General features: G+C 72.3%; 52 protein-coding genes and 1 pseudogene (1 of these 53 running past the window's edge). 23 read left to right on the forward strand and 30 right to left on the reverse strand.

Annotation, left to right across the window (positions count from 1 at the left end; genetic code table 11):
- The 6 genes and pseudogenes from HB370_RS01865 to HB370_RS41630 all read left to right on the forward strand — a co-directional run.
- Positions 1–428, forward strand: the 3' portion of a protein-coding gene (locus HB370_RS01865) for a radical SAM protein (RefSeq protein WP_030787351.1). It extends 937 nt beyond the left edge of the window; the window shows 428 of its 1365 coding nt (coding positions 938–1365); the start codon falls outside the window, past its left edge; the stop codon is at positions 426–428.
- A complete protein-coding gene (locus tag HB370_RS01870) occupies positions 425–1549 on the forward strand; it encodes a pyridoxal phosphate-dependent aminotransferase (protein ID WP_078637653.1) in 1125 nt (374 codons plus the stop codon). The genes HB370_RS01865 and HB370_RS01870 overlap by 4 nt, the downstream gene beginning before the upstream one ends.
- Positions 1546–2280 carry a tyrosine-protein phosphatase gene (locus HB370_RS01875; protein WP_051815989.1) on the forward strand — a complete coding sequence of 245 codons (735 nt, stop codon included), beginning with the start codon at positions 1546–1548 and terminating at the stop codon, positions 2278–2280. Before HB370_RS01870 ends, HB370_RS01875 begins: the two co-directional genes overlap by 4 nt.
- A gap of 10 nt (positions 2281–2290) precedes the next feature.
- Positions 2291–2932, forward strand: a complete 642-nt coding sequence (locus HB370_RS01880; protein ID WP_051815990.1) for a 2OG-Fe(II) oxygenase — start codon at positions 2291–2293, stop codon at positions 2930–2932.
- Positions 2929–6156, forward strand: a complete 3228-nt coding sequence (locus tag HB370_RS01885) for an MFS transporter (RefSeq protein ID WP_063766432.1) — start codon at positions 2929–2931, stop codon at positions 6154–6156. Before HB370_RS01880 ends, HB370_RS01885 begins: the two co-directional genes overlap by 4 nt.
- A gap of 128 nt (positions 6157–6284) precedes the next feature.
- Positions 6285–6535: pseudogene (locus HB370_RS41630) on the forward strand (hypothetical protein); the annotation flags it as partial.
- A gap of 125 nt (positions 6536–6660) precedes the next feature.
- Here the strand turns inward: HB370_RS41630 and HB370_RS01895 are convergent.
- Complete coding sequence (locus tag HB370_RS01895; RefSeq protein WP_051815991.1) at positions 6661–7125, reverse strand: hypothetical protein; 465 nt, start codon at positions 7123–7125, stop codon at positions 6661–6663.
- Between the two features lie 437 nt (positions 7126–7562).
- On the opposite strand from HB370_RS01895, the gene HB370_RS01900 reads away from it, so the two are divergent.
- Positions 7563–8360 carry an SAM-dependent methyltransferase gene (locus HB370_RS01900; RefSeq protein ID WP_030787372.1) on the forward strand — a complete coding sequence of 266 codons (798 nt, stop codon included), beginning with the start codon at positions 7563–7565 and terminating at the stop codon, positions 8358–8360.
- 171 nt (positions 8361–8531) lie between these two features.
- On the opposite strand, the gene HB370_RS01905 is transcribed toward HB370_RS01900, so the two are convergent.
- The 10 genes from HB370_RS01905 to HB370_RS01940 all read right to left on the reverse strand — a co-directional run bounded on the left by HB370_RS01905 (position 8532) and on the right by HB370_RS01940 (position 18233).
- Positions 8532–9071 (reverse strand): GNAT family protein, encoded by a 540-nt coding sequence (locus HB370_RS01905; RefSeq protein ID WP_030787377.1) that lies wholly within the window; start codon positions 9069–9071, stop codon positions 8532–8534.
- A gap of 72 nt (positions 9072–9143) precedes the next feature.
- Complete coding sequence (locus HB370_RS42625) at positions 9144–9299, reverse strand: hypothetical protein (RefSeq protein WP_342450986.1); 156 nt, start codon at positions 9297–9299, stop codon at positions 9144–9146.
- On the reverse strand, positions 9227–9550 hold the full coding sequence (locus HB370_RS01910; protein ID WP_342450987.1) for a transposase: 324 nt from the start codon (positions 9548–9550) through the stop codon (positions 9227–9229). Before HB370_RS01910 ends, HB370_RS42625 begins: the two co-directional genes overlap by 73 nt.
- Positions 9477–9650: a hypothetical protein gene (locus HB370_RS42630; protein ID WP_342450989.1), complete on the reverse strand. Its 174-nt coding sequence runs from the start codon at positions 9648–9650 to the stop codon at positions 9477–9479. The genes HB370_RS01910 and HB370_RS42630 overlap by 74 nt, the downstream gene beginning before the upstream one ends.
- Positions 9651–9671: 21 nt before the next feature.
- The gene (locus tag HB370_RS41635; protein WP_342450988.1) at positions 9672–10031 is read right to left on the reverse strand and encodes a helix-turn-helix domain-containing protein; all 360 of its coding nucleotides are present in this window, start codon (positions 10029–10031) and stop codon (positions 9672–9674) included.
- A 269-nt stretch (positions 10032–10300) separates the two neighbouring features.
- Positions 10301–11395 (reverse strand): serine hydrolase, encoded by a 1095-nt coding sequence (locus HB370_RS01920; RefSeq protein ID WP_030787380.1) that lies wholly within the window; start codon positions 11393–11395, stop codon positions 10301–10303.
- Between the two features lie 739 nt (positions 11396–12134).
- Positions 12135–13397, reverse strand: coding sequence for a tetratricopeptide repeat protein (locus HB370_RS01925; RefSeq protein WP_030787383.1), 1263 nt, complete (start codon positions 13395–13397; stop codon positions 12135–12137).
- A 466-nt stretch (positions 13398–13863) separates the two neighbouring features.
- Positions 13864–15504 (reverse strand): alkaline phosphatase D family protein, encoded by a 1641-nt coding sequence (locus tag HB370_RS01930; RefSeq protein WP_030787386.1) that lies wholly within the window; start codon positions 15502–15504, stop codon positions 13864–13866.
- A gap of 527 nt (positions 15505–16031) precedes the next feature.
- A complete protein-coding gene (locus HB370_RS01935) occupies positions 16032–16823 on the reverse strand; it encodes a hypothetical protein (RefSeq protein ID WP_244405352.1) in 792 nt (263 codons plus the stop codon).
- A 195-nt stretch (positions 16824–17018) separates the two neighbouring features.
- Positions 17019–18233 (reverse strand): MFS transporter, encoded by a 1215-nt coding sequence (locus HB370_RS01940; protein ID WP_030787393.1) that lies wholly within the window; start codon positions 18231–18233, stop codon positions 17019–17021.
- Positions 18234–18287: 54 nt separating this feature from the next.
- Between HB370_RS01940 and HB370_RS01945 the strand changes: the two genes are divergently transcribed.
- On the forward strand, positions 18288–19031 hold the full coding sequence (locus HB370_RS01945; RefSeq protein ID WP_030787396.1) for a helix-turn-helix transcriptional regulator: 744 nt from the start codon (positions 18288–18290) through the stop codon (positions 19029–19031).
- 131 nt (positions 19032–19162) lie between these two features.
- Here the strand turns inward: HB370_RS01945 and HB370_RS01950 are convergent, their stop codons facing one another.
- From HB370_RS01950 to HB370_RS01960, 3 genes are all read right to left on the reverse strand, one after another.
- Positions 19163–19495: a DUF3140 domain-containing protein gene (locus tag HB370_RS01950; RefSeq protein WP_030787398.1), complete on the reverse strand. Its 333-nt coding sequence runs from the start codon at positions 19493–19495 to the stop codon at positions 19163–19165.
- A 6-nt stretch (positions 19496–19501) separates the two neighbouring features.
- On the reverse strand, positions 19502–19732 hold the full coding sequence (locus HB370_RS01955; protein ID WP_030787400.1) for a DUF2945 domain-containing protein: 231 nt from the start codon (positions 19730–19732) through the stop codon (positions 19502–19504).
- 156 nt (positions 19733–19888) lie between these two features.
- Complete coding sequence (locus HB370_RS01960; RefSeq protein WP_030787402.1) at positions 19889–20302, reverse strand: MerR family transcriptional regulator; 414 nt, start codon at positions 20300–20302, stop codon at positions 19889–19891.
- 366 nt (positions 20303–20668) lie between these two features.
- Between HB370_RS01960 and HB370_RS01965 the strand changes: the two genes are divergently transcribed.
- Positions 20669–22198 carry a SulP family inorganic anion transporter gene (locus HB370_RS01965; protein ID WP_106980731.1) on the forward strand — a complete coding sequence of 510 codons (1530 nt, stop codon included), beginning with the start codon at positions 20669–20671 and terminating at the stop codon, positions 22196–22198.
- 71 nt (positions 22199–22269) lie between these two features.
- On the opposite strand, the gene HB370_RS01970 is transcribed toward HB370_RS01965, so the two are convergent.
- From HB370_RS01970 to HB370_RS01980, 3 genes are read right to left on the reverse strand one after another with little or no spacing between them, the layout of a single operon-like run.
- Positions 22270–23853: an FAD-dependent oxidoreductase gene (locus HB370_RS01970; RefSeq protein WP_030787406.1), complete on the reverse strand. Its 1584-nt coding sequence runs from the start codon at positions 23851–23853 to the stop codon at positions 22270–22272.
- On the reverse strand, positions 23850–24578 hold the full coding sequence (locus HB370_RS01975) for a class I SAM-dependent methyltransferase (RefSeq protein ID WP_030787409.1): 729 nt from the start codon (positions 24576–24578) through the stop codon (positions 23850–23852). Before HB370_RS01975 ends, HB370_RS01970 begins: the two co-directional genes overlap by 4 nt.
- On the reverse strand, positions 24575–25828 hold the full coding sequence (locus HB370_RS01980; protein WP_030787412.1) for a lycopene cyclase family protein: 1254 nt from the start codon (positions 25826–25828) through the stop codon (positions 24575–24577). The genes HB370_RS01975 and HB370_RS01980 overlap by 4 nt, the downstream gene beginning before the upstream one ends.
- Positions 25829–26148: 320 nt before the next feature.
- On the opposite strand from HB370_RS01980, the gene HB370_RS01985 reads away from it, so the two are divergent.
- From HB370_RS01985 to HB370_RS02010, 6 genes are all read left to right on the forward strand, one after another.
- Complete coding sequence (locus HB370_RS01985; protein WP_051815993.1) at positions 26149–27444, forward strand: polyprenyl synthetase family protein; 1296 nt, start codon at positions 26149–26151, stop codon at positions 27442–27444.
- On the forward strand, positions 27441–29138 hold the full coding sequence (locus HB370_RS01990) for a phytoene desaturase (protein ID WP_030787418.1): 1698 nt from the start codon (positions 27441–27443) through the stop codon (positions 29136–29138). Before HB370_RS01985 ends, HB370_RS01990 begins: the two co-directional genes overlap by 4 nt.
- Positions 29135–30166: a phytoene/squalene synthase family protein gene (locus HB370_RS01995; protein WP_030787421.1), complete on the forward strand. Its 1032-nt coding sequence runs from the start codon at positions 29135–29137 to the stop codon at positions 30164–30166. Before HB370_RS01990 ends, HB370_RS01995 begins: the two co-directional genes overlap by 4 nt.
- On the forward strand, positions 30163–31170 hold the full coding sequence (locus HB370_RS02000) for a DUF5914 domain-containing protein (RefSeq protein ID WP_030787424.1): 1008 nt from the start codon (positions 30163–30165) through the stop codon (positions 31168–31170). Before HB370_RS01995 ends, HB370_RS02000 begins: the two co-directional genes overlap by 4 nt.
- A gap of 118 nt (positions 31171–31288) precedes the next feature.
- The gene (locus HB370_RS02005) at positions 31289–31555 is read left to right on the forward strand and encodes a hypothetical protein (protein WP_030787428.1); all 267 of its coding nucleotides are present in this window, start codon (positions 31289–31291) and stop codon (positions 31553–31555) included.
- A gap of 508 nt (positions 31556–32063) precedes the next feature.
- On the forward strand, positions 32064–32666 hold the full coding sequence (locus HB370_RS02010) for a dienelactone hydrolase family protein (RefSeq protein WP_030787432.1): 603 nt from the start codon (positions 32064–32066) through the stop codon (positions 32664–32666).
- On the opposite strand, the gene HB370_RS41640 is transcribed toward HB370_RS02010, so the two are convergent.
- The gene (locus HB370_RS41640) at positions 32635–32823 is read right to left on the reverse strand and encodes a hypothetical protein (RefSeq protein WP_244405354.1); all 189 of its coding nucleotides are present in this window, start codon (positions 32821–32823) and stop codon (positions 32635–32637) included. The two genes, HB370_RS02010 and HB370_RS41640, sit on opposite strands and share 32 nt — an antisense overlap.
- 422 nt (positions 32824–33245) lie before the next feature.
- Here HB370_RS41640 and HB370_RS02020 point away from each other — a divergent pair, with 422 nt between their 5' ends.
- Entirely contained in the window at positions 33246–34385 is a 1140-nt protein-coding gene (locus tag HB370_RS02020; RefSeq protein ID WP_030787435.1) for a serine hydrolase domain-containing protein, read from the forward strand.
- 93 nt (positions 34386–34478) lie between these two features.
- Entirely contained in the window at positions 34479–34985 is a 507-nt protein-coding gene (locus HB370_RS02025) for a GNAT family N-acetyltransferase (protein ID WP_030787438.1), read from the forward strand.
- Between the two features lie 98 nt (positions 34986–35083).
- On the opposite strand, the gene HB370_RS02030 is transcribed toward HB370_RS02025, so the two are convergent.
- From HB370_RS02030 to HB370_RS02045, 4 genes are all read right to left on the reverse strand, one after another.
- Positions 35084–38029 (reverse strand): hypothetical protein, encoded by a 2946-nt coding sequence (locus HB370_RS02030; protein WP_030787440.1) that lies wholly within the window; start codon positions 38027–38029, stop codon positions 35084–35086.
- Positions 38030–38192: 163 nt separating this feature from the next.
- Positions 38193–38423 carry a hypothetical protein gene (locus HB370_RS02035; RefSeq protein WP_030787443.1) on the reverse strand — a complete coding sequence of 77 codons (231 nt, stop codon included), beginning with the start codon at positions 38421–38423 and terminating at the stop codon, positions 38193–38195.
- 45 nt (positions 38424–38468) lie between these two features.
- Positions 38469–39167, reverse strand: a complete 699-nt coding sequence (locus tag HB370_RS02040; RefSeq protein WP_030787446.1) for a DUF6585 family protein — start codon at positions 39165–39167, stop codon at positions 38469–38471.
- Positions 39164–40234 (reverse strand): BTAD domain-containing putative transcriptional regulator, encoded by a 1071-nt coding sequence (locus HB370_RS02045; protein ID WP_030787449.1) that lies wholly within the window; start codon positions 40232–40234, stop codon positions 39164–39166. The genes HB370_RS02040 and HB370_RS02045 overlap by 4 nt, the downstream gene beginning before the upstream one ends.
- 192 nt (positions 40235–40426) lie before the next feature.
- Between HB370_RS02045 and HB370_RS02050 the strand changes: the two genes are divergently transcribed.
- Positions 40427–42775, forward strand: a complete 2349-nt coding sequence (locus HB370_RS02050; protein ID WP_030787451.1) for a helix-turn-helix transcriptional regulator — start codon at positions 40427–40429, stop codon at positions 42773–42775.
- A gap of 55 nt (positions 42776–42830) precedes the next feature.
- Here the strand turns inward: HB370_RS02050 and HB370_RS02055 are convergent, their stop codons facing one another.
- A complete protein-coding gene (locus tag HB370_RS02055) occupies positions 42831–44021 on the reverse strand; it encodes a DUF4185 domain-containing protein (RefSeq protein ID WP_030787458.1) in 1191 nt (396 codons plus the stop codon).
- A 293-nt stretch (positions 44022–44314) separates the two neighbouring features.
- Between HB370_RS02055 and HB370_RS02060 the strand changes: the two genes are divergently transcribed.
- A complete protein-coding gene (locus tag HB370_RS02060; RefSeq protein ID WP_208974501.1) occupies positions 44315–45355 on the forward strand; it encodes an alpha/beta hydrolase-fold protein in 1041 nt (346 codons plus the stop codon).
- A 69-nt stretch (positions 45356–45424) separates the two neighbouring features.
- Here HB370_RS02060 and HB370_RS02065 read toward each other — a convergent pair whose 3' ends face one another.
- The gene (locus tag HB370_RS02065) at positions 45425–45838 is read right to left on the reverse strand and encodes a lytic transglycosylase domain-containing protein (RefSeq protein WP_030795707.1); all 414 of its coding nucleotides are present in this window, start codon (positions 45836–45838) and stop codon (positions 45425–45427) included.
- Positions 45839–46413: 575 nt separating this feature from the next.
- Positions 46414–47043, reverse strand: coding sequence for a flavin reductase family protein (locus tag HB370_RS02070; protein ID WP_030795328.1), 630 nt, complete (start codon positions 47041–47043; stop codon positions 46414–46416).
- Positions 47044–47109: 66 nt separating this feature from the next.
- Here HB370_RS02070 and HB370_RS02075 point away from each other — a divergent pair, with 66 nt between their 5' ends.
- Positions 47110–47820 (forward strand): helix-turn-helix domain-containing protein, encoded by a 711-nt coding sequence (locus HB370_RS02075; protein WP_037703524.1) that lies wholly within the window; start codon positions 47110–47112, stop codon positions 47818–47820.
- Positions 47821–47852: 32 nt separating this feature from the next.
- Here HB370_RS02075 and HB370_RS02080 read toward each other — a convergent pair whose 3' ends face one another.
- Positions 47853–48233 carry a tautomerase family protein gene (locus HB370_RS02080; protein ID WP_030795322.1) on the reverse strand — a complete coding sequence of 127 codons (381 nt, stop codon included), beginning with the start codon at positions 48231–48233 and terminating at the stop codon, positions 47853–47855.
- 63 nt (positions 48234–48296) lie between these two features.
- Here HB370_RS02080 and HB370_RS02085 point away from each other — a divergent pair, with 63 nt between their 5' ends.
- Positions 48297–48776, forward strand: coding sequence for a MarR family winged helix-turn-helix transcriptional regulator (locus tag HB370_RS02085; protein WP_030795319.1), 480 nt, complete (start codon positions 48297–48299; stop codon positions 48774–48776).
- 129 nt (positions 48777–48905) lie between these two features.
- Here HB370_RS02085 and HB370_RS02090 read toward each other — a convergent pair whose 3' ends face one another.
- Positions 48906–49844, reverse strand: coding sequence for a zinc-binding alcohol dehydrogenase family protein (locus tag HB370_RS02090; RefSeq protein ID WP_030795316.1), 939 nt, complete (start codon positions 49842–49844; stop codon positions 48906–48908).
- A gap of 551 nt (positions 49845–50395) precedes the next feature.
- The gene (locus HB370_RS02095; RefSeq protein WP_051816340.1) at positions 50396–51349 is read right to left on the reverse strand and encodes a LysR family transcriptional regulator; all 954 of its coding nucleotides are present in this window, start codon (positions 51347–51349) and stop codon (positions 50396–50398) included.
- A 161-nt stretch (positions 51350–51510) separates the two neighbouring features.
- On the opposite strand from HB370_RS02095, the gene HB370_RS02100 reads away from it, so the two are divergent.
- Positions 51511–52536: a zinc-binding alcohol dehydrogenase family protein gene (locus tag HB370_RS02100; protein ID WP_030795311.1), complete on the forward strand. Its 1026-nt coding sequence runs from the start codon at positions 51511–51513 to the stop codon at positions 52534–52536.
- A gap of 95 nt (positions 52537–52631) precedes the next feature.
- Here the strand turns inward: HB370_RS02100 and HB370_RS02105 are convergent, their stop codons facing one another.
- A complete protein-coding gene (locus HB370_RS02105) occupies positions 52632–53876 on the reverse strand; it encodes a cytochrome P450 (protein WP_030795308.1) in 1245 nt (414 codons plus the stop codon).
- Between the two features lie 325 nt (positions 53877–54201).
- Positions 54202–54870: a hypothetical protein gene (locus HB370_RS41645; RefSeq protein WP_244405356.1), complete on the reverse strand. Its 669-nt coding sequence runs from the start codon at positions 54868–54870 to the stop codon at positions 54202–54204.
- Between the two features lie 195 nt (positions 54871–55065).
- On the opposite strand from HB370_RS41645, the gene HB370_RS02115 reads away from it, so the two are divergent.
- Positions 55066–56718: a phospholipase A2 gene (locus HB370_RS02115; protein ID WP_051816339.1), complete on the forward strand. Its 1653-nt coding sequence runs from the start codon at positions 55066–55068 to the stop codon at positions 56716–56718.
- Positions 56719–56882 lie beyond the last annotated feature (164 nt).

Consider the following 56882-nt stretch of genomic DNA (forward strand, 5'->3'; position numbering starts at 1 on the left):
TCGGTCTGGAGACGCTCGATCCGCAGGAGGGTGCGTTGCTGCCCCGGGCGAAGCAGAAGTCCGCCATGGACCTCGACCGGCTCTCGGCCTGGTGCAAGGAGTCGGGCATCGAGCTGAACTGCTTCGTCATCGTCGGACTGCCCGGCACCACCATCGAGGGGGCCGAGCGGACCATCGAGGCCGTCCAGGAGCGCGGGGGCCGGGCCCGGCCGACCGTGTACGCCCCCTGGGAGCTCGCGGGCCCGGACCTCCTCGACCACGAGATGGCCGCGTTCAACCGGCAGTTGTTCGTGCCGGGCACCCACGCGCTGACCGACGACGAGCTGGCCCGCGGCTACGACATCGTCTTCGGCAGCCAACCGGACGTCACGCAGGTGTTCGAGAACATCCCCGCCCGCGCCGCCGGCCCGGCCCTGCGCCCGGCATGAGGGACGAGACGCTCGTGCCGGCGCGGGAAGGGGCGGACTCCCCCTTCCTGCGGGAGAGCGCCGGCCGGTTCCGCAACCGGCGCGTCCGGGTCCCCGACGAGATCAACCTGAAGAACTGCGGGCTGCTGGACAGCCGGGCGGCGGCGGTGCACCGGGCCACGCTGGCGGAGTTCGACCCGAACGACGTGCTGACCTACCCCATCCTCCAGCCGGTCTACGGCATGCTGGCCGACCGGTTCGGGGTGGACACCGACTCCCTCGTCCTGACCGCGGGCAGCGATCCCGGGCTGAACCTGCTGACCCGCGCGTTCCCGGAGGTGTCGCGGATCGTCCTGCACCAGCCGAACTTCGACGGATGGGCGAAGTTCGCGGCGATCTCGGGCTGTGTCCTGGACCCCGTGGCCCCGGACCCGGAGACCGGGCTGTTCGACCTCCGTGACCTTGCGCGGCGGCTGCGCGCGGGTGCGCCGGCGTTCGTCGTCGTCACCACCCCGCACAGCTTCACCGGGCAGGTGCACGGAAGGGAGGAACTGGCCGAGCTGGCGGACGCGGTGGCGGAGCACGGCAGTCTGCTGGTCGTGGACACCGCCTACCTGGCGTTCACCGAGGGCGGCGAGGAGCTGGTGCGCGGGCTCGCCGGTCTGCGGCACGTCGTCCGCGTCAACACGTTCTCCAAGTCCTACGGGCTGTCGGGCGCCCGGATCGCGGTGACGGTCGCGCACCCGGCGACCGCCCGCCACCTGTTCGACCTGGACCCGGAGGGCTCGGTCTCCGCTCCGGCGGTCGCGCTGCTGCGGCGCTCACTGGAGGAGCAGGCCGTCTTCACCGCGATCTGGGCCGACGTACGGCGGCTGCGGGAGCGGTTCGCGGCCGAGGTCGAGCGCGCGGTGCCCGGCTGGCACGCCCGGCCGAGCGGCGGGAACTTCGTCACCTGGGACGTCCCCGGTCCGGCGGACGCCGGGGCCGCGAGCCGGCACCTCCTGGACCAGGGGATCGTCGTACGGGACCTGTCCGGCGCGCCGGGGCTGCCGGCCGCCGTCCGTATCGCGGTCGCGAACGACGCCGTCGTCCGTCAGGCCGTCGCCGCCCTGGGCGACCGGTACCGCGAAGGGGTGGCATGAACACCCGGAGGATCATGGTTCCGGGCCTGCCCAACGTGCGCGATCTGGGCGGGCTGCGCGGTCCCGGCGGGGGGTACCTGCGGCGGGGACTCCTCGTCCGGGGGCCGGCGCCGTCTCCGGAGACGGCGCCCGCGCTCGGCGGCCTGGGCATCCGTACCGTCGTCGACCTGCGCCTGGAGGAGGAGCGCCGGCAGTACCGGGGGCCCGAGTACACGGGCGCGACCGTGCTGTCCCGGCCCGTGGCCGGCGACATGAGCCGTATCCGGGGCAATGTGCGGCCCCGGCCCAGCGACTACCTCGCGAACTACCGTGACATGCTCACAAGGGCGGCGCCGGTCGCGGCGGAGATCGTGGACCTGCTCGCCGAAGGGGCGGAGGTCCCCGTCTACATCTGCTGCGCGATGGGCAAGGACCGCACCGGCGTCGTCAGCGCCCTGGTCCTGCGGGCGCTCGGGGTACGGACGGCGGACGTCGCCCGGGACTACGCCCTGACCGCCCGCGCCTACCGCGCCCTGCGCAGCGCCGACGCCCGCCCGAACTGGACCCGCGAGGACACCCTCGCGCAGTTGCGGCTGCGGACCTCCACGCCGGCGGCGACGATGCACTCCCTGATCGCCGGGATCGAAGCCGAACACGGCAGCGTCGCCCGGATGCTCACGCTCCACGGCCTCCGGGAGGAGACCCGGCTGCGCACGGTCGTCGGCGCGTTCACCCATCCCGTTCGTCTGTGAGGAAGAAGACGTGTCCCTAGTCGACATCGAGACCATCAGCCGGGCCGAGCTGGAACAGGACCCGTTCGGCCACGTGGTGATCCCTCGCTCGTTCGTCACGGACGCCGTCGCCGAGAAGCTGCGCGGCGAGTTCAGCGACGACGGCTTCGAGGAGTCCGAGCGCACCGACCTGAACCGGTCCGACAAGCAGTACCGGATGTTCAACCGCAGCCTCGTCACCGCCGGCGCGGTCGACGAGGACCAGGTGCGCACGCTCCCCGCGAACTGGCAGCAGCTCGTCGCGGACGTCGTCTCCCGGCCCTACCGAGAGGCGCTGTCCGCGCTCACCGGCGTGGACCTGGAGGGGTGTCTGGTCGAGGCCCGTATGACCCGCTACGCGCGGGGCTGCTGGATCGAGCCGCACACCGACCGCCCGGACAAGGCGGTGACCCACCTTTTCTACTTCAACGACGGGTGGGACCCGCAGTGGAGCGGTGACCTGCGGCTGCTGCGCAGCGCCGACATGGCCGACTGCGCGAAGCGAGTGGCGCCGACCACCGGGACGTCCGTCGTGCTCGTCCGCTCGGACCGGTCCTGGCACGGCGTGCCGCCGGTCGCCGACACCTGCCCCGTGGACCGGCGGGCACTGCTCGTGCACTTCGTCCGCCCGTGATCCCGTTCCTGACCGGCCGGGGGCGGGAGACGCCCGGGAAGCGCACCTACCTCGTGGCGCTGACCGTCGACTGCGTGGGCAACGGCCTGTGGGCGCCGGTCGCGCTGATCTTCTTCACCCGGGGCCAGCACCTCCCCCTGGCGCACGTCGGTGCGGCGCTGACGGTCGGCGGGCTCCTCGGCCTGCTCGCGGGGCCGGTGAACGGCCTGCTGGTGGACCGGTGGGGTCCGGCGAACGGGGCAGCCCTGAGCTACGCCGTGCGCACCGGGGTGTTCGCGCTGTTCCCCTTCGTCTCCGCCACGTGGCAGGTCGGCGCGCTCGCCGTCGTCGCAGGCGCCGCGGACCGGCTGTTCTGGACGGCCAGCACCCCTCTGCTGGCCCGGCTGGTCCCGGCCGGGGAGCTGATGGGCGTGCTGAGCACGGCGAGCGTGCTGAAGGTCAGCGGATGGGCGGCGGGCGGTGCGATCGGCGCGACCGCCGGGGGCCTGCTGATCGACAGCGCTACGGGACTGCACCTGGTCGCGTACGCCAACGGCCTCACCTACGCGGCGGCCATGGGCCTGGTACTCACGGTACGTCGGCACCTGCGGCCCTCCCCCGCGGCCGAGCCCTCGGCCGACGGGCGGGCGTGGCGGTGGCGCGACCTGCGCGACGCCCCCGACTTCCTGCGGCTGTGCCTGCTGACGCTGTTGCTGGCGTTCGTCTCCGACTGCCTGACGACGATGCTCCCGGTGGTCGCCGTCGTGGTGCTGAGGCAGCCGTCGTGGGTGCCGGGGGTGGTGATCGGCGTCGCCTGCGGGGCGATGGCCGTGGCCCGGCGGCCCGCGGTCGCCTACGCGCGGCGTGTCTCCGCCCCGCGGGCGCTGCGCCTGGCGGCCGGCTTCTTCACCCTGTCGGTCCTCGTCATGGCGTCGTCCGGCTGGGCGGGTCCGGTGACCACCGCGGTGGTCCTGGGCGCGGCGCTGATCGGCACGCTCGGCGACGCGCTGTTCGCCCCGGTCGTCACGACGACGGCGAACGCCGCCGCGCCGCCCGGCCTGGAGGGCCGCTACAACGCGACTTTCCAGACGTCCTTCGGGATCGCGGGCGCCGTCGCCCCGGCGGCCGGGACGGCGCTGCTGGCCCACGGGAACACCGTGCTGTGGCTCGGCCTGGCCGCCGTCTGCGCGGGGACGGCCCTGTCGGTCGGGTTTCTCACGCGGCCCACCCGGCCGGTGGCGGCGCCCGCGGCCGCGCCGCTGCGGCGGATCGTCGTCGGCGGGATCTCCGGCGCGGGCAAGACGACGCTGGCCGCCGCCCTGGCCGGGGCGCTGGACATCAGGCACATCGAGATGGACGCGCTCTACCACGGTCCCGGCTGGACCCATCGGACGGAGTTCGCGGACGACGTGGAGCGCGCCACGCGGGCACCGGCGTGGATCTGCGACGCCCAGTACCACTGGGTCGTCGGCGACCTGCTCGGCGAGCGCGCCGACACGTTCGTCTGGCTCGACCTGCCCCGCCGGACCGTCATGCGCCGCGTGCTGCTGCGTTCGGTGGTCCGGGCCGCCACGGGCCGGGAACTGTGGCACGGCAACCGCGAGACCTGGCGGTCGATGCTGCGCAACCCGCGCCACCCGCTGCGCTGGGCCTGGTCCCAGCACGCCACCCGGCGGGCCGAGACGGCCGCTTTCCTCGGCCTGCACCCCGGCCTCACCGTCGTCCACCTGACCAGTGCGAGGCAGGCGCGGCAGTGGCTGCGCTCGATTCCGCACCGAACCCTTTCGCCCGACCCCTCACCACTCAGCTCAGGAGGTACCACCGTGCAGGACCGTTGGCGAGAACCCGTTCCCCCTGGTGAGCCGCTGCTGGAGATCCACGGCGGGAACCGGCTCTCCGGGGCCGTCCGCACCTCCGGGTTCAAGCACTCCTTGGTCACCACCGTGGCCGCCGCGGCCACCGCGAGCGCGCCGGTGCGCATCGAGAACTGCCCGGACATCGTCGAGACCGCGGTGCTGGGCGAGATCTTCCGCGCCGCGGGCGCGCACGCGCACTACGACGGGGCGGACGAGACGTTCACCGTCGACGCGTCCGCCTGGGACCGCGCGGAGCTGCCGGCCGATCTCGTCGGCCGCATCCACGGTTCGCTCTACCTGCTGCCCGCCCTCGTCTCCCGCAACGGCGTGGCCCGGCTGTCCGCGAGCGGCGGCTGCCCGATCGGCGAAGGCCCGCGCGGCAGGCCCGTCGAGCACCTGCTGGACGTGATGGGGCGGTTCGGCGTCACCACCCGGCTCACGGCGGACGGCTCCGTGGACCTCACGGCGCAGCGGCTCACGCCCTGCACCATCGACATGCTCGACTACACGCGCAACAAGGCGCTCATGAGCGGGCCCTGCTACAGCGGGGCGGTCAAGACCGCGCTGCTGATGGGCGCGGTCACGCACGGCACGACCACGCTGCAGCACCCGTACCTCAAGCCCGACGTGACCGACATGGTCACCGTGCTGCGCGACCTGGGCGCCGACATCGAGTTCGCCGGGCCCGAGACGTGGGTCATCCACGGGCGCGGCCCCGAGTCGCTGCACCGGCCCGTCGACGTGACACTGATCCCCGACCTGATCGAGGTGGTCACCTGGATCTGCGCCGGTGTGCTGCTGGCGGACGAGCCGCTGCGGATCACCGGGCCGGGCATCGACCGCGCGGTCCACGCGCTCGCGCCCGAGTTCGACCTGCTGGACCGCATGGGGGTGCGGGTCGACGTCGGCGCCGACGAGGTGACCGCGCACCCGCTGACGAAGCCGTTGCGGCCCGTGGAGTTCACCGCCATGTCACGCGGCGTGTTCAGCGACAGCCAGCCCTTCCTGGCCCTGCTCGGGGCGTACGCCGAAGGCCCCACCTACATCAGGGAGGCCGTCTGGGAGCACCGTTTCGGCTTCGCCCCGGAGCTGGAGGCGCTCGGCATGCGGACGGCGGTCGACGACACGGTCCTGCGCGTCGACGGCCCCTGCCCGCCGCACCGGCCCGGCACCGACCTCCGCGCCACCGACCTGCGCGCCGCCGCGGTCCTGCTGCTCGCCGCGCTCGCGGTACCGGGCCGGACCACGCTGCGCAACCACCACCACCTGGCCCGCGGTTACCGCGACCTGGTCGAGGACCTGGTGAAGCTGGGCGCCGACATCCGGCACACGACGGCGCCCGACGTCCGGCCGAAGCCCCCGGCGGGGGCCGGTGTGGACCCGGCCTGACGTCCTGGGCCTCGACCGCGACGAGGTCCTGCTGGAGCAAGGAGGCTCTGGGCGCGCTCGCCACCACCGCCCGTCCGGGCGGGCGCGTCCCAGCCTCATGGGTCCAGGAACCGCGTCCCGGCCGTATCGAGTACCGCCAGGGCCTGCCCGACTGGCACCGCCCCGTCTACGACCAGCTCATCGACCGCGCAGCCGATATCCACCACACAGGCATGACCGAGTCGACCTCCGAAGCCACCAGGACGGATCCGAGCTCCTCGTCGGCCTGGTCGACGCACTGGTCGCGGTATGGGACGGGAAACCGGTCCGGGGATACGGAGGTACCGCCGACGTAGTCGCCTTCGCCGAACGGACCGGCGTCCCGATGCGAGTCCTGTAGCCCGAAGGTGCCAGCCGATGACGGCACCAGCGGGCTGAGTTCCGTTGACTACGGTGAATACCGAACGGGAGTCGATGCGGGACGCGGCCTTCGCCGTCTTCGCCAGGGAGAGCGGGCGGGCCGGGTCAGGTCAGGTCGGCGAGTACGGCGGCCATCGCCTGGTAGCTCTCGGCGACCGCGTCGGCCTTGCCCGGCCTGAGCCGCTCCAGGCGCAGCGCGCCCAGGTGCCGGGCCTCGTAGATCCGCGATCGCCACCGCGCGGCCGGCGAGCGGTCCGGGGTGCCGTAGGTCTCCCGGAACGCGGTGCGTTCGTCGTTCCTGGCCGTGGCCATCCGGATCGTCCAGTCAGCGTCCGGTGCCCCGAACCACGCCCGGTCGAAGTCCAGCACCCCGGTGATCACCGGCTCGGCGCCAGCCAGGTCCAGCAGGCAGTCGACGGTCCACAGGTCCCCGGGCAGCGGCCTCGGCTCGGTGACCTCATCCAGCACGGCCCGCTCGCGGCCGGCCACCGCGGCAACCTGGCGTACGTCGGCGGAGTCCAGACCGGCACCGTCCAGGTCGGCGGCGATCTCCTCCAGCGACGCTATCAACGCCTCACTCCACGTCGCGTAGCCCGGCCCGGCCAGGCCACTGGCCCGAAACGCGGTCCGCGCACATCATGCACGGCCCGGGCAATGTCCCCGAGCTGCCGGTAGAACGCCGGCCACGAGGCCCGCGAGCACGACCCCACGAACAAACTGCCTGAATGCCCTCAGAGGCAGGCGCTGACGGCGGCCGCAGAGTGCCCCGATGTCACTCTGCGGATCCACCCCCTGAATTTCCCTGTACATGTCATGTCCGGCAGGTCAACGGTTACCCTGTACTGGGTCGATGTGCCGGAGATACCTGACCACGTGGTTCGTGAAGTACGGCTGCCCGGAACCGCCGAAGTGCCAAGCATCTCCCATGTGTTGACGGCGTATCACGTGCTCCTCGACCACGCCTGCATCATCGCCCCGCACCCTGATGAGTCGAAGGAAGCACTGCCATGACCGAACCCACTCGTCCGTCTCCCCGGATCGACACGTCCGTTCCTCACAGCGCTCGCGTCTGGAATTACTGGCTGGGCGGGAAAGACCACTACCCGGCAGACCAGGCGGCCGGCGATGCCTACAGCAGCAAATACCCCAATATCGTGCCGTTCGCAGGTGAATCACGGGATTTTTTGCGGCGCACCATCACATTCCTGACCCGGGACGCCGGTATTCGTCAGTTCATCGATCTCGGGGCCGGGTTACCCACGCGCGACAACACCCACGAAGTCGCCCAGCGCATCGCGCGCGACTCCCGAGTGGTTTACGTAGATCACGACCCCATCGTGCTGCTCCACGTCCATGCGCTGCTCACCAGCACTCCCGAGGGTGCTACCGCCTATGTGCAGAGCGACATGCGTGATACTGACACCGTCATGGACGGCGCTGCCGGAACGCTGGACATGAAAAAGCCGATCGCTCTGGTCATCAACGATGTTCTGGGCCACATCGTGGACTGGAACGAAGCGCGCGGGCTCGTGCGCAGGCTGGTGGACCGGCTCCCTTCGGGAAGTTATCTCTCTCTGAGCCACTCGACCGCCTCCGACCCGGAGCACCAAGTGGTGCAGGATGAATACAACCGGTCCGGGGCGATCCCGTACATTCTCCGTGAGCCGTCGGTGGCCGTGGAACTCTTCGAAGGCACGGAACTCATCGAGCCCGGCTTCACGAGCTGGCCTCGCTGGCGCCCCGACGCGAACACCGGCCGCCTCACCGACCGCGCCGGCTGGGGCGGGGTGGCGCGCATCAAATGACCGCGAGCAGGCCGGAGCCCGCGTCTGCCTTCCCTGAGAAGGCGACGCGGTATCAGGCGGTCCGGCGGCTCACAATGGAGCCACATGCGCAGGGGCACCTGAGCTACTGAAGTTGATTGGGTGATGTCGGGCCCGTTCGCCTGACGGTAGCCGGTTCGGTCGATCGCACCGTTACGCGGGATATGTGCAGGGTGAGGCGACGAGGGCCAGGTGGTATCGGGTGTAGGTCTCGAAGACCTCGGCGACCTTGAAGCCGAGCCGGGTCAGCACGGCGCCACTCTTGCCATTTCCGTGGGTGACGCCCGCGAACACGTCGGTGGCGCCCAATACAGTGGCTCCGTACTCGATCAGCGCACGGCAGGCTGCAGTGGCGTACCCATGTCCCGTTGCCTCGCGGTCGAGCCAGTATCCGAAGCCGTACTTGGGTGGGTTGACGGCCACAAGGTCGACGCGGCCGACGAGGGCGCCGTGAAGGAGGACGCCGCAGCGGAGGGACGGGCTGGGGTCGTTGAGCAGCTCGGCATGTGCCGTCTTGTAGTCCGATGCGGCCAGCGCCTGGTAGTCGCCGTGCTGGGTGAGGTGTGCGCGATTTCGGTCGATGAGCGCGTGATATTCATCGGCTCGCTCAGCAGTGAGTACACACAACGTCAATCCGGAGACGGCGGTTGTGAGTTCGGGAAAGACGTGCTTGTCGTGATGACTACCGGCCATGTCGACTGACCCTACGACGGGGTCTGCGCCCCTGCCATGGCCTTTTGGTGGCGTGCAGCGACTGAATGCCGGTCAGCCGTCCATGATCAGGCCGGTGCCGGTGAGACAGCCGTCGACCAGGTCCGGGCGGTACTGGATCTGCTTGAGTCTGCGCTTCACAGCCCGGGTGATCTGGCCCAGGTCGGCGGCGGCGAGGCTGCCAATGTCGCGCTTGACCAGCGACCACACGCCCCCTGCGGGTTGAGATCCGGCGCGTAGGAGGGCAGCTGGAATACAGTGAGCCAGTCGGCGTTGGCTGCGATGAACTCCCGCAGTGGGGCGGTCAGGTGGATGCGGACGTTGTCCCACACCAGCACGATCGGGCCGCCAAGCCGGATACGGGCCCGGATGAGCAGGTCGCGGAAGTCACGCCCGTCCCGAGCCCCGGCCCCGCACCCGCACCACTGGCGTGCAGCCGATCCGGCCCCAGGTCCCGGCACGCGGTGGCGTCATCGACTGCCCGGCCTCGTCCTCGAAGACGATCCAGCCGCCGCACGCCGCCGCGGTGCTCTTACCCGCGGCCAGACCTCCTTCTTCCACAGCTCCACCGCCTCCTCCTCGTCACGCTCGATGGTCCGCCGGGCGGGCTGTCGCCACGACCACCCGTGCCGGCGTCCATCGCTGGTCTGCCCAGCGGTGGGCGAGTGGTCCACGCTCCAGCCGACGCTCCAGCCTGTCCATCTGCTCCGGACCGAGTCTCGGGCGGCCAGGCGAGCCCCTCGACAGGACCCCGACATCTCCTCGTTCGCGCCAGGCACGGCGCCACCGCTCCACCGACCGCTCGCTCACCCGCAGCGCGGCCGCGATCTCCCCGTTCTTCTCCCTGCGCCCGACGCGTTCCACGGCCTCCAGCCGGATCCGCTCCCGCGTAGCCCTCCCGGCGTCGGTCAGCCAGCCGCTCTGCGCGTATTCACACCCCACGACTACCGGAAGCAAACGACCACCGTCAGACGAACAGGCCCGACATCACCCGATCAAGTTCAGTAGTACCGGGAGAGGCTGGTGTCTCCGGTGCCCCGCACGCCGAACGGCTGCGGGCCGCCCCACAGCCGCCCAGGTTGCCGGCACCGTCAGGGGGATCGCCGAGCACCGCGGTCGGTGTGTGCTCCGCGTCCGGGTGGGTGCCGATGCCGAGGCGGCGGTCGCGGCCCGGGCCGCCTTGAGCGACGAGGAGTACCGGGAGGCCGGCCTCACTCGGTGAAGGGCCGTGCGTCCGGCGTCACCGCCTGCGACACCGCGGCCAGAAGGGTTTCGGCCTCCGCGCCCCAGCGGGAGCTGACCACCAGGTCGCGGTCCGGGTCGACCCACAGCAGATGGCCGCCGCCGTTGCCGCGGGCGCAGCGGCCGGTCGGCGGGGCCGCGGGCCAGACCGTGCGGTCGTCGTTCAGCCACCAGGACAGACCGTAGTTGGGCTTGACCCGGCAGGGTGTCCACATCTCCCCGATCCACCGGCGGGAGACGACCTGCCGGTCACCCCACATCCCGCCGCGCAGACAGAGATGGCCGATGCGGGCCAGGTCGAGGGCGCTGATCCACAGGCCACCGCCCCAGTGCGCGCCGCCGGACACCACGGGTACGCGGGTGCCGCCGAGGTCCACGACGGAGTCGGTGTAGCCGTGCCAGGACCATGACGGCGACGCACCGATCGCCGTCATGACCCGCTCCCCCAGGGCCTCCGGCAGGGAGCGCCGCAGCAGCACCGTGAGAGCCAGCGCGGTCAGGTTCACGCGGACGTCGTTGTACGCCCAGCCCTCCCCCGGCGGACCACCCGCCGACTCCGTGCCCTCCCGGGTGCTCTGCGCGTCCACCGACGTCGGCTTCCCCCACAGCTCGCCCTCCCACTGGCTGGTCTGCTCCAGCAGATGGCGCCAGGTGATCGCACGCCCGTGCGCGTCCGCGAACTGCGGCAGGTCCAGGGAGGCGGACACCGGCTCGTCCAGTCGTAACAGCCCGTCGTCGTAGGCGATCCCCGCCACCAGCGACAGCACACTCTTGGTCGCGCTGTACGCCATCTCCTCCCGCGTCGGGTCCCCCCATGCCGCGATCACCGCGCCGCGCCGGACGACGACGCCGCTGGCACCCTGCCCGTTCAGCAAGGGGCCGACGACCTCCCGGTGAGAGGCGTCCGACACCTGCGCCGCCAGATAGGACGCCATGTCCTCCACCCCGGGCACGGGCCGCTCGGACTGCTCGCGGGCAGCCCGCGCCACACCGGCCGCGTCCACGCCCTCCCACGGATCGCCGAGGACAGCACCCTTCTCCAGGGCCTCCAGGTCCACGCCCATTCAAATCCCCACGGTTGTCCGGTTACGTATCCACCCGACCCCAGAATGCGTCGATCAAGAAGAGCCTTGTACCGGCGACCGCACGCGTCAACCGTACGCCGACCCGACGAGCAGCACCTCGACCTTCCTCTTCAACTGGGTCACCCCGATATGTTCCGTGTGAGACGCCCTCTCCCTTCGACCTCGTCTCATATTCGGTGGTGACGGCAGCGTGCTGTCATCCAAGGAAGACGCAGTGGGCGCCGCGCGCGGACGTGTCATGGAACCGGCGTGCAGGGCCCGGCAGATGACGCAAGCGGCACAGGGGGAAGCCCTCGGTATGTCGCAGTCCGCCGTCTCCCGTCCGGGAAATCGCGGGACCGCGCAGCGGACTCCCCTACACCGGCACGACCGAGCCGCTGCGCACCCATCAGACCGCATCCGAGATCCCCGCCGGCCTGGTCGACGAACCGGTCGCCGTGTCGGACGGGAACCCCGCCCGCCGACACGGCGGCACAGCGGACGTGGTGGCCCGCGTCGCACGGACCGACATCCCGGTTCGGGTACTGCGGCCCAAGAACGCCAACCGATGATCGCGAGGTTGCCTCCCGACGAGGACGCGCTACCGGCACACCGCCGAACCGGCCCGGGCCCTGGAGGAGCGCCCAGCCGGGCTCGAGACCGCCCTGGCGCCCGACCGGGGCCTGACCCCCGCTCCGAACCAGCATGACCGAGGGTAAGAGGTCAGTCCTCGCACGTGCTACCCGCGCACTGCCCTTGCCTCGTCCAGGCGATCGCGGAGGTGAGCGACGGCCTTCTGCGGCTGGCCGCGCCGCACCAGGCGTTCAGCGAGTGCGATGGCGCTGTCCACCGTTCCGCAACGAAGGAGTTCCTCGTCGGATCCGGCGAACTCGGCCGGCTCCGCTTCTGCGTCCGCGGCACGGCCGCTCAGCTTCATGACCTCCGCCCTCATGAACGCCTGTTCCCGGTGGTCGCCACCGTGGCGGGCGAAGTGGTCGTCGATCCAGGTGAGCGCGTCGTCGGTCTGTCCGGCATCGGCCAGGATGCGGCACAGCAGGTGGATGAGCCAGTCGCGGTCGCCGCCGGCTGTCTCCGCAGCCGTGCGCAGCACTTCCACCGCCTCGCAGTGGCGGCCCTGACGGGCGAGAAGCTCAGCGAGCCCGAAGGCCGCATGGGGGTTCCCGGCCCCGGCGGACTTCCCGAGCAGGGCAACCGCTTCCGGAATCCGGTCCTGCTCTTCGAGCAACCGGGCCAAGGCGGCCAGGGCGTACTCCTCGCATCCGTCAGCCGGGAACGCGCGCAGCTCGGCCTCACGTCCGTGGCGGCCCAGGAGACGCGCGAGCTGCTCGGCATGGTCTGCGTACACGACACCATCGACACAAACGTGCCTGCCCAGCAGGTGGATTGCCTCATCGATACGGCCTTGGAGTTCCAGGAACCTGGCATGCACAGGGACAGTGTCCACGACGTCCGAACTCCAGGGCTCGGACGGGTCCGGGCCCGTCCGGATACCGGGGAGCAATACGGCAATTTCGGCGTCGTGGCCCTGGCCCGCGGCGAGTTCCACGAGTTCCTGTGCGAGCAGGGGGTCCGCGGCCCGCGGTCCGAGCAGGGCGACGACTTGGTCGAAGCGCCCTTGCCGAGCCAACAGCCGTGCCAGATCACGCTGGGCGTACCGGTGCCCGGTGTCGGCGAGCGGACGCAGCAGCACGATGGCCTCGTCATACCATTCCCACTCGGCGAACAGCCCGGCGACGGTGTCGACGGCGGGCCACCAGCCGGTGGCCGCGAACGGCTTCAGCAATGCCAGCGCCGCCGCCCGTCCGTCGGGGCCGGACTCGGCAGCGGCCTCGGCGAGCCGGCGGGCGCAGAACCAGTCACCGTGGGCAGCCGCGTGGCGCAGGATGTCGTGATGGCCATGCTCGTGAAGGAGTGCAGCGACGGTGGGCGGTATCCAGCCGTCGTACGTGCGGTGACGGTGCTCCAGGTCGACTCTGTCCATGGTCGCGAACCCTAGCTTGCGCCGCCGACCTGACCGGTGCCTGTGTAGGAACCCCGTACGCAAAGAGGGCGAGCAGGGTGGCGGTGATCCAACTGGTGCACGAGTACCCGCCGACCGCCGCCCCGTACCGGCGCGTCGGCCACGACCCCGGCTTCCTTTCCGGTTCCGGGCCGGCCCGCAACGCAGGCTCCGTCGCGTGACCGGCCGCGGACCTGCCTCGACTTACGACACCTCCGGCACCTACGTCGGCACGGCCTCGGACCACCGGCCGCCCGAGCACGGCCGCGTGATCGCTGTGCGGAGTCATCGCCGGTGCCCGCGTACGGCCCGGGTTCCAGCGGCAGGGCAGTGAGTGGTTCCCCGCCCTTCCCGGTGTCGCGCGGCAGACGGGAGGTTGGCCGCAGGGCCGGGGGCCTTCCCCTCAGGGGCTCGGGTGGGGCCCTGTGCCCCGCTGCCGCGTCGGAGGTCAGGCCGGCTTGAGGCCTGGGGTGCCGGCTTCCGTGATGAAGGACGCCGCGGTCGTGACGGGTGCGCCCGGCCTGGTGACGTACGGGACGGTCTTGAAGTCGGCGCGGGCCGCTTGCCGGCCGAGTGTGACGGTCACGTAGCCGCGCCGTCCGTTGTAGAACTTCATGTGCGGGTTGGCCGCGAGGTAGGTGGCCCAGTTGCCCGGCCGGTCCGCTCCGTCGCGTCCGCTGGTGATGGACGTGGTGACGATCTCCGTGCCCACGGTCCGGGAGCCGGGGTCGTCGAAGTCGCGCTTGATGTCGAACGCGTAGTGCACGTGTACGTCACCGGTGAGGACCATGAGGTTCTCCACGCCCGCGGCCTCGGCTCCCGCCAGGACCCGCTCGCGGGAGGCCGGGTAGCCGTCCCAGGAGTCCATGGAGACCTTGGAGGGTGTGGCGGTGGTGTTGTACCGCCGGGAGAAGGTGACCTGCTGCGGTACGACGTTCCACAGCGCCCGCGAGGCATGCCAGCCGTCGATCAGCCAGCGCTCCTGCGTGGCGCCGGTGAGCGTGCGCGCCGGGTCCTCGGACTCCGGGCCGGGGTACTGCCAGCCGTCGCCGTAGGCCTGGTCCGAGCGGTACTGACGGGTGTCCAGGACGTCGAACTGGGCGAGCCGCCCCCAGTGCAGGCGGCGGTAGAGCCGCATGTCGGAGCCGGTGGGCAGCTGGGGCCGGCGCAGCGGCTGGTTCTCCCAGTAGGCGCGGTAGGCGGAGGCGCGGCGCAGCAGGAACTCCTCGGAGGAGCCGCCGTCCTCCGGGGTGTCGTCGGCGTAGTTGTTCTCCGTCTCGTGGTCGTCCCAGGTGACGACGAAGGGGTGTGCGGCGTGCGCGGCCATCAGGTCCGGGTCGGACTTGAACAGGGCGTAGCGCAGCCGGTAGTCCTCCAGCGTCACCGTCTCGCGGTTGTAGTGGGAGGGCAGGGTGCGGTCGGTGTACTTGCGGTCGTTCCCGGTGGCGTTGACGGCGTACTCGTACAGGTAGTCGCCCAGGTGGAAGACGACGTCCACGTCTTCCTCGGCGAGGTGGCGGTAGGCGGTGTAGTAGCCGTCGGCGTATGCCTGGCAGGAGACGGCACCCAGGGTGAGCGCGGTGGGGCGGGTGCCGGGCAGCGGGGCGGTGCGGGTGCGGCCGGTGGGGCTCAGCCACGTGCCGGCCCGGAAGCGGTAGAAGAACACGCGGTCCGCGGGCAGGTGGGGCACCTCGACGTGGACGGTGTGGCTGAACTCGGGGTGGGCGGGCGCGGTGCCGCGCCTGACGATCCGGCGGAAGTTCGCGTCGTGGGCCAGTTCCCAGTGCACGGTGACGCGCTGCGCGGGCAGTCCGCCGTCGGGCTGGTACGGCTGCGGGGCCAGCCGGGTCCACAGCAGGACGGAGCCCGGAAGCGGGTCGCCGGAGGCCACGCCCAGTGTGAAGGGGTCGTCGGTGATTCTCCGGGCATCGAGTTCGGCGGCGGCTGCCGTACCGGCGGCGGGCAGGTTCACGGCGAAGGCGAGCGCGGCGGCGGCGCCGGTGACGGTGAGGAAGCGGCGCCGGCCGAGGTGCCTGGCGGCGGCGCGCAGTTCGGGGGCGTGCTGGGACGGGTGTGCTGCGGGTGTCATCCGGTCTCTCCCCTGTCGCGGTCGGTGCAGGGGCAGTTGACAGGGCCGTGACCACGGCGACGGGGCAGAAGCCTGGCAGGCTCATGACGCTCATATGACGGAAGCATGTGTTCCGGAACCGCGCGGACCACCCCGCTCTCCCGTGCCGCCGTCGCCCCGGTGCCGGCTCCGCCGCCGGGCTCACGGTCGCCTCCCGACGTTCTTCTCCCGTGGCTGGTGCGGTCGGCAGTGGTCGCTCGGACAGCGTCGGCATGCGGCACGGTCGGCTCGTGGCCGTGGGCGACGACAGTCCACCGGCGGTCTCGGTCGGCGAGCCGGAGCCACAGGCCGGGACCACCTACCAGGCCACACCGGCCCGCACGGCCCGCACGGCCCGCACCGGCAGCGTCCTCGGGTACCACCTCATCACCGCCGCGAAGGGCCGGTCCCCCTGCCCCGGTGTCTTGCCTCCGACGGGGCACCGGCCCTCGGGCGTCCGCGGCTCGGCTCGCGTGTCCCGGTGGAAGGGGGCGGCCGCCGACTCGACGTCAGTCGGACATACTCTCGTCCGACGAGGACGAGGCATCCAGGATTGTCTCGACCTCGGGCGAGGCCCGCCGCGTCTTGCCGGATCGGACGCGCTTCTCGTGCTGGGCCCCACCGATACGCGCCTGGGGGAAGTCGTTGAGGAACTCCGGTGCTTCGTGTTCCGGGTTGGCCTGCCGGCGGAGCGCGCTGCGGATGTGCTTGATCGCTCCCGGCTCCCGCACCTCTTCGGCTTTGGCGATGCCGATGAGCATCGCCGCCGCCCGGCACTGCTCGTCGCTCAGCTGGTCGATCTGCTCTTCGCTCAGCTGACCCCCTTTCAGCGCCTCGACCAGGATGTCGAAATGCTCGGCGTCGAGTGTGGGAATCAGGCCGTCGAACTGGTTCTGTCCCTCGCGGACGTAGCGGTCGTCGCCCTGGGTTCCCGGATACTGCTCCCTGTTGCTGCTGATGTACGGAGCCCCTCCGCGCCCGGGGCGTTCGTTGTACGGCCCGAACGGGGTCTGGTGCGTGGTGAAGCTCGCCGCCGGCTGGGTACCGCCGCGCTTGTCGGCGCGCTTGGCCCAACGCTCTCGCCGAGCGTTGGCTTTTTCGCGTTCCTCGTCGGTCACCCGCTGCACCCGCGCGGCGGCGACAGCGTTCCCCGCCGTACGCTGGACGGCCATGAGGGACGGCTGCCCGACCTGGCGATTCCCCAAGAAGGGCGCCGCTTCGGTGCTCTGGGGCGCTGAGGTCCGGGGCGGCAGGGCCTTCTCTTCCCGCTCGCCACGTTCCTTCTTCCTGTCAAGTCCCAAGACTCAGCCGCTCCTTGTAGTGGGGCCGGTCAGCCGGGTGCGGTACCCGGCTCCGAACCGTTCCGTCAGTCGCCTTCGACGGTATGCGCAGCGGAGGCGTCCGTGCACGTTCATCAGCGAAAACCGGCGGCTTCTTCTCTCTGCGCGTGCGGCGCCGATCTGACGGGGTGATGACGGCCTCGTCGCAGGGACTGGTCATCGGGAGTCGGCAGGGGTGGGGCCGAGGCCGGCATCGGCGGCGCCTTCCCTCGCAGGCGTCTCGGTCCGGGGCCGTGGCACATCCGGTTCGGAGAGGGTGCGCAGGAGCAGCCAGCTCAGCACGGGCATCAGGACGAGAGGTGCCAGGGCGGTGTGCAGGGAGGTGGCGTCGGCGAGGCTGCCGATGGCGGGGCCGGCCAGGCCGCCGATGCTGACGGCCAGGCCGAGGGTGATCCCGCCGGCGGTGCCGACACGGGAGGGCAAGTAGTCCTGGCCGAGCGTGACTTGCAACGAGAAGGGCACATACAGGCCGCCCGAGGTCAGTGCCACGAACAGGTAGAGGGCCGGGCCGGGCACCCACACCACGCCTGCGATGGCCGCTGCCGTGATCAGGTACGACCAGCGCGAGACCGTCACCCGGTCCCAGCGGGCGGCCAGGGACCCGCCGAGTACCGAGCCGATCGCACCGCCGAGGTAGAGCACGGTCAGGGCCGCGGTGCCCGCGGCCGTGCCGCCGCCCAGGCGCTGGCGGGCGTACAGCGAGATGAAAGTGCTCAGGCCGATGAACGCGATCGACCGGAAAGCCACGGCCAGTGACAGCGTCACGAAGGAAGCGGTGTCGTCGCTTCCGGCGGGCACCGTCATCCGGGATCCGGCGGCCTGCCCGCCCCGCAGGGCGCGCACCACGGGCAGGCACATCGCGGCGCCGGCGAGGGCCGGCACCACCAGCAGGGGTGTCCGGCTCAGTCCCCCGGTGGCCATCACGGCGGCGACCATGGGCGGGGCCAGCGCGAAGCCGATCGTGCCGCCCGTGGAGAACCAGCTCATGGCGCGGTGGCTGCCCTGACCGGCGATGCGGGCGACGCGGGCGGATTCGGGGTGGTAGGCGGCCACGCCGAGACCCGATATCGCGACGAATGCGAGGGTGAGCGGGTAAGAGCCGCTGAGGCCGCTCAGCGCGATGCCGACACCGCCGAGCAACGTGCTGACCGGCAGCAGCCAGGGCATGGCCCACCGGTCGGTGAGCGCGCCGAACACCGGCTGCGCCACCGAGGACAGCAGCGAGGCGGCCAGCACGATGCCCGAGGCGACCGAGTAGGCGTAGGCACGCTCGGCGATGAAGAACGGCACCAGAGCCGCCACGGCACCTTGGTAGATGTCGACACACGCGTGCCCCACGGACAGCAGAACGATCGATGTGTTCCTTCGCATCCCGTCATGTTCCGGGCCCGGCATCGTGTCGCGCTTCCGATAAACTGCCACATGATGACGGAAGTCCGCCACGATCCCGTAGCGCCGACCCGTACCCAGTCGCTGGCGTCCGGCGGCTCGATCGGTGCCCACAGGCACGACGACCACCAGATCGTCTACGCGGGCCGCGGTGTACTGGCCGTCACGACCAGCGAGGGATCCTGGGTCGCCCCGGGCACGCGAGCCATCTGGGTGCCCGCCGGCACCGTGCACGCGCACCGGGCCTACGGCGAACTCGACCTGCACCTGGTAGGGCTGCCCGCCAGCGAGAACCCGGTCGGTCTCGACGCACCGACCGTGCTGGCCGTCAGCCCGCTGCTGCGCGAACTGATCATCGCTCACACACGCGCCGAGGACGACGGCAGCCCCGAACGGGCCCGCCTGCGCGCCGTGCTCCTCGACCAGCTACGGGCATCCCCCCAGCAGCCGCTGCACCTGCCCACCCCCACCGCACCCCTGCTGCGTGCGCTGTGTGACATCCTGCGAGCCGCGCCGGGCGACGGCCGCACGCTCGCCGAACTCGGCCGCGAGGTCGGCGCGAGCGACCGTACCCTGTCCCGGCTGTTCCGCAGTGATCTCGGCATGACCTTTCCGCAGTGGCGCACACAACTTCGCCTCCACCACGCGCTGGTCCTCCTGACCGAGCGGATGCCGGTGACCGCGGTGGCACACCAGTGCGGGTGGTCGTCCACCAGCGCCTTCATCGATGTCTTCCGCCGCACCTTCGGCCACACCCCGGGCTCCCACCCGACGGGCTGAGGGGTCCTGACAGCGGCTCGCACAACGAGCCGAGTTGTCCGACGGGGTCCGGCGCCGGGCCGCACGCGTTCTCCGGGCCCGGCACCGGGTCGCGGGCGCCACGAGCCCACGTCGCCGTCAGGCGTCAGGCGTCAGGCCAGCGGGTCATGGCCCCAGTTCATCAGGGAGTGCCGCCAGCGGGTGTCCCGTACGTCTCCCGGTGGCCGCTGGGCCAGATGGCGGCGGATGTAGCCCACCACCTTGCGCATGTGCAGATAGTCGTCGTCCGTGAGGTCGCTCTTCCTTGTCCGCAGGATCTGCGTGATGCGCCGGCCGGACGCGTGCCCGGTGGACTCCCCTCCCCCTTTGTGCTGCCCGGCGGCGTGGGACTCCTCCGACTCCAGCCATGTGCCCAGCTCGGCCGGTGTCATGTTCACCAGGTTCCGGAAGCCCTCCCAGACCTCCTGGCGTTCCTCGTCGTCCACGCCGCCTCACTTCTTCTTCCTCAGCGCGGACGGCTTGTGGACCGCGGGCCTGCCGGACTTGTCGCTGCGGACCTGGTACTGCGGTGCGTCCGGTGACGCGTCCACCGTACGGCCGGCCGCCTCGGTACGTTCCGTGATCTTCTTCTCCACCTCGCCCTCGGCCTGGCCGCCGTGGCTCTTCCAGGCCACCTTGTCGCCCTTCTCGAACTCGCTGCCCTCGTCACGGTTCTTCGCCATCGAGCATCTCCTTCGCGGACGGCGGGACTGCTCCTCCAGCGTGAGGCCACCGTGCCCTGCTCGCAGCGGGAGCGCGTCCACCGTGCCCCGGAGGTGGTCCGGAGCGGTGTCGGCTACGGCTTCGCGCTGGACGGCCGGGAGTGGTCCGACACGGCTTCAGGCGCGGGCGGCCGGAGTGTTCTGCTCCAGGCGGGCGCCCAGGGCGGCGGCGAAGTCCTCGGCACGGGCCAGCTGGACGCGCAGCTTCTCCACCTGCTCGGCCGCGGCCCGCTCGTAGGTCCGTACGCGCTCCAGCAGGGCCTCGCGCTCGTCGGCGTCGAGAGCGTCGCCGCTGTCCAGGCGGTCGGTGGCGTCCAGCAGGTCGCGCATCTGCTCCAGGGTGAAGCCGAGCGGCTTCATCCGGCGGATCACCATGAGCCGGGCGACGTCGGTCTCGGTGTAGAGGCGGAACCCGCCCTGGGAGCGGGCGGAGGGAATGACCAGGCCGGTCTCCTCGTAGTGCCGGATGGTGCGCAGGGACAGCTCTGTCCGCGCGGCGACCTCGCCGATCTGCATGTGCTTGCCGTCCACGCCCGTGGCCCTGGCCCTTCCCGTCGTGGCAGGCCGCGTTCCGCGCGACCCCATCAATCTCTACTCTAACGTTAGGGTAGAGTCATGGGCGGTGAGGGTGGTCCCGCTGCCCCGCTGTTGCCGTTCCGGGGCCGATGGCGCCCCCGGCGAAGAACCGAGTCCCGCAGGAGAGAGCGTGCGCGAGCCCATGCCGCCGATCGCCGCCGCCTGCCCGCCGTGACCCTTCGCCCCCCGATGTGAGCTGCCCGGCCGCCCGTGCGCGCCGCCGCCTCGCGTCTGTTTGCCACGACTTCCGGCCCGTCCCGCGGGCCGTCCGCGGAGTGTCGGCCCGGCCCCGCGCGTCCTTCCCGCACGCCCCGGCTGCCCATGGGTGTGCCCGACCACGGACAGGTACACATCTCCTTGTCTTCCACCATCGCGACTCCCGCCGCGCGCCTGCGCGGCCTCAAGCCGGACTGGCTGGGCAATCCCCAGGTGTGGCGCACCGAGGTCCTGGCCGGTCTGGTCGTCGGCCTGGCCCTGATCCCTGAGGCGATCTCGTTCTCGATCATCGCCGGTGTCGACCCGGCGATCGGGCTGTTCGCCTCGTTCACCATGGCCGTGACGATCTCCGTCGTCGGCGGACGCCGGGCGATGATCTCCGCCGCCACCGGCGCGGTCGCGCTCGTCACCGCTCCCGTGAACCGTGAACACGGCCTGGGCTACCTGGTCGCGACCGTCATCCTGGCCGGCCTCTTCCAGATCGTCCTCGGCGTGGCGGGTGTGGCCAAGCTGATGCGGTTCGTGCCCCGCTCGGTGATGACCGGCTTCGTCAACGCCCTCGCCATCATGATCTTCATGGCGCAGGTGCCGGAGATGCGCGACGTCCCCTGGCCGGTCTACCCGCTGATCGTCGGCGGCCTGGCGCTGATGGTGTTCTTCCCGAAGGTCACCCGGGTGATCCCGGCGCCGCTGGTGTCCATCGTCGTCCTCACCGTGATCACCGTCGCGGCCGGGATCGCCGTGCCGACCGTCGGCGACAAGGGCGAACTGCCGTCCTCGCTGCCGGTCCCGGGCCTGCCCGACGTGCCGTTCACCCTCGACACCCTGACGACCATCGCCCCCTACGCCCTCGCCATGGCACTGGTCGGCCTGATGGAGTCGCTGATGACCGCGCAGCTCGTCGACGACATCACCGACACCCCCTCCTCCAAGACCCGCGAGTCCATCGGCCAGGGCATCGCCAACATTGTCACCGGCTTCTTCGGCGGCATGGGCGGCTGTGCCATGATCGGCCAGACCATGATCAACGTGAAGGTGTCCGGCGCCCGCACCCGCGTCTCGACCTTCCTCGCCGGTGTCTTCCTGATGGTGCTGTGCGTCGTCTTCGGCCCGGTCGTCTCCGACATCCCCATGGCCGCCCTGGTCGCCGTCATGGTCATGGTCACCTTCGGCACCTTCGACTGGCACTCCATCGCCCCCAAGACGTTCAAGCGGATGCCGGCCGGGGAGATCGCCGTCATGGTCATCACCGTGATCGTCGTGGTCGCCACCTCCAACCTCGCCATCGGCGTCGTCGTCGGCTCGGTCACCGCCATGGTCGTCTTCGCCAAGCGGGTCGCCCGCCTCGCCCACGTCACCGCCGTCACCGACCCCGACGGCCACACGGTCGTCTACCGGGTCACCGGCGAGCTGTTCTTCGCCTCCTCCAACGACCTCGTCGGCCGGTTCGACTACGCGGGCGACCCGGAGAAGGTCGTCATCGACCTCTCGGCCGCACACATCTGGGACGCCTCTTCCGTCGCCGCCCTGGACGCGATCGAGACCAAGTACCAGCAGCGCGGCAAGACCGTCCAGATCACCGGTCTGAACGATCCCAGCGCCGACCTCCACGGCAAGCTCACCGCCAACCACTGAGCCCGCACCCCACGCCCACCGCGCAGGACCCCGGCCACTTGGCTCGGGGTCCTGTGCCGTTCTCCCGTCACTCACGTCTCCACCGCTCGTTCGCGGGCGGCGGGTGGGCGCCCCCACGCGGCCAGGGCCCTGAGGAGTGCGCTGCGCCCCCGGTCCGGCACCGTCCACAGTGTCTGGCCCCGCACACCCCACTGCTCCAGCAGGGTGTTGGCCGCGAGGAAGCCGCTCGTGGCGGCCCGTTCCATGAGGGCCACGGGCAGGCCGGTGCGGACCAGGTCGCCCGCCACGACCAGCCGGGGGTGCGGGGTGCGGACTGTGGGGCGGTCGCCGTAGCCGCCCACCGGGAACAGGGGGCAGTCCTCGTGCCACTCGTGGCGGGCGTCGAGGACCGTCGCCGGGCCGGTCTCCGGGTAGACGCGGCGCAATTGTTCGAGCAGACGCTTCTCTTCGACGTCCCGAGCGGCTCCGGGCGGTACGGCGTAGGCGTGCAGTTCGATGACGGAGCCCCCGGTGCGCGCGCTCCAGCGGGCCGCCTCGTCCTCGTACCGTTCCAGCACGCTGATGTTGTCCAGGGTGCCGAAACCGCTGGTCCCGAGGAAGCCGGGCCGATCGTGTGCGACGGGCCGGTCCAGCCACAGCCGGCTGACCAGGAACGGCGGGGCGGTCCGCAGCCGTCCGATCCGCTCGCGCCAGGCCGCGTCGCCCAGCTCTGCGCAGCGGCCGGCCAGTGAGCGCAGCCCGGCGGTGTCGAGGGCGAGGACGACCCCGTCGTAGCGGCGCTCGTCGCGGCCGGTGGCGGCCACGAAGCCGCCGTCCCGGGTGGGCGCGATGTGCTCGACGGCTGTTCCGGTGCGCACCTCGGCATGGTGCCGGGCCAAGTGGCGGGCGAGCGGATCCCACAGCGCGGCCGGGAAGGGGGCGCGGGGCACGTCGAACAGCAGTCCCTCGGCGGAGCCCAGGAAGTAGATGTGGAACATCAGCGCCATCTCGGCCGCCGACAGTTCCCGGGGATCGGCGAAGAAGCTGCGGGAGAACACCTCGAAGGCCAGGTGGCGGGCGCTTTCGGGGAAGCCCACGGCGTCCAGGAGGGCGTGGGCGCTGGTGCCGTCCAGACGGTCGTACACCTCCGGCACGCGCACGTCGAGCAGGGGCAGGGCGGTCCGCGGGTTCATCGCGCGCAGGTCCGCGAGCCGGAAGGAGGGGCTGAGCGCGACGAAGCCGAACGCGCTGAGCGGCGGGGTGCGCGGGACGTGCCGGAAACTGTCGCGCAGGCCGGTGGCGTGGCGCAGCGGGTAGTCCGGAAGGCCGGTGAGCCGCTCCAGGCCGGGGTCGGTCCGGCGCAGCAGCCCGCGCAGGTTGTAGTACTGGCGGAAGAACGCGTGGAAGCCGCGGCTCATGGTGACCGTGGTGCCGTCGCGCAGTTCCACCGGCCATCCGCCGACCCGTCCGCCGAGGCAGGCCCGCTTCTCGTACAGGGTGACGCTCACCCCGCGTTCGGCGAGGACGGTGGCGGCGGCCAGGCCCGCGATGCCCGCGCCGACCACCGCCACCGAGGGCGGGGCGCCCTGCACGCGGGGGGTGCCGGGCCGGGCGGGCAGAACGCGGGCCCGCCGGTCGCGGCCCGGGCGCGCGGCGCGCCGGCCCGGGGTCCTCACCCGTCCTCCTTCGGGGCGTGCGCCCGGCGGGCTACGAAGGTGTGGGTGATGCCCGTCTGCCAGCCCGGCAGCGGCAGGGCGCGGACTTGGTCGAAGCCGGCCGCGCCGAGCCGCCGCGCGAACCGCCCGGCGGTGTCGAAGTCCACGACGCTGCGCCACAGGTGCCGGTACAGCGGCCCGTCCCCCAGCACGGTCGCGGCGGGTTGTACGACACCCCGGCACACCAGGGTCCACACCGCGCGGTCCGCGCGCCGCCCGCTGAGGGTGTACTCGTGCACGCCGAGCCGGCCGCCCGGGCGCAGCAGTCCGCGCACGGTGGCGAGCACGGCGTCGGGGTCGGTGACGTTGCGGAGGAGATAGGCCGCGAACACCGCGTCGAACGGGCCGGACACCCCGGCCTCGCTCAGCCGCTCGGCGGGGGCGTGCACGAAGGTCACCCCGTCCGCCCACGGTTTGGCCGCGGCCCGCCGGAGCATGCCGGCCGAGGCGTCCACGGCCGTGACGCGGGCGGCGGGCAGGACGGACCGCAGCGCGGCCGTGGAGGCGCCGGTGCCGCAGCCGAGGTCGAGCAGGCGCAGGCCCTGGCCCCTGTCGGGCAGGCCGAGCCGGCGCACCGAGCGGCGCAGGTGGGCGTGGTAGCCGGGGTTGGCGGCCACGAGTGTGTCGTAGCCGCGGGCGGCGTGGTCGAAGGCGGCGGCGAGTCGCTCGTCGCGCAGCACTGTCATGCGGTCTCCGTCGGGGGAAGGCGCGGGGTGGCCCGATGCGCCGGCGGGCGCGGTGCCGGGGGCAGGTCGTGGGGGCGGCGGGGCAGGCGGGGCAGTTCCAGGGCGGAGCGCAGCATCGGTCCGACGGGGGTGCGCAGGCCGATGGACAGGTCTTCGTGCGGGTGGGTGTCCCCGTCGAGGAAGCGCAGCAGTCGTGTCATGGGCACGCGGGTGAAGAGGCGGCCGAACAGGTCCGGGCCGTCGGCCCGGCCGCTGTCCAGGGCGCGCAGCAGGACGGCGTCCATGCCGCGGTGACGCGCCGGGTGGGCGGCGGGCGGCACGGGTCGGCGGCCGCGGCGCAGGGCGGCGGCGACGGCCCGGGTCTGGCGTTGCAGTCCGGCGAAGGTGTAACCGGTGGCGGGGCGGGTCGCTCCGCCGGCGGCGCCGATGCGGAAGACCGAGGCCCCGGTCTGCCGGGCGAACGGCGCGTCGGTCATCGGGATGACACCGGTCTCGGTGGCCAGGACCTGCCGTTCGCCGAGCCGTAGCACCTCGTCGGCGTAGTGCCGCACGGCGGCCTCGTAGCGGTCCGGTTCGAGGGTGCGCCGGGAGAACTCGGTGTATTCCACGAGCGCCTCGTACGGCCCGGTCGGCAGGACGTAGCCGAAGGACAGGCCGTGGGCGGGCTGCGGGGTGCGGAAGTCCATCAGCTCGACGGCGGACGGGTCGAAGACGGGCCGGGCGGTGCGCACGAACCAGCCGTGGAAGTGCTGGAGCAGGGTGGTACGGGCGGCCGGGAGGCTGCCCAGGGGGCGGGAGTCGAACACCCAGCGGGCGCTGAGCATCCGCGTCCGGCCGTCGGTGTCCCTCAGATGGACGTACGCGCCGCCGGGCACGTCCTCCAGCGTGTCGACGGTCGCTTCGAGGCGCCGCACGTTGGGGCTGCGGGCCAGGTCCCGGGAGACGAGGCGCTCGAAGTCGTCGGAGCGGATCATGCGGTACCGCAGCGGGTCGATGTCGCCCTCGACCGGGGCGCCGGTGCGCGGGCGCACCCTCAGCCGCCGCCACTCGGCCCGGACCGCCGCGTCGAACCGTCCCGTTCCCGCCGTCCAGTAGCACCACGTCCGCGGGGGCGGCCGGAGCGGGCCGGGCGGCGCGTCGACCAGTACCACGGACGGCGTCCGCAGGCCGGGGACGTGCCCGGCGAGCCGGTGGGCCAGCGACAGCCCGGCGGCGCCCGCGCCCACGACGGCCACGTCCGTGTCCGGCACGGCGTCTCCTCTCCTCGGTGTCCTTCCTCCGGTCGCGGATCGTCGCGGCGCCCGACGCGCGCCCGGACCGGCCGTCGGGGATCACGTCGCCCCCGCCCGGTATCGCGGATTGTGTACCCCGGCGGATGCAGGGCGCCCCTCGGCGGCGAGCGGCCGAGCGCCGGACACGGCACGCTGAGGGGGCGGGTCCCCGGTGGTCTCGGCGATCGCGTGGGGCGTTCACGCATCCGTCCGCGCGCAGGCGGACGGGTGACGGCACGACGGTACGAACACGACGGAGGGACACCGGGATGCGGCCTGCCCACGCGAGGGAAACCGGGATGCGGCCTGTCCCCGCGAAGGACCACCCGGCGACGGCGCCGCCGGGCACGGCCGGGCCCGTGGGGTCGCTTCCGCACGGGCCCGTGGCCGACGACGGGGAGGAACTTCGCGTCCGCCAGAGCGTTCCCGTGCCGGGCGGGCCCGCCGAGGTGCGGCGGATCGACGCCGACGTACCCGGCGCCATCGGCCGGGTGCTCGGCCAGGTGCTGGCGGAGCGGCTGCGCCGCGCACTGCTGACGGACCCCCTGTCCGGCGGGGAACTGGCCGAACGGGTGGCACGCTTCACCCTCCAGGGTGGCAAGCGCACGCGCGCACGGCTGCTGTGGTGGGCCTTCCGGGCCTGCGCCGGCCGGGACGCGGCGTCCGCGACGGCGGCCCTGCGGATCGGGGGCGCCCTGGAACTGCTCCAGACGTGCGCGCTCGTCCACGACGACGTGATGGACCGGGCCGTACTGCGGCGGGGCCGGCCCGCGCTGCACACGGACCTGGCCGACCGGTACGCCGGCCGGGTCGGACCCGAACGGGCCGAGCGGTTCGGGCAGTCTGCGGCGGTCCTCGCCGGGGACCTCGCGCTGGCCTGGGCCGACGATCTGATGGCGGAGACACCGCTGGCACCGGGGACGGGGAAGGTGGTGCGACGGCTGTGGAGCGACATGCGCACGGAGATGGTGGCGGGCCAGTACCTGGACGTACAGGGTCAGGTCACCGGGGTGGGGTCGCTGCCCCGTGTGCTGCGCGCCGCCTGTCTGAAGAGCGCCCTGTACTCGGTCGAGCGGCCCCTCGCCCTGGGAGCCGCCGTGGCGGGCGCCGACCGGGTGACGCTGCGCCGGCTGGGTGACGCCGGACGCTGTGTCGGCATGGCGTTCCAGCTGCGCGACGACTTGGACGACGTCTTCGGGGACCCGCGGGTGACCGGCGAGGTGTGCGGCGACGACATCCGCGAGGGCAAGCCCACGTATCTGGTCGCGCTCGCCCGCACGCGGGCGGAGGCCGCCGGTGACGGTGCCGCGCTCGCCGTGCTGGACCGGTGGCTCGGTGACCGGGCCCTCACCGGGCGCGGCCTGAACGAGGTACGGGACGTGCTGGTCGCGACGGGCGCGCGCGCCACCGTGGAGGCCGAGGTGGACCGGCTGGCCGGGCAGGGGCTGCGGCACTTCGACGGCGCCGACCTCGATCCGGAGGGCGCCGGGCCGCTGCGCGAGCTGCTGCTCGCCACGGCGGGGGCGCGGCCGGAAGCGGACACCGCGGTAGGTCCCGCTGCTCCTGCCGCCGGTGGCATGGGGGGTGACCGGTGACGCGTACCGTGCCCGGTCCCACGGACCGGGTGGTGGTCGTCGGTGCCGGACTCGCCGGGCTGTCGGCGGCGCTGCACCTGCTGGGCGCCGGCCGCCGGGTCACGGTCGTAGAGCGCGAGGAGCTGCCCGGCGGCCGGGCCGGGCGCATGGACCTGGCCGGTTACCGGATCGACACCGGGCCGACCGTGCTGACCATGCCCGACCTGGCCGACGAGGCGTTCGCCGCCGTCGGGACAAGCCTGTACGAGCGGGTGGAGCTGATCCCCCTGCACCCCGCCTACCGGGCCTGCTTCGCGGACGGCAGCAGCCTCGACGTGCACAGCGGCGCGGACGCGATGGCCGCGGAGGTGGAGCGGTTCGCCGGGGCGGCGGAGGCGGCGGGATACCTGCGGCTGCGCGACTGGCTCCAGCGGTTGTACCGGGCGCAGCTGCGCCGGTTCATCGACGCCGACTTCGACTCGCCGCTCGGTCTGCTGCACACCGATCTCGTCCGGCTGGCCGCCCTGGGCGGCTTCGGCCGCCTGGACGCCCGGATCGGCCGTTTCCTGAGCGACGAGCGGCTGCGCCGGGTGTTCTCCTTCCAGGCCCTGTACGCGGGTGTCCCCCCGGCACGGGCGCTGGCCGCCTACGCGGTGATCGCCTACATGGACACCGTCGCCGGCGTGTACTTCCCCCGGGGCGGCATGCACGCCCTGCCGCGGGCCATGGCGGAGGCGGCCGCCGCGGCCGGGGCGGAGCTGCGGTTCGGGCAGCCGGTGACCCGCCTGGAGCGGTCCGGCGAGCGGGTCACGGCCGTCGTCACCGACGCCGGCCGCATCCCGTGCGACGCGGTCGTCCTCACCCCGGACCTGCCCGTCGCCTACCGGCTGCTCGGCCGCGCGCCGCGCCGGCCGCTCGGGCTGCGCCACTCCCCCTCCGCGGTCGTGCTGCACGCCGGCACGGACCGCACCTGGCCCCACCTCGCCCACCACACGATCTCCTTCGGCGCGGCGTGGCACACCACCTTCGACGAACTCACCCGCGCCGGACGCCTGATGAGCGACCCCTCGCTGCTCGTCACCCGCCCCACCGCGACCGATCCCGCTCTCGCGCCACCCGGCCGCCACCTGCACTACATCCTCGCCCCCTGCCCCAACACCGACCTCGGCCCGGGCCCCGCGGCCTGGTCCGACCTCGGTCCGCGCTACCGGGACACGCTGCTGCGGGAGCTGGAGCGGCGCGGACTGGCCGGCATCGAGGCCGCCATCGAGGAGGAGTGCCTGGTCACCCCGGCCGACTGGCACGCGCGGGGGCACGCCGCCGGAACCCCCTTCTCGGCCGCCCACACCTTCGCGCAGACCGGGCCGTTCCGGCCGCGCAACCTGGTACGCGGCACGGAGAACGCGGTCCTGGCCGGCTGCGGCACCACGCCCGGCGTCGGTGTGCCGACCGTGCTGCTGTCGGGGAAGCTGGCCGCGGCCCGCGTCACGGGCGTACCCGGGCGCGGCGGCAGCCGCCCGCGCCCCTCCCCGGCCCCCACGGGCGTACGGGCCGCCCCGCGGGCGCATGAGCAACCTCCCCGGCGCCGTCCAGCCCCCGCGCGGGAACCGTCGGCCGCCTCCCCTGACTTTCCGGCTGCCGCACGGCAGTCCCCGCCGCCGGGGAGCCCCCCGGCCGAACCCACGGCCCCCGCGACCGAAGGCAGGACCGGATGACCGATCGAGAGCTGGACGCGGCGGGAATCGACGATCCGGCGCTGCGCGCGGCCTACCACCGCTGCCGTGCCCTCAACGCCCGCCACGGCAGGACCTACTTCCTCGCCACCCGGCTGCTGCCCGTCGCACGCCGGCCCGCCGTGCACGCCTTGTACGGCTTCGCCCGCTGGGCCGACGACATCGTCGACTCCCTCGACCCCGGCACCGGAACGGACGTACGGGTGCGGGCCCTGGCCCGGCTCCAGGAGGAACTGGCGGAGGGACTGCGGCAGGGCGGCAGCGGCGAGCCGGTGGTGCGCGCGCTCGCCGACACCGCCCGCCGCTACGCCATCGACCACGCCCACTTCCGGGACTTCATGACCGCCATGCGCTCCGACCTGGTCGTGACGGGCTACCCCACCTACGCCGACCTGCGCGCGTACATGCACGGCTCGGCCGCGGTGATCGGGCTCCAGATGCTGCCCGTACTGGGCACGGTGGCCCCGCGCGAGGAAGCCGAGCCGTACGCCGCCGCGCTCGGCGTCGCCTTCCAGCTGAGCAACTTCCTGCGGGACGTCGGCGAGGACCTGGACCGCGGACGCGTCTACCTGCCCGCCGATCTGCTCGCCGGGCACGGCGTCGACCGGGAACTGCTGGTCTGGAGCCGCGCGACGAGCCGCCCCGACCGCCGGATCACCGCCGCGCTCAGGGAGTTCGCGGAACTGACCCGCGGGGTGTACCGGGAGGCGATGCCCGGCATCGGGTTGCTCGAGCCGGTGGCCCGGCCCTGTATCCGCACCGCGGCCGTCCTGTACGGCGGCATCCTGGACGCCGTCGCCCGGGACGGCTACGCCGTGCTGCACCGGCGGTCGGTGGTGTCGCGGCGGCGCAGGGCGGTGGTCGCCGCCGACGGGCTGGTCCGGGTGGCGGCGGTCCGGCTGCGGGCGCGGACCGCTCCGTCGCACCGGCCGGCCGCTCGCGCCCGCGCGCTGACCGCGGCCCCGCTCGCGCCGACGGCGGCCCTCCCCTCCCCCGAGGGCGTCGCGTGAGCCGCCGTCGCCTGCCGCTTTCGCTGCGCCGCGGTGCCGTGCCGTGGGAGGGGCAGCGGCCCACGTGGCGCGAGGCGCGGCCCGCGCTGATCGCCGGGGCGCTGAAGCGCGCGCGGACGCGGCCGTCGGGGAACTGGTACGTCGTCGGCGCCTCCCGGGCCCTGCGCGGGGACGGCAAACTGGCGCGGACCGTGGCGGGGCAGGAGATCGTCGTGTGGCGGGGGCCCGACGGCCGGCCCGTCGGCGGCCCGGGGATCTGCCCGCACCTGGGGGCGCCGCTGCGGGACAGTCCGGTGCGCTGCGGCACGCTGGTGTGCCACTGGCACGGGCTGGCCCTGGACGGCGACCCGTACGCGGGCTGGTCGCCGCTGCCGGTGCACGACGACGGGGTGCTGGTGTGGGCGCGGCTGGACGCGGTGGGCGGTGAGGAGCCCCTGGACGCACCGGTCGTACCGCCCCGGCCCGAGCCCGCGCGCGCCCTGACGGCCGTCTACACCGGCGTGGGTGTCTGTGAGCCGGAGGACGTGGTGGCCAACCGGCTCGATCCGTGGCACGGGGCGTGGCTGCACCCGTACGCGTTCGTCGATCTGACCGTGGTGGACGCCCCCGGCGACCCGGCCGGCGCGGTGGACGACGGTCCGGACGCCCTGACCGTCGACGTGTCCTTCAAGGTGGCGGGCCGGATCGTCGTACCGGTCCGCGCCGTCTTCACCGCGCCCGGCCCCCGTACGGTCGTCATGCGCGTCTGCGAGGGCGAGGGCGCGGGGTCCGTCGTGGAGACCCACGCCACCCCGCTCGGCGCGGACGGGGCCGGGCGGCCCCGCACCGCCGTCATCGAGGCGGTGCTCGCGGTCTCCGCCCGCCCGGGCTTCGCGGCCGCCCGCCGGGCCGCACCGCTGCTGCGACCCCTGGTACGCGCCACGGCCGGCCGCCTGTGGCGGGACGACCTGGCCTACGCGGAGCGGCGCTGGCTCCTGCGGTCCACGGGCCGTTTTCCGGGCTGAGCGGCCGCGGGGAGCGCGGGGCGTGCCGATCCCCACCCCCAAATAGGGCAGATGTGATGAATAGGACGATAGTGGGAGGTTACTCCAGCAGGGACATCCGAAAGAACGGAGACGCCCGATGATCATCCAGAAGATGCACGACATGGGCATCCGCAGTGAACACGCCTACATGGCCGCCTTCGCCTCCATCGGCCTGAGCGTCGCCTCGTGGGCCGGCTCCCTCAAGATGGAGCCGGGCACCGGTCTGGCCCGCGCCGACCGCTGGGGCCTCTTCGTCGGCGAATGGGCACCCACCTTCTTCGGCCTCGGCCTCGCCCTGTCCCACTACGAGCAGCAGGACGGCACCCTCACCGGCACCGTCCATCCACTGCGCGAGGCCGGCTGACACCAGGGCGCTTCTGATGGCTCTTGGACCGTGTCCCGGAGCCGGATGACGATCGCGGTGACGGCCAGGGTGCCGTTGAAGACGTGGTCGCGCCTGTCGTACCGGCCGGCCACCGCCCAGTACTGCTTCCACTTGCTGACACATCGCTCGACGGCATTGCGGCGGCAGTACTGGGCCTCACCCCGGAAGCCGGCGGACGCGCACGCCCGCCGGCCCGGCTCTTGCGCCTGCGGCCGGCCCGCCGGCCGTCGGGCCGGGCCATGGTCGCCTTGATCCCCCGTTGGCGCAGGTAAGCGTGGTTGTCACGGCTGGAGTCGGCCCTGTCGCCGCGGACGCGGGCCGCCCGCTCGAACCTGCGCTTCCCAGACCGGCGAAGCCTCCTGGAAGTTCGCCTCACCCAGCAGTGGCCACCGGCCTGACCCTGTCCGGCCCAGGCCCGGGGATGTCAGTGCTGCGGTCCATACTCGTGCCGCGGCGCCACCCGGGCGCGCGGTACGAGGGGAGCAACATGGCTGAGGTGCTGGTCTTCCACCATGGACACGGGCTGACCGCCGGCGTTCGCAGTTTCGCCGAGCAGGTGCGCCGGGCCGGACACACCGTCCACGCTCCGGATCTGTACGAAGGGCAGGTATTCGGCAGCCTCGAGGAGGGCGCCGCCCATGCCGAGAGTGTCGGGTTCGACACGATCATCGCGCGCGGAGCCGACGCCGCCGAGGGGATGCCTGCGGGCCTCATTTATGTCGGCTTCTCGCTCGGCGTCCTGCCGGCGCAGAAGCTGGCTCAGACTCGCCCCGGAGCAAAGGGTGCTCTGTTGCTCGAGGCGTGCGTCCCTGTCTCGGAGTTCGGTGCGGCCTGGCCCCAGGACGTCCCGGTTCAGATCCACGGCATGGACGCAGATCCGTTCTTCGCCGGGGAGGGGGACGCGGACGCTGCCCGCGCAGTGGTCAAGACGGTGACGGATGCGGAGCTGTTCCTCTATCCCGGCGACAGGCACCTGTTCACCGACAGCAGTCTGCCGTCCTACGACGAACAGGCCGCGATGCAGGTCAACCATCGGGTGCTCGGCTTCCTCGACCGCATCAGCAGGGAATCAACAGCAGCCCGAAGCTGATGAGCGCCAGCAGTGCCGGCGAGGCGGTAGGAGTCGGTGCCGGTGCCGGTGATCCGCCGTTCGGGCGGCTCCGTGCACGGTCGTCGTGCTCGGCCGTCATGAGGTCGGCGAGGAAGCCCCGGTAGGTCATCTGGTCCTTGGCCTCCGGACTGCGCATCACTGATCCCGCCGTCCGGTTCGAACGGGAGGCCGAGGCCCGGGTCTTCGGCGCCGTGGGTTTGCCGGCGCAGGACTCTCCGCTCTGGGAGAGGACCGCTGACACGAACGTGGCCGGCGCGGTTGGTGGCCGCCTGGGCGGCGCTGCCCGCTCACGTCACCTGCGGCGCTGGTGCACTCTCTGCGGCCCGCGACGGGAGCCTCCCATGCCCCCGCTCCGTCCGCCCCCGCGGCGGGCGGTCTTTCTTTCGGGACGTCCCGTGCAGGTCAACGCGCCGGCACACGCTTTGCGGTGACGACCGGTCATATATGGCCGGTCGAATGACCTGTTCGCGGGGCCGCTCTTGCCCGAGGCTCGCCACGGCGCCGTGCACCACCGCCCGGCGCGGCCTTCACGGCCACCCAGTGACGAGACGAGGTCTCATGAAATCCGTACGTCTGATGGCCGTCGGCGCGACGCTGACGCTCGCGGTGCTCACCGCCGCCGCCCCGGTCCACGCCGATACACCGACGGCGGCGGGCATCCTGCAGTCCGGCGCGCAGAAAGGCATCGCCGACGGCTACCCCGGCGTGGTCGGCCTGGTCCGCTCCGGTGACAGCGCGCAGTACGTATCGGCGGGCACCGGCAACACCGCCACCAAGGTGCCCGCCGATCCGCAGGCGCAGTTCCGGATGGGCAGCAACACCAAGGCGTTCATCGCGACCGTGCTGCTGCAACTGGAAGCCGAGGGCAGGCTCTCCCTGGACGACTCCGTCGCCCGGTGGCTGCCGGGCGCCGTCGACGCCAACGGCTATGACGGCAGCCGGATCACCTTGAGGCAGCTGCTCAACCAGACCTCCGACCTCCCGGACTTCGTTCACGACACCTCGTTCTACAACTCCTACGCCTCCAACCGCGAGCCCGCCCGGGCCTGGCCGCCGCAGACCCTCGTGGACCTGGGTCTCGCGCTGCGGCGGCCCTCCGCCGAGCCGGGCGAGAAGTGGGCGTACTCCAACACCAACTACGTGCTGGCCGGCATGGTGATCAAGGCGGTCACGGGCAACGACCCGGCGATCGAGGTCACCCGGCGGATCATCGAGCCGCTCGGCCTGCGGAACACCTTCTTCCCCACCTCCGACCCGGCCCTGCGAGGCAACTACCTGCACGGCTACGCGTACGGGTGGCTCGGCATGGTGCTCACGGACGTCACGGTCTCCAACGTCCAGGCGATGGGCTCGGCAGGCGCGATGGTGTCGACCCTGGACGACCTCGCCACCTTCACCCGGGCGCTGCTCGGCGGTCGTTTGCTGCCGCCCGCGCAGGAGGCCGAGCTGAAGACCACGGTCGCCACCGGGAGCGGCGACATCCGCTACGGGCTGGGCATCAGCCGGTTCCAACTGCCGTGCGGCCAGTGGGTCTGGTCCCACAACGGGGCCGTGCTCGGCTACTTCAGCACGTGGTACGCCGACGACGACGGCGACAAGCAGGTGCTGGAAGCCAACACCGAATACCACCTGCAGGCACCGACCCGGGGCCAGACGGACACCGACAAGGCGATGCGGGACGCCTTCTGCGCGCTCTGACCGGCCGAACCACGCGGGCACCGACGGCACCGACGGCGAGTCTCCCTGGGAGTCGCCCCGTGGAACGGGCGCTGCGTTCCGGACAATGAGCGCATGCGCATTCGATTCCCTCATGTGAGCGAGCTGCCCCTTCTCCAGGACATCGAGAGGGCCGCCGGCCAGCGGTTCCACGACATAGGCATGCCGGAGATCGCCGAGGACGAGCCGCTTCCGCTGGACGAGCTCGCCCGGTACCGGCGCGACGGGAGGGCCTGGGTGGCGGTCGACGCGGCCGGCACCCCGGTCGGCTACCTGATCGCCGACCTCGTCGACGGCAATTTCCATGTCGAGCAGGTCTCGGTGCACCCCGGCAGCGCTCGGCGCGGGGTGGGCAGGTCCCTGCTGGAGCATCTGGCCGGCCACGCCAGGAGCCGGCAGGTGCCCGCCCTGACCCTCACCACGTTCGCCGACGTCCCGTGGAACGCCGCCTACTACACCCGCTGCGGCTTCCGGATCCTGGCCGAGAGCATGCTCACGCCTGGCCTGCGGGAGATCCGAGAGCGCGAGGCGGCCCACGGCCTGGACCGGTGGCCGCGCGTGTGCATGCGCAGGGAGCTGTGACGCCGTGGGCGGCCGGCGCGGGCAGGGCACTTCCGCTCCGTCCACCGCACCGCCCCGGTGTCACCGCACCGCCCGTGAACCGCTGAGGCGGCTCAGGATCAGCGCAGGCGGCAGATCGTGTGCGGGTCGGCTTCCTTGGGGCCGGGGGGTGCGATGAGCGGTGCCTCGCTGCCCGCGGGCCGCCCGCACACGTTCTCCGACCGCACCTCACCGCCGTCGTAGCTCACCCGCACGATCCCGTAACCGTGGCCGCGCTGGTCGGCGTAGGGCCGGCTGCCGGCGAAGCCGACCGTGCCGACCGGCAGGTTCGGAACGGGGTGCCAGCGCAGGTCGGCCCAGGTCTCCGCGGCGGTCTGCGGGACGTCCCCGTTCCGCGCGGCCCGGTACAGGACGGCCGTGGCGCTGTAGGACAGCACCGTCTGCCCGTTGGAGAACAGCGCGTCGGTCCAGGGCCGGGCGGGATCGGCGAGCGCCGTCCGCCGTGCCCCGGCGGGCAGCAATCCCATGAGGACGCGGTGGGCGTCGATGTAGAAGCCGGTCGTCGCCGCCAGGTCCATGGGGGCGAGGGCGAAGTGGTAGAGGGTGACCTCGTCGGGGATGCGGAGGGCCTCACCCTCCTCGTAGTTGCTCTTGGTGAGGTCGTCGCCGGTGAACACGGTGATGCCGCGTCCCGAACAGCCGGGGGTGGAGCCGAGTTGGGACATCAGGTTGGGCACGTCCTCGACCCGGCCGGCGAAGTAGAGGGCCTTCGGGACGGTCCGGCTGCCGCAGATCTCGCCGATGGGGGTCGTCAGTTCGGGCTCGCCCTCGGCACTGAGCCGGTACGTCCGCGGAGGCGCCGGGGCGAAGCCCGCCTCGGCCAGCATCTGCTTGCCCACCCTGGCCTGTTCGGTGGTGTAGAAGTCCTTCTCGCTGCCGACCGACCGGGACAGCACGGCGCCCCGGGCGCCCTTCTCCCGGGCGGCCAGCTGACGGGCGACGACCAGCAGGGCGTTCGCCTCCTCCTCGTCGGTGGCGGCCAGCCCGAACCAGTTGGACAGCCTGCGTGCCAGGTGGCTGCCGGAGTTGGTGGTGCTCACGACGGGCAGACCGGCCCCCTTGAGGATGCGGGCGGCCTGCTCGGTCTCGGTGGTGTCGCGACCCATGCCCACGACGCCGACGATGGAGCGGTCCCGGCGCGCCAGGTCCGCGATGTGCCGGGCCATGGGCACCACGTGCAGCATGTTCTGGTCGGCGTTGGCGAGCAGGACCTTGATCTTGGTCGGCTGATCGGTGCTGACGTTGGCGTAGTGCTGGTAGAGGTACACCCCCGTGATCTCCTCCAGCCCCTTGCGGGTGTCGGCCTGCTTCGCGGCGGTGACCGGGCCGGCGTAGACGATCGTCACATGGGCGTCGCGCGGTCCGATGGCCGCGTTCTCGGCCCTGATCGCCCGCTCCACCGCGTCGAAGGTGACGCCCTTGCCGGCGCCGGACAGGCTCAGTGCGTTGCCCTGCGCGAGCCGTACGTTCCCGGTGGCGACGCCGACGCACCGTCCGTCGTAGAGGTTGGAGTCGGTGTTGGAGCCGAGCAGCCGGCCCTCGCAGTAGCGTCCGGCGAGGTAGTGGTTGCCGAGAAAGCCCGCGGCCAGGCCGAGGGCGAGGAGCACCGCGAGGCAGGGCCGGGACCACAGGAGCCAGGCGGGCGTCCGGCGGATGCGGTCGGTGGAGTGCTGTGCGGAGTGCCGGTGGCGCAGTTCGTCGCCGGGCATCGGGATGTACAGGATCCACGGCAGGGTGGCGGCCCGGCCCGGGGACTGGCCGGCGCTGAGGTTGGTCACCCACCGCTGGTACCTGGCGTCCGCTCCGAAGGCCTCTTCCTCGTCGTCGGCGTGGGAGCGGCCCGGCAGGGCGGCCGGCTCCGGGACGGCGGGGACCTGCGGCCGCAGGCGCTCCGCCGCCGGGACCGCGGCCAGCACGAGCAGGGGATCGACCTCGCTGCGGCGGCTGCGCACGTCGCTGATGGTGCGCAGCAGGAGCAGACCGCCGTCCTCCTCGGTGATCCTGGGCAGATACACCACGGGCGGCACGGTGCGCTTGCGGCGGCGCAGGTCCAGCGCCCGCGGGCGGAAGTTCTCGCGCAGATCCTCCAGCAGCGCCAGCACACGTAACTCCAGGTGGAACTGACGTGCCGTCGCGTCGCCCGCCTGGGCCGCGACCACCTGCTGGGCGACGGCGAAGGCGCGGCCCCGGATGGTCTCCCAGGACTTCGCCGGCCGCCAGCGCGACCAGTCGGCGGCGGCCGGCCGGTCGCTGAGCGGGGCCAGGAAGGTGGTCGTCGCGAACCAGCGGGTGGCCCGGCGCAACCACAGCAGCGGCGGTGCGCTGCGCGCGAGCAGGTGCACCAGGCCGAACGCCGTCAGTGCCAGGGCGCCGCCCCACAACGCCGTACGCCAGCCGCCCTCGCCCAGCAGCACGCTGAGGCAGGCGATGAACATGGCACCCGCGAAACCGGAGGGGTTGACGACGGCGCCGATGGTCTGCGCGAGTGCCGGAACGCGGCGCCGGCCCTCCTCGCCGCCGGGGCCACCGTCGGGACGCCAGCGCAGCTCGGCCAGCCGGCGCAGCAGACGCTCGCGGCGCTCCGCCGCCGTCCACACCGTCGTGACCCCGGCGCCGACCTCGGGCGCGGCCTGCTCGATGGCGCGCAGCAGGCGGGAACGCGGGAAGCTGAAGGGTTTGTACTGCGACTGCCGTGCGTTGTCCCAGGAGTGCTCGCACAGCTGGCGCACCATGTCGACGGCCGAGGAGTACGGGTCCGGGCCGCCCCCGCCGTCGAGCCGCTTGGCGATCAGCCCCCGCGGCTGCTGGCTCTGGCGGACGAACTCCACCACCTGGGCGACCCGTCGGTCGAGGGTGCCGGTCTCGTCCTCCTCGGTGGCCTGCAGCACCACCAGCGGGGTCACCGGAGGGTTCGCCCGGTAACCGTCGATGAGCCGTCTCATCAGCGCGAAGACCGCGTCGGCGGCCTCCACCCCGGCGCTGCCTGTCCAGACCCGTCTGCCCATATGCTCCGCCCCCGTCGCATCGACCTCATCGAACATCGAGTTCGATGGGAATACCCAGACCCGGGCGCCGCTGCACCCCGGGAACCCCAAGAATGTCGGGGGTGCCCAGGGTGGCGGGTTCGGACGTCCCGGGTCCGGTTTGCGCCGTATACCGGCCGCTTGATCAGTGCCGGGAGGCGATGATCAGGATGATGACGAGGATGCCCAGGGCGAGCAGGCATCCGCCGCCACCGCCGCCGGACGATCCCTTGCGGAACTCGACCATCCCGCCGGGGACGACGGCCGGGTGGCGGCTGCGGTAGTGCGCCTCGATCGCGTTCTCCCCCTGGGACTCGCTCCCCCAGGAGGTGTGGTGCCCGCACTCACCGCACCGGTAGCGGTAGCTGTCGGCCATGACTGTCTCCTTTTTCTGGTCGTTGGTCGTTCGGTGTTCGTTGGTTCAGTCGTCGTCCCGCCCGGCGCGGGCGAGGTGTTCGGCGAGGGACCGGAAGACGCAGAGGTTCGGGATGCCGGACGCGGCGGACGCCCACACCAGCCGGCGGCCGTCGGCGCGGACGGTGACGAAGCCGTTGCGGACCTCGATCCGCCGGACCTCGGTCCAGCGCAGGGACGTCCGGGCGGAACCGACGGCGTCCGCGGTGACCCACAGGGAGCCGAAGGCCAGCCGCGCGCCCTGCCGCAGCGCGGCCAGCGCCCGTGGGGCCTGTGCGGCGACGACGGCCCCGCAGATCGCGGACCACCACTCCTGCGGCCGGGCGAAATCGCCGCGGCGCAGCACGACCCGCTCGCCGTGGACGTCGACCAGCACGAGGGCGCCGGTGACGCCGCGGGAGGTGAGCACCGTGCACCGGCGCACCACCGTCGTATCGAAGCGGACGGCATGGATCCGCCGGCCGGAGGCGGCTGTCAGACCGTGCTCGTACAGGTCCAGCCGGGCGCCGGGGCTCCCGGACGGTCCCCTGCCGGCGCGCAGCAGGCGCCGCATCCGCACGGTGGCCGGCCGGCGCCGCCGGGGCTCGGTGGACGGCGCCCGGTAGGTGACGCGTCGTCTGCCCAGATGGGCCCGCCCGGCGGTCGCGGAGATCCGCGCCAACAGCAGTTCCTCGGCGCGCTCACGGTCGTCCGCCGGCCCGTTCACGCCGCGTCCGCCCGGTCCGGGCCGGCGTCCGCCCCGAGCAGTGCCGCCCGCCGGGCGCGCAGGAGCAGGTCGCCCGGGGCGACCCCGAGGTCGTCGGCCAGGCGCCGGGCGGTGCGGTCGAAGACGGCCAGGGCCTCGGCCCGCCGGCCGTCGTGCCGCAGCGCCCGCATCAGCAGCGCGGCGACCGGTTCGTTCAGCGGTTCCTCCAGCGCCAGGGCGGACAGCGCGGTGATCGCCTCCGCGCGTCGGCCCAGCCTCAGCTGCAAGTCCGCCTTCCGCTGTGCCAGGGCGACCCTGCGCCGCACGAGCCGCACCCGCTCCGACTCGGCGAACGGCCCGGGCAGTGCGGCCAGCGGCTCGCCGCGGAACAGCTCAAGCGCCCGGGCGCACAGCCGCTCGGCCTCCGGCAGGTCGCCGGTGCGTTCGGCCTCCTCGGCCCGGCCGGCCAGGTCGTCCACGCACAGCGCGTCCACCTCGGCGATGCCCTGGACCAGTCCGTATCCGTACCGGTCGCGCCGGATCACCGAGTCCGGGCGCTCCCCGAGGCGCAGGATCTTGCGCAGCCGGTACACGTAGACGGGTACGACGTTGCCGTCCGGCATCTCCCTGCCCCAGACGTCCTCCAGCAGGCGTGGCCGGCTGACGGAAGGGCTCGGGCTCAGGGCGAGCGCCGCCAGTACGGCCTGCTGCCGCACGGGGCCGATGTCCAGGGGCCGGCCGGCGAGCGTCGTCCGGAGCGGGCCGAGTACCGACACCTGGAGCCAGGGATCGGCTGCGGTGCCGGCCCGGCGTGCGGCGGTGTTCCCCGGCAGCGGCCGGCGCGGTCCCTGTCCCGGCCGGACCAGCCCGCAGTCGAAGGCGTGCACGATGGCGGCGGCCCGGTCGCGCAGCCCCAGTTTCCCGAGCACGCGGCCGAGCCGTTCGGCCACCACGTGTTCGGGCAGGGTCAGGGCGGCGGCGATCTCGGCGTCTCCCAGGCCGCAGCCGAGCGCGTAGAGCACTTCGCGTTCCTCGGCGGTGAGGCATGTGACGCCCCGGTCGCACCTGCCCGCGGTCGTCGTCGGCATGGCCACTCCCTGTTCTCTGGGTTCTCTGGACCGGTCGATCCCCTCGCCCCGGTCGCTCACGTCGATGTGGTCGAGGCTGGCCGTCGTGCAGGAAATGTGGACAGAGCATTCAACCGGTCATATGTGACCGGTGGCCGCGCTAGAGTCCCGACCTGCGGAAACGGACAATTCAAGGGGGAAGGGCCATGGCCTGTGGCCGGTGAGTTCGGCGCGGTGCTGCGCCGGCTGCGTGAGAAGGCGGGACTGACCCAGGAGGAGCTGGAGCGGCGTTCCGGTGTCAGCGTGAGCACCATCCGCGGCCTGGAGACCGGCAAGCGCGGCAACCCGCGGATGACCACGGTGCGGCGGCTGGCCGACGCGCTCGCCCTGGGCGGCGAGGACCGCGAGGAGTTACTCGGTGCTGCCGTCCCGGGATTCCGAGGCGGCGGCGCGGACGCGGCGGAAGCGAGCGCTCCGGACGCGGGCGCGGCGGAAGCGGGCGGGCCCGACGTGGGCGCGGCACCAGCGGGCGGGCCCGCCGTGGCGACGCCCGCGGTGCCTCCGTCGGCGGTGCGGGCCGCGCCGGCGGAGGCGGCCGAGCAGCTCGCGAAGGCGGTGGCGGCCCGCTGGCAGCGCGAGGAGGAGCAGCGGCGGATCCAGGACCCGTACCCGCTGCCGGTCCGCTGGAAGCCCGCCTGCGAGACGCTCACCGACCACTGGGCCAACATCCGCCGCCTCCCGCCGGGCGCCCCGAGCGCCCCGCTGGATCTGAGCGGCCGGCTGGAGGGCATCGCGGAGACCTACCGGAGCGTGCCCTCCGGGCGGCTGGTGGTCCTCGGCAGGTCCGGGTCCGGGAAGACGGTCCTGACCCTGCGCTTCGTCCTCGACCATCTGAGGACGCGGACGCCCGCCGAGCCCGTCCCGGTGATCTTCAGCATCGGCGCCTGGGACCCCACGGCCGTCACCCTGCGCGACTGGCTGACCGAGCAGTTGACGCGTGACCATCCCGGTACGGCCGCTCCGGGGCCCGGCAAGGTCAGCCTGGCCTCCGCGCTCGTCGACTCCGGCCGCGTGCTGCCGGTGCTGGACGGCTTCGACGAGATGGCCGACGGGCTGCGCCGCCCCGCGCTCGAGGCCCTCAACGCCACCACGCTGCCGCTCGTGCTCACCAGTCGCCCCGCCGAGTACGCCGCCGCGGTCGCGGAGACGGATGTGCTGACCTCGGCCGCGCCGATCGAGCTCACCGATCTCACCCTGGACGACCTGGACGACTATCTGCCCCGCACCACCCGCAAGACGGACCGCTCGGACCCGGCGGCGGGCGCCTGGCAGCCCGTGCTGAAGAAGCTGCGCGAGCCCTCGCCGGACGGGTCACCGGCCCCGCTCGCCACGGTCCTCTCGACGCCGCTGATGGTGGCGCTCGCCCGCACCGTCTACAGCGACACACCGGAGCACGATCCGGCCGAGCTGCTCGATACCCAACTATTCCTGGGTGTCCGGGAGTTGGAGGAGCACCTGCTCGACAACTTTCTGCCGACCGTCTATCGCCGCTCCCGGCCGGGGGCGCGCGGCTGGGAGCCCGAGCGGGTCCAGCGCTGGCTCGGGCATCTCGCCCGGCATCTGACGGAACTCAAGACTCCGGACCTGGCCTGGTGGCGGCTCGGCCACGGTCTGCGCGGTTCCACCCGCACTCTGGTCACCGCACTCGTCACCGCGCTGGTCATCGGGCTGGTCGACGGCGCCATGTCCGCCGCTTTCAGCGGCTCGTTGGCCGGCGGCGTACTGGACGGCACGATCGTCGGCCTGCTGGCCGGACTCATGTTCGGGCTGGTGCACTGGTTCACGTACACGGTCACGGGCAAGGACGTCCAGCCGTCCGCTGTGCGGCTGCGCATCCGCGGCCGGCCGGACACCACCACGTGGCGGGCGGGTCCCCGGCTGGTGATCGGCACTCTGGGCGGCGCGTTCTTCGGTTGCGCCTACGGGTTCATGGTCGGCCTGTTGCGCGCGCTCAGCCAGCGTGCCGGGCCGGCGTTGGTGCTGGAGAACGGGCTGATCAACGCGATCTTCTTCGGGCTGGTCTTCGGCGGCGCCGCGGGGCTCTCCTTCTGCCTCCTCGGCCTCCTCGAAACGCCCCGCGACATCGTCTCCGCCGTCAGCCCCGGCAGCGTCCTGCGCGCCGACCGCCGGACGGTGCTCGTCCGACTGTGCTTCTGGGCACCCGTGTTCGGCACGGCGGTCGGGCTCGGGGCCGGGCTGGTGGTGGATCTGCTGCAAGGGCACCTGGGCCGGCTCGCCACGGACCCCATGACCAGTCTGATGCTCGGCACCATCAGCGGTCTGGGCGGCGCGCTCGGCTACACGCTGACCCTGACCGCCTGGGGCCAGTGGTGTCTGCTCGCCCGCATCTGGCTGCCGCTGACCGGACGCCTTCCCTGGGCCGCCGCCGCCTTCCTGGACGACGCCTACCAGCGCGGCGTCCTCCGCCAGGCGGGTGCGGTGTACCAGTTCCGTCACGCCCGGCTGCAGAGCCGGCTCGCGCGGAGCCGCCGACGAGGATGAACGGGCGGGGCCGCCCTCCGGGCCGGGTTTCCAGGGGCGCGTGCGGGCGGGTGGCTCACGGGTTGATGCCGTCGTACTGCAGAACGCGGTAGGGCGACTCGTGGGGGCGGCCGTTCCACTGCGAGACGATCAGGGTCAGGGAGGTGGGGCCTGCGCTGCCCGGGTGGATGTACCCGCCGTAGAGGAAGGGGAGTTGGGGCTTGCCCCAGTGGTCGGGCGGCCAGGCGGTGTCGCCGGCGATCTGCGTCTTCGGCGCGCTCCACACGGCGTCGGGCCGGGGGGCGGTGCGGGTGCGGATCGAGTAGTCGGTGACGTCGAAGTAGCTCATGCAGTACGTGCCGCCGATGCGCTTGACGGAGAACTCGCCGATGTTGTTCCCGGAGAGGATCACGGACGGCTGGACCGCGCGGGTCCACTGCCAACGGCCGTCCAGGTAGGCCCAGTTCTCCTGCGCACCGAAGTTGCCGGCGCGGAACTCCTCCGGCCGGATGCGGAAGAGCTGGATCGCGCCGCCGTCACCGGTGTTGACGTGGCTGCCGTTCCAGCGCTTGGAGAAGATGTAGAGCCAGCCGTCGGGGTCGATGCCCGCGAACGACCACATGCCGTACAGCGACTGGTTGACTCCCTGGGTGTCCCCCGCCCAGTGGTAGGGGTAGTCGTGCCAGGTGACGCCGTGGTCGTCGGAGTAGGCGACGCCGGACATCCGCGAACCGTCGTAGCCCGCGGGCGGCTGCCAGACCTCCACGGAGGTGTACTGGATGTAGGTGCGGCCGCCGAACTCGATGCAGTCGTTCGGGATGCGGCTGACCTCGAACCCGTATCCGTTGTCGGCGTTGTGCCGGTAGTCGAAGAGCTGCCGGGCGCCGCCCCCCGTGGGCATGGCCCAGGTGAACGAGATCGGGGTGGAGCCGGAGGCGTCGAAGGAGCCCTGGTTCAGCATGACCGGGGAGCCGAGGTACTCCCCTCCCAGCGCGGGTTCGCTGAAGGAGTCACCGAAGACATAGCCCCAGGTGTTGTCGTGCTCCCGGTGGTAGGGGATCGCGAGATCGCCCGACCCCAGCCCCTGCGCACGGGCCGAGTCGCCCGGCTGTTCGCACAGCGGCGCGCCGTTCTGGGCCGCGACGGCGGACGGGGCGGCGGCGAGTGAGCCGCCGAGCGCACCGGCGGTCAGGGCGACGCCCGCGCCGGCCTTCAGCAGGGTCCGGCGGGTGGGCGGACGGCGGTCGGGGTGGGCGGAATCGGGCATGGTGGTCCCTTCGGGGTCGATCGGCCGCGGTGGCTGGCTCATCCTGGCGGAGGGCGTTGAAAAATCGATGAAATGCCGGTTCAGCGAACGGAATCGAGTTCCTGGAGTCTCGGCGGAGGAGCCACCGGAGAGCCGTCACTCGCCGGTCCCGGCCGCCGCACCCGCACGGCGGTGTCATGGGAATTTCACCGGCCTTCCCTAGCGTGACCGTGTCCGGGAGACACCGCCCGTACTCACGAGGAGGCCACGCTGTGGCAAGGACATCGAACCGCTTGCGACTGACGGTGACCGGGATGGTCACCGCCGTCGCCCTGGCCCTGGCCCTGTCGGCCGGTTCCGCGCAGGCCGCCGACGACACCGCACCACCTCCGTTGACGAACGGGTTCGGACTGACGCAGGTCGACACGGCCGTGGGCGGTCCCACGAACTTCACCATCACGGTGACCACGCCGGAGGTCACCGGCAAGCACCACATCAAGATCATCCTGCCGAGCGGCTACTACGACGACCCGAACAGGCGCTACCCCGTGCTGTACTTCCTGCACGGCTCGCCCGACGACCCGATCCGGCAGAACTATGCGGCGCTGACCATGTCCGACTCGATGATCACCGTCATCCCGGACGGCGGCGCCCGGGGCTGGTACGCCAACTGGCTGAACCAGAAGACGCGGCTCGGCGCCCAGAACTGGGAGAACTTCCACCTCAAGCAGGTGATCCCGTTCGTCGACGCGAACCTGCGGACCATCCCCACCAAGAAGGCCAGGGCCGTCGCCGGTGTCTCCATGGGCGGGTTCGGTGCCCTGCACTACGCGCAGGTCCGGCCCGACCTGTTCAGCCAGACGGCGTCCCTGTCGGGGGACATCGACCTGTCGGTCCGGTCCATGGACCTGCGGCTGGCCGTCGTCGCCTCCGTCACCGACGCGCTCGGAGCGATCTGCGGCTCGTCCTCCGGCGCCTGCGACCCCGACAACTCGCCCTACAAACCCGGCGTGGACAGCGACGCCCTGTTCGGCTCGCCCTACCCGGTGTTCAACGCCGACTGGCGGTGGAACGAGGTCGATCCGGCCGCGCACATGGACAAGCTGGCCGGGATCGGCGTCTCCATCTACGTGGGCAACGGCGGCGGCGTACCCACCGAACCGGAGTTCTGGCTCGAAGGCGCGGCCCAGCACGTCAAGGACAGCATGGACGCGCTCGGCATGCCGTACCACTACGTCGACTACGGCGACGGTTCCGCCTGGGGCACCCAGTGCAACGGCGGCCACAACGGCGGCTGCTGGGAGCAGGATCTGCGGGACCTGATCCCCAGGCTGGAGCGGGCGTTCGCCTCCTGACGGTACGCACACGCGAAGCGCCCCCGCCGGGTGGGCGGGGGCGCGGATGCGTCATGGGGTGCTGTCGGCTCAGTACCAGCCGTTGGCCTGCCAGAAGTTCCAGGCCTTGACGGGGCTGCCGTAGCGGGAGTTCATGTAGTCCAGGCCCCACTTGATCTGGGTGGCCGGGTTGGTCTTCCAGTCGGAGCCGGCGGAGGCCATCTTCGAGGCCGGGAGGGCCTGGACGAGGCCGTAGGCGCCGGAGGAGCTGTTGGTGGCGTGGGGGTTCCAGCCGCTCTCGTGGGAGACGATCTTGCTGAAGGCGTTGAACTGCGCGGCGTCCGGGATCATCTTGTGCGCGATCGCCTGGGCGGAGGAGGCCTGGGCCGGGGCGGCGTGAGCCGGAGCGGCGGTGAGCGCCATGCCGGCGGTGGCGGCGGCCACGGCGGCGGTGGTGAGAGCCTTCTTCGGGGAAGCGATGCGGCGGATGACGGAGACGGTCACGAAGTACCTCTTGCGTTCGGGGACGGGGGATCGCCCGCATGGGGTGGACCACCGTGAGGGGCGATCCGCATACGTCGGCGCCGCGGCCCGCTGCGGGGCTCGTGGCGCCTGGCGACGTCATCCAGATAAGCAGGCCCGGAAGGTGCCCGCAATGACCCCCTTTACTAGTGGTGACCGGATCCATGAGGGATGCGAAGTATGTGGCGTGCGCCTCAATCCGCAGGTCGGGAGGGGTGCGGGAGGGGGTGAATCGGACAAAAGGAACAACGATGTCGGGTCGTAGGTGACCTGCGTCATGTGGGGTCCTTCACCGACTCGCACACGCCACGCGCCCGGGTTCGTACGCTGGGTCACCGTCCGGGGCCGTCGAATGTGACCGCGGTCTCGAACGCGGCACGCTGAGGTTCTGAAGCCCCTTCCCGCCAGGCGCTCGTCCGGGGCAGCCGTCTGCTCACCGTGCGCGACGCGGCCGCCGGTGCCACGCCGCCCGCCGGTACCGCGCCCGGCCCGGCCTCTCCCCCGCCCCGCGCCCCGCCGGTCGCCGGCTCACCGTTCGGTTGAGTGCCGAGGAGGCGTCATGCCGCACGGGTCGCCGCGTTCGCGGTTTCCGAGCGGAAGCCGTGCCCCACCTCCGGCGCCAGCCCGTGGTAGTGGCGGAAGTTGTAGATGAGCGGGCTCCAGAGGGCGGGGTCGATGTGGTGCGTGCCGGGTACGACGATGCGTTCGTCGGCGTGGACGCGCAGCACCTCACATTCGACGCTGAAGAAAAGACCCGCTCCGCCCGGCGTCAGCGCGCGGGCCCGTGCCTCCAGCTGCAGCGCGCACTCGGCGACCCGCGGCGGCTTCACGAGGTGGGAACCGGCCGGGGTGAGGCCGGAGGCGGCGAACTTGTCGGGCTCGTACCGGTACACCGCCCGCTTGCTCTCGGGCACCGGGTTGGCCCCGGTGAGCGGCGCCAGGCGCTCCACCCGTTCCCACAGCTCCGGCGAGGCGACGTTGATCACCAGTTCGGAGCGCGCAGCGAGGTTGTGCGCGGTCTGGCTCTCCCTGCCCAGGCCCAGGACGATGTGCCGCCCCAGCGCCCAGGCGGAGGAGATGGGGGCGAGGTTGAACGTGCCGTCATCGTTCTCGGTGGTCAGCAGGACCACGGGCGTGCCGAAGTAGAGGATGCTCGGCCGGACCACTCGGTGGGTGTCAGTCGTCATGCCTGAAGACGCTAGGGGCAGGACGTTTCGGTGTGTGTCGAAACATCGGCTGCTGACAATGGTGCCGTGAGCAGCCCCGACATGTATGCCAAGGAACCGGACCTCGCCGCCCTGGGGGCGTTGCTGGCCGACCGTACCCGCGCCGCTTTCTGTCTCGCGCTGCTCGACGGCCGGGCATGGACAGCGACGGAACTGGCACGGCTCGCGGGGGTCGCACCGTCCACGGCGACCAGCCATCTGAACCGGCTGGTGACCGGCGGCCTGCTGACCGAGGAACGCAAGGGCCGGCACCGCTATGTGCGCCTTGCGGACCCTTCCGTCGCCGATCTGATCGAAGTCCTCGCCGCCCGGGCGCCGCAGCGGCTCACCCCGGTCCGCTCCCTCGTTGCCGCCCGCCGGCACCGTGCCGTGGCCTTCGCCCGCATCTGCTACGACCATCTCGGCGGCTCCTTGTCCGTGGCGATCACCGACGCGATGACCGAACAGGGTTTCCTGGAATGGGACTTCGGACCCGCTCTTACTCCCTCGGGTGCCGCCTGGCTCGCGGACACAGGCATCACCCAGGAAGCGACGCCACACCTACGCACGTGTCTGGACTGGACGGAGCGGCGCTTGCACGTGGCAGGCGCTGTCGCCGCGGCCGTATTCCGTCACGCGGTCCGGGAGTCCTGGCTCGTGCCGGCCGACGGCTCCCGTCTCGTGCGGCTGACGGACCGGGGGCGCGACGCCTTCCGCCGCCACCTATGCCTGACCGACGAGGCACTCACGGATCGCTGAGGTGTTCTTCCCGCCCGACGCGTCCGACGACGTCACACGGCCACAGCGCCGCCGACGAAGGTCCGTTCCGGGGGTGACGCCACGAGTTCGACCATGGTGCCGGCGCGGAGGTCTTCGCCGGCGACGCGCGCGATCGCGTCGGTGAGCCCGGTGCCGAGGCGCGCGGTGATCTCGGTGGCGTCGGGGCGCTCGAAGACACCGGCGCGGACGCCCATGATCACCGAGGCGTTTGTGTCCCCGGCCTTGCCGCCCTGCGCGAAGCGGCCTGCGGGGACTCCGGCCAGGCGGACACTCACGAGGTCACGGGCCCATTCGCCGTAGACGTCGACGATCGCGTCGGTCAGTGCGGCGACGAGCACGGGTTCCTTACCGGCCAGCCTGTTCTCTGGAAGGTGGACGGTCAGATGCGGCATAGTGGCCTCGTTCCCTTTGAGTCCAAAGGCTTTGTCTTTAAAGGTATATGGGAGAGGTCGCTCATGTCCACGGAATCGAACGGTCCAGCCGTGGACGAAGCCGTCCGCACCCTGCTGTTGCTCATGCCACGGCTCGTCGGCCGGGCCAAGCGCCTGCCCATCCCTCCGGCGCTCCAGGGCATGGACCTGGCGCCGCGGCATCTCGCGCTGCTGGCCCACCTGGAGTACGACGGCCCCACCAGCGTCAACGACCTGGCCGCCCGACTGGAGGTGGCCCCGACGACCGTCAGCCTCATGGTCAGCGAGCTGTCACGACTGGGCGTGCTTCAGCGCACTGCCGATCCCGCCGACCGCCGCCGCCGCATCATCGCCATCTCCCCCGCCCTCGCCGCACCGATCGGCGAATGGCTCTCCGGCAGCGCCTCTGCCTGGGAAAGCGTCATGCGGGGTCTTACCCCCGCGGAACGCGCCACGGTCATCACCGCCCTGCACGCCTACGAGGCCGCCTTGGAGCGTGCGGGCAGCCGGCACCGGGGCGCGTAGCCGCGTCAGCGTTCTTGATGGAGCGGGCACAGCACGGCCTCCCGCCACAGCCCCTACGCGAGGACCGGCCTGCTCCGGCACGCCCGCACAGCTGATCCGGCTCACCGGCAGCGTTCGGTGCCGCCGACCTCACATCAGCACGGCGAGCGTGCCCCGTGCTCCCCCCTTCCGGCGGGTCTCGACGGCCTCCGCTATCCGTGCGAAGGGGAGGACGGTGGTGCGAAGGGTGAGCCGGCCGTCGGTCAGCTCCCTCAGCAGTCGGTCGAACACCTCGGCGGGGACATGACGTCGAACCATGTTCATCGGCAGCAGGGCGACGTCCCGGGACATCAGCGTGGGCAGGTCGACACGGAGGGTGGTGCCGGCCACGTACCCGATCAGGACCGCCCGCCCACCGGGCCGCATGGCCGTCAGGAAGTCCGCGACGGTGTTCCCGCCGACGGTGTCGAGCAGGACGTCGGCCCGGCCTTCGCCCGCGACCTCTTCCGGGGCCGGGCGGATCAGGACCTCGTGCGCCATGCCGGGCACGGCTCCGGCCGCGTCCTCGTCCCGGACCACGGCGACGACGTACGCCCCGGCTCGCGCGGCCAACTGCACGCAGAGCGAACCGACGGCGCCGGCCGCGCCGGTGACCAGTACCCGCTCGCCCTCCCTGATCCGGCCCACCGCCTCCACGGCGGCCCAGGCGGTGGTCATCGGCGAGTAACAGGTGGCGGCGAGCGCCGCGTCGGCTTCCTGGGGGACCTCGCGGATCGCGTCGGCCGGGACGCTGACGCGCTCGGCCCAGGTGCCGTCCCGCTCCAGGCCGAGACCGCCGCCGCGCATCAGCACCCGGCGTCCGAGCAGCGCGGCGTCGCCCGCGACGACGGTTCCGACGCCCGCCGTGCCGGGGGTGAACGGCAGCGCGGGCCGGTGTGTGAAGGTACCGGTCATGACGGTGAGGTCCAGGTGGGTGACGGCGGCGGCCTCGACTTCCACGGTCACCTCGCCCTCCCGCGGCGGGCCCGGAAGCCCGGTCTCCTCCAGGTCGGGTGCGGTGTCCCAGGTGTGCAGACGAGCGGCGATCATGGCGTTCTCCAGGGGTCGATTCGGTCCGGGCGTCCGAGGAGAACACCGCGGCGAACCCGTGGTCCAATAATTCCTCAAGGCGAAAAAGCCCGCGCGTGCAAGCATCGGCGCGAGCGACTCGTCGGCCCGATCGCCGGGCCCGCGCTCATCCCGGCGTCCCCCCACCGCGGGGGCCGCCGGTGCCGTGGCGGTGCAGGAGGCCCCGGGCGACCCGGACGAGCGGCGCGTTTCCCCGAGCGGGTGATCCGTCGGGGAGGTACAGCGTGTCAGGGCGACGGCGGTTTCGAGCACCGGCCAAGCGGTGTCGTCGACGCCGTGCAGCAGGACGGGGCCGCCGAACCCTGTGACACGGGGCGGTCGGCTTCCGTCGTCATGCCGGTACCGGGCTCCGTCCGCTCGACCCGGCCCGCCCGGAACACGCCGAGACCCGGGCAGCACTGCGTGGGGATCTCGCACCACTCGAACCCGGTCGGTCGGGCGGCACGCTCCCGGCCCGTCCGGTGGTTCACACCCCTTCCTCCCGGCGACTCACTCCGCTTCCGCCCGGCGGTTCACTCCCCTTCCGGCGGCAGACGACGGGCGGAACGCTCGGCGGTGCGCAGGCGTCTGGCGACGTGCGTCGGCATCAGCGGGGCGTGTTCCCCCAGGGTCTCCAGGAAGGACGCGGTGACCGGGTCCGGGCTGGTGCGGGTGTATCCGGTCAGTTGCCGGCGCAGGGGCGGATCGGGACGCAGGAAGGCGCCGGCGAAGTGCGGCGGGATGGTGTTGGCGGGCACGAGTGTGGGGCCCAGCCCGGCCGCCGCGTATCCGATGGCCGACGGGGCCTGTTCGGTTCGTACCGCGACCCGGGGGCGGAAACCGGCGGCGTTGCATGCCTGTTCGAGGATGTCGGACAGGCCGCTGTCCGGGGTGAAGTGCACCCACTCCCGCTCGGCGAGATCGGACAGCCGGACACGCGGTGCCCGGGGCGAGAACGCCACCGGATCGTCGGACCGGGTGACGACCAGGAACTCCTCGGCCCCGATGTGCCGGGCGGTGCCTTCCCAGTCCTCCGGCAGCGGACCTACGGCGACGTCGGCTTGGCCCGCGGTCATGGCCTGCGCCATCTCGTCGCCCCTGCGGTGTTCGAACAACCGGATGCGCACGCCCGGGTGCTTCCGGCGCCACAGGCCCAGGACCGTGGGCAGCACGCCCGAGCTGACCGAGTAGAGCGTGGCCAGGTGCAGCTCACCGGTGGACACGCCGGCGGCCCGGCGGGCGGACACCGCGGCCCGGCCGGCCTCGGCCAACGCGGCCCGGGCGTGGGGCAGCATCGACCGGCCGGCCGGGGTGAGCCGCACGCCGCGCGGCAGCCGCTCCAGCAACGGCCCGCCGACCTCCCGCTCCAGCGCCTGGACCTGGTGGGAGAGCCCGGGCTGGGTGACGTTCAGGGTCTCCGCGGCGCGGGTGAACGATCCCTCGTCCACGATGGCCACCAGGTACTCCAGCTGTCGCAGCGTTGCCATGCACTCAGCTTATAGAAGGAATGCCTTGGTGTTCTTGGACTTATGGGTCGCTGCGGGAGCAGGATGAACGGGTGCCGGGGAGCGTACGGTCCTAAGGGGGCGGTGGCCCGCTCACCACGACTTCCCCGCGAAGAGCCAACCCCGAAAGCGAAGATTTCCCCATGAACCAGACCACCATGCGGGCCGTCGGTTACCGCAAGAGCCTTCCCGTCGACGACGCGGAGAGCCTGATCGACGTGGAACTGCCCGTCCCCGAGCCCGGCCCGCGCGACCTGCTGGTGAAGGTCGAAGCCGTGGCGGTCAACCCCGTGGACTACAAGGTCCGGCAGCACAACGACCCGGGCGGCGGGATCAAGGTGCTCGGCTGGGACGCGGCGGGCACCGTGGTCGCTGTCGGCGAGGAGGTCGAGTGGTTCGGGGTCGGCGACGAGGTCTACTACGCCGGCGCCCTGGACCGGGCCGGCGCCGACTCCGAGTACCACACGGTCGACGAGCGCATCGTGGCCCTCAAGCCCGCCACGCTGTCCTTCACGGAGGCCGCGGCCCTGCCGCTGACCTCACTGACCGCCTGGGAGGGCCTGTTCGAACACCTCGGCCTGGAGAACGGCGGGCTCAACCAGGACGGCGCCCTGCTGATCACCGCCGCGGCCGGAGGTGTCGGTTCCATCACCGCCCAGCTGGCCCGTGCCCTGACCAGCCTGACCGTCATCGGCACCGCCTCCCGTCCCGAGACCGTCGAGTTCGCCGGCCGCATGGGTGTGCGGCACATCATCGACCACCGCGAGCCCCTGGTTCCGCAGATCGCCGAAGTGGCCCCGAGCGGTCTGACACACGTGTTCAGCACCGTCAACACCGTCGGCAACCTCGGCGCCTACGCCGAGGCCCTGCGCCCCTTCGGCCGGATCGTCGCCATCGACGACTTCGACTCCCTGCCCGTCGGGGTGCTGAAGCCCAAGAGCATCTCCTACCACTGGGAGTTCATGTTCACCCGCTCCATGTTCCGGACCGCCGACCAGGACCGCCAGCGGCACATCCTGACCCAGGTCGCCCGCCTGGTGGACGCGGGCATCATCACCTCCACCGCCGTGAAGGACCTCGGCAGGATCAACGCGGCGAATCTCCGCGAGGCGCACCGCGTCATGGAGTCCGGCACCGCCATCGGCAAGATCACCCTCACCGGCTTCTGAACCAACCACCGACGGGCCCCGGCACCCCGTCGCCCGTCGCCCATGGTGGCGGCATCACGACGGCCCTTCCTCCCTTCCCGGCGTCCCGGCGTCGGTCATCCGGCCGAAGCGTGGAGGTCGGACCGCCCCGGCCGGCCCGCCGGGCGTACGGGGAGCGCGAGCAGGCCACGGGAGCGCATGGACGGCCGTCGGCGCAGGTCGTGCGGGGGGACGGCGAGCGACAGGCCGGGGAAGCGGTCGAAGAGCGCGGTGAGTGCGATGCCCGTCTCCATCCGGGCGAGCGGAGCGCCGAGGCAGTAGTGGATGCCGTGTCCCAGTGCCAGGTGCCCGCCGGCGTCGCGTCCGATGTCGAGCCGGTCGGGGTCGGGGAAGCGGCGCGGGTCGCGGTGCGCCGCGGCGAGCGACAGCAGCACCGTCTCCCCGGCCGGGACGGTGACGCCGCCGATGACGATGTCCTCGGTGGGGAAGCGGCGGATCGCCAGGGGGACCGGACCGTCGTAGCGCGCCAGTTCCTCGATCGCCCGGTCCAGCAGAGCGGCGTCGGCCCGCAGCGCGGCCAGCTGCTCCGGGTGGGCGAGCAGTGCCGCGACCGCGTTGCCGATCAGGTGCACCGTGTTCTCGTAGCCCGCGACCAGGACGAGGAAGGCCAGGGACATCAGCTCGTCCTCGCTGAGCCGGTCCTCCTGGTCGCGTACGGCGATCAGAGCGGACAGCAGGTCGTCGGCCGGACGGGCGCGCTTGTCGGCGATCAGCCGGGTGAAGAAGGACAGCAGGCCGCCGACCGCTTCCCTGGCCCGTTCCGGCCGTGTCGGGTCGGGCGCGACCAGGGCATCGGTCCAGGCGCGGAAGTCGGCGCGCCGGGTCTGGGGCACGCCGAGGAGGTCGCAGATCACGATGATCGGCAGCGGGGCGGCGTAGAAGGCGATCAGGTCGACCTCGTCCTGTCCCGACAGGGAGTCGAGCAGCCGGTCCGCGGTGCGCCGGACCGGCACCCTGAGTGCTTCGACGCGCCGGGGGGTGAAGGCCTTGGACACCATGCGCCGGATGCGTGTGTGGTCCGGCGGGTCCATGTTGAGGAGGTTGGCGTCCAGCGCGGGTGGCAGGGACATGCCCCGGTAGCCGCCCTGAGTCGCGTTGCGCTTGTCCAGGGACAGCCGGGGATCGGCGAGCGCCTGGCGGACGTCGTCGTACCGTGTGACCAGCCACGCGGGAAGGCCGTCCGTGCCGGTGATCCGGTGGACCGGTCCCTCCTCACGGAGCCGGCCGTAGACGCCGTAGGGGTCCTCGAACAGCTCGCCGGGGGCAACGGCCGGCTTCGGAGGGGACGTTGGGTTGCTCATTGCGCCAGCTAAGCAGATCCGGCGACGCGTGTGCCGCGCACCCTCGCCGACGGGCGGGCGCCCGCTCCTCCGCCACACCCGCACCACCCCGAACCGCTCCAGCACCGGCGGCGCGCGAGTTGACTCCTGGCACCCGTGGACATAATCGATTGCCATTGCAACCTCTACCGCAACTTCCCTGCACAGACACCCCCAATGCCCCGGCACCCCCGAACTCGCCACCACATCGCCGATTTAGGACACTGGGCCCCCATTTACACCTAACCGATTGTCACCCACGCTCACGCACAACGAGCCAAAGAATGTGACCTCGTTCACAGGAAACTCACAGCCTGCGGTGGATATTTGCAATGTCGAACGATCCATCCGCAGGCGCCACACAGGCGTCGACCTCCGTCAGCTCGCCGTGGGCCGTGCCGTCCAGGCACAGACGCCCTCCCTTGTCGCGGAGGTCGATGACGAACTTGGTGGCCCGGCCGGACTGCTTCAGGCCATGGATGCGCTCGTCGATGTAGCCGAGGCCGTGCAACGTCGCCCTGACCTGGGCGGGATCGGGCTGCTTGACCTGCAGGAGCGCCTCGGCCACGCGCTGCGTGTGCTGGACGCCGGCGCACCAGTCGTGGGCGTCCAGCTCCGCTTCCGGTCCCGACGTGGGAGCGACGGGTTCGACCGCGCCGCCCGGCGGCGGCTCCACCGTGGCACCGGGCGGCGCCTCCACCGGAGCCGTCCGCGCCTCGCCCGCCGGGGTCGGCGACTTCCTCTTCGTGCCCGGGGGCGGGCACTCCCGCGCCACCTCGTCCAGCATCTTGGTGAAGGCCGTGTCCTTCCTGGCCGAAACGGCATCGACGGACTTGGCCCGCTCCCCTTGGGAATCCTGCTCTTCGGAGCCGCAGGCGGTCAGGGCCAGAGCGGCGAGAGCCGTCACCGCGAGGGCGCGCCGACGACGGCGCATTACGGGGTCAACTGCCTCGATCCGGGCTCGGGTTCGCTTCATGCGCCCAGTCTTGGGGCGGGCCGTACCCGCCACATGAGTACGCGTACTCAACCTCGTACCGCGACCGGCTGCTCTTCACTGCCGCAAGGAAACGGAATCAACCACCCCCACTTGTAAGACCCTTGTGGTCGTGATCAACGCCGGTCTAGGGTCCGCAGCGATCAGGCACCACACCTACGACACGAGGGGGGACTCGTGCGCAAGACAGCTCTGCCTGTCATGGCCGCGCTCTCCATGGCGCTGCTGCTCCCGCAGCAGACCGCCGGAGCCGCTGTCAGCGAGCAGCCGCAGGCCGCGGCCGCCACTGTCGATCCGCCACTGGCCGACGGGGAGATCCAGCAGGTCGGTCCCGGCCTGTACTCCACCGCTGAGAAGTCCTTCGAGCTGTACGAGACCGATGTGGCCGAGGGCCTCATGGGCCGTACCCACACGGTGACCGAAGGCACGGACGGGGTCGCCAGGCCGGAGTCGGCGCCCGCGACCCGTCCGGACCAGGGCGTCTTCGGCCCCGGCTGGGAAGCCGGGTTCCTGGGGGGACAGCTCAACCGCAAGCTGGAGCAGAAGGCCGACTCCGTCGTCGTCACCGACCTCGACGCGAAGGTCTCCGTCTCGTACGCCCTGAAGAGCAGCGTCGACTACCCGAGCGGCGGCGGCGTCAAGAAGTACGAGACCGCCACGGGTGACAAGCTCACCGAGACGACCACGTACAACGAGGCGACCGGCGCGCTGGTGACCACCGCGGTCGAGACCCTCGCCCCCGCCACCGGCACCCCGGACACCGACGTGACCGGGGACGAGGACGCCGACGCGGCCGTCGGGGTCGCCAACCTCACGGCCACCTACAACTGGAAGCAGGTCGCTCCGGGCACGGACAAGTGGCGTGTGACCAGCGTGGGCAACCTCGCCGAAGGCGCCACCGCCACGGTCTCCTACGACACCAAGGGCCGGGTGGCCACGGTCAGCGAGCCCGCCACCGCCGACGCCCCGGCACAGTCGCTGACGGTCAAGTACTCGACCGCCACGACGGCCACGGGCACGGCGCTCGGTGAGTACACGGGCCGTGCCAAGGAGATCACCCTCACGTCGGGTGCCACCACGCAGACGCTGGCGCGCTACTCGTACGACTCCTCGGGTCTGCTGCGCAACGTGACCAACCCGGTCGAGGGCACCGACCCGGTCTCGTCGTACGCCTACGACTCCACGGGCCGTGTCTCCGACGTCGCCTCGCCGTCCAACGGTGAGTGGGACCTGACGTTCCCGGCCGACTCGGCCGCCCCGAACGCCGCGCCCGTCGGCACCGACCTGCCGTCCGCCACCGAGCCCCTGCAGGGCCCGGCCGGCGACGGAACGGCGACCACACCTCCGGCCGGGGACTTCACCACCGGTGAGATCACCGACCCGCAGGCCTACCCGCGCTACTGCAACCGCGCCACCGAGTGGATGTGGTACCTCAACCGCGGCTGCGTCGCGTGGGCCGCGCACTACGGCTGGCACTGGCCGCACTTCCGGTACACGCCGACCGGCTTCCGCGTGGCGGGCATCCTGTACGACGGCTGCAGCACCCCCGGCCCGAACGTCAGCCGCCCGGGCGGCTTCAACTTCCGGGCCGCGTGCGACACCCACGACTACGGTTACGGCCTGATCGGCAACACGTACAAGGGCTACAAGTACTACCTGGACCGCAGCAAGAAGTCGAACGTCGACAACGCCTTCTACTCCACGATGAAGACGCACAGCTGCAAGGCGTACAACATCCTGGTCCGCTGGCGCTGCAACTCCTACGCGTACGTCTACCTCAAGGCCGTGGCCTGGAAGGGCAACCCGAAGAACGGTGCCAACAAGACCTGATCACGGGTCCCCGCACCTTCTGACGGCGTACGGCACAACCTCCTGACGGAGCACGCCCATCGGGCGTGAACGGGCCGGGTGGCGGACACCTACCGCCGCCCGGCCCGTTCCGCCGGGATCCTCACCACATCGTCCCCCGCAACTCCCCCGGGCCGAGCCATGTC

It is taken from the genome of Streptomyces sp. DSM 40868 (assembly GCF_011820545.1).
GTDB lineage: Bacteria > Actinomycetota > Actinomycetes > Streptomycetales > Streptomycetaceae > Streptomyces > Streptomyces eurythermus.

Bases quoted from the DNA above. Each gene is read 5' to 3' on its own strand.
- HB370_RS01900 (WP_030787372.1), top strand. From the start codon at position 7,563: ATGACCGAACCCACTCGTCCGTCTCCCCGGATCGACACGTCCGTTCCT.
- HB370_RS01945 (WP_030787396.1), top strand. From the start codon at position 18,288: ATGACGGAAGTCCGCCACGATCCCGTAGCGCCGACCCGTACCCAGTCG.
- HB370_RS01955 (WP_030787400.1), bottom strand. From the start codon at position 19,732: ATGGCGAAGAACCGTGACGAGGGCAGCGAGTTCGAGAAGGGCGACAAG.
- HB370_RS01920 (WP_030787380.1), bottom strand. From the start codon at position 11,395: ATGGGCGTGGACCTGGAGGCCCTGGAGAAGGGTGCTGTCCTCGGCGAT.
- HB370_RS01965 (WP_106980731.1), top strand. From the start codon at position 20,669: ATGGGTGTGCCCGACCACGGACAGGTACACATCTCCTTGTCTTCCACC.
- HB370_RS02070 (WP_030795328.1), bottom strand. From the start codon at position 47,043: ATGACGACTGACACCCACCGAGTGGTCCGGCCGAGCATCCTCTACTTC.
- HB370_RS02035 (WP_030787443.1), bottom strand. From the start codon at position 38,423: ATGGCCGACAGCTACCGCTACCGGTGCGGTGAGTGCGGGCACCACACC.
- HB370_RS02055 (WP_030787458.1), bottom strand. From the start codon at position 44,021: ATGCCCGATTCCGCCCACCCCGACCGCCGTCCGCCCACCCGCCGGACC.
- HB370_RS01985 (WP_051815993.1), top strand. From the start codon at position 26,149: ATGCGGCCTGTCCCCGCGAAGGACCACCCGGCGACGGCGCCGCCGGGC.
- HB370_RS02095 (WP_051816340.1), bottom strand. From the start codon at position 51,349: ATGGCAACGCTGCGACAGCTGGAGTACCTGGTGGCCATCGTGGACGAG.
- HB370_RS01875 (WP_051815989.1), top strand. From the start codon at position 1,546: ATGAACACCCGGAGGATCATGGTTCCGGGCCTGCCCAACGTGCGCGAT.
- HB370_RS02005 (WP_030787428.1), top strand. From the start codon at position 31,289: ATGATCATCCAGAAGATGCACGACATGGGCATCCGCAGTGAACACGCC.
- HB370_RS01930 (WP_030787386.1), bottom strand. From the start codon at position 15,504: ATGACACCCGCAGCACACCCGTCCCAGCACGCCCCCGAACTGCGCGCC.
- HB370_RS41640 (WP_244405354.1), bottom strand. From the start codon at position 32,823: ATGCGCAGTCCGGAGGCCAAGGACCAGATGACCTACCGGGGCTTCCTC.
- HB370_RS41645 (WP_244405356.1), bottom strand. From the start codon at position 54,870: ATGAAGCGAACCCGAGCCCGGATCGAGGCAGTTGACCCCGTAATGCGC.
- HB370_RS02100 (WP_030795311.1), top strand. From the start codon at position 51,511: ATGAACCAGACCACCATGCGGGCCGTCGGTTACCGCAAGAGCCTTCCC.
- HB370_RS02020 (WP_030787435.1), top strand. From the start codon at position 33,246: ATGAAATCCGTACGTCTGATGGCCGTCGGCGCGACGCTGACGCTCGCG.
- HB370_RS01940 (WP_030787393.1), bottom strand. From the start codon at position 18,233: ATGCGAAGGAACACATCGATCGTTCTGCTGTCCGTGGGGCACGCGTGT.
- HB370_RS02045 (WP_030787449.1), bottom strand. From the start codon at position 40,234: ATGCCGACGACGACCGCGGGCAGGTGCGACCGGGGCGTCACATGCCTC.
- HB370_RS02090 (WP_030795316.1), bottom strand. From the start codon at position 49,844: ATGATCGCCGCTCGTCTGCACACCTGGGACACCGCACCCGACCTGGAG.
- HB370_RS02030 (WP_030787440.1), bottom strand. From the start codon at position 38,029: ATGGGCAGACGGGTCTGGACAGGCAGCGCCGGGGTGGAGGCCGCCGAC.
- HB370_RS02025 (WP_030787438.1), top strand. From the start codon at position 34,479: ATGCGCATTCGATTCCCTCATGTGAGCGAGCTGCCCCTTCTCCAGGAC.
- HB370_RS01870 (WP_078637653.1), top strand. From the start codon at position 425: ATGAGGGACGAGACGCTCGTGCCGGCGCGGGAAGGGGCGGACTCCCCC.
- HB370_RS02105 (WP_030795308.1), bottom strand. From the start codon at position 53,876: ATGAGCAACCCAACGTCCCCTCCGAAGCCGGCCGTTGCCCCCGGCGAG.
- HB370_RS01905 (WP_030787377.1), bottom strand. From the start codon at position 9,071: ATGGCCGGTAGTCATCACGACAAGCACGTCTTTCCCGAACTCACAACC.
- HB370_RS02010 (WP_030787432.1), top strand. From the start codon at position 32,064: ATGGCTGAGGTGCTGGTCTTCCACCATGGACACGGGCTGACCGCCGGC.
- HB370_RS01975 (WP_030787409.1), bottom strand. From the start codon at position 24,578: ATGACAGTGCTGCGCGACGAGCGACTCGCCGCCGCCTTCGACCACGCC.
- HB370_RS02085 (WP_030795319.1), top strand. From the start codon at position 48,297: ATGTCCACGGAATCGAACGGTCCAGCCGTGGACGAAGCCGTCCGCACC.
- HB370_RS02060 (WP_208974501.1), top strand. From the start codon at position 44,315: ATGGTCACCGCCGTCGCCCTGGCCCTGGCCCTGTCGGCCGGTTCCGCG.
- HB370_RS01925 (WP_030787383.1), bottom strand. From the start codon at position 13,397: ATGGACAGAGTCGACCTGGAGCACCGTCACCGCACGTACGACGGCTGG.
- HB370_RS01995 (WP_030787421.1), top strand. From the start codon at position 29,135: ATGACCGATCGAGAGCTGGACGCGGCGGGAATCGACGATCCGGCGCTG.
- HB370_RS02080 (WP_030795322.1), bottom strand. From the start codon at position 48,233: ATGCCGCATCTGACCGTCCACCTTCCAGAGAACAGGCTGGCCGGTAAG.